Origin of the sequence: Streptomyces rectiviolaceus (assembly GCF_039533825.1) — a bacterium.
Taxonomy (GTDB): domain Bacteria; phylum Actinomycetota; class Actinomycetes; order Streptomycetales; family Streptomycetaceae; genus Streptomyces; species Streptomyces rectiviolaceus.
In genome coordinates, this window is sequence record NZ_BAAAUG010000208.1 from 1 (window position 1) to 55,444 (window position 55,444).

The following is a 55,444-nucleotide window of genomic DNA, read 5'->3' on the forward strand; positions in this document are numbered from 1 at the left end:
CCCCGACCACTCGACCTCCCGCACACCCGGCACCACCCGCGCCACCGCGCGCAGCCGGTCCGCGGGCTCCCCGGGGCCGAGGCCGGCCGGCAGCGCCACCCCTGCCCGCGCGAGAACGGCGAGCAGCCCAAGGAGACGTGCGCGGGCGTCGGCCTCCGTATCGGGGCGCCCCAGGGCCTCAAGGGACTGCATGTCCAGGACGGGGTCGAGGCCGAGCCGCGCGGCGAAGGTGCGCAGCGCCTCGTCCTCACCGACAGGCGTCCCGTTCGCCAGCCACACGTATTCGACGGTGCGCCGGAAGCCCGCCGCGAGGGTGCAGCCGGAGCGGTCGGAGTCCCACCACAGCGCGAGCACCGGCCAGGTCGACCCGACGGCGAGGGCGGTGGCCCACCCCGTGAGGACCCGGTCCACCGGCTCGTCACCGTGCAGCCAGGGCTTGCCCTCGGGCACGAGCACGCTCCACTCGTGCCCCGCCTCGGCGAGCAGCATCCGTTCGCGCAACAGGCGGGCGGCGGGCTCGACCACGTCGGGTTCGGCCCGGCAGAGCAGCAGCGCACCGGCGGCGGCGTGCTCGAAAGCTTCGGACGACATGGCCCCACGCTAGGTCAAATCACCATATTTAGCGCAGAGAAGCGACGGTGTCTTGACTTTCCGTTACCGCGATATATCGTGTATCTCAGAGACGCGATATGGCGCGTTGCGATCCGGGCCCCGGCCCTCCCGCCCACCGCAGCCCAGCTCGTCCGAGGAGGTCAGCCCGATGTCAGAGTGGTCCGTCGCCGAGCCCCAGAAGCTCACGTTCGACGCCCCCGTGACGACACTCCATGTGCGCGTCGTCAACGGAACAGTGAACGTCGTGGGCACCGACGAAGTTTCCGCCCGGCTCGAGGTCTCCGAGATCGAGGGGCCGCCGCTGACCGTCACGCAGTCGGACGGCATCCTGTCGGTCGCGTATGACGACCTGCCCTGGAAGGGCTTCCTCAAGTGGCTCGACCGCAAGGGCTGGCGTCGCAGTGTCGTGGTCTCCCTGGCCGTCCCGGCGGGCACCCGCGTCGAGGTGGGCGTCGTCGGGGCCGGGGCCGTGGTCTCGGGGGTCGAGGGGCGCACGGAGGTCAAGGGCGTCACCGGCGACACGACCCTCGTCGGCCTCTCGGGCCCGGTCCGCGCCGACACGGTCTCGGGCAGCGTGGAGGCGCAGGGCATCACCGGCGATCTGCGGTTCAACTCGGTCTCCGGTGACCTGACCGTCTTCGAGGGTGCGGGATCCTCCGTTCGGGCCGAATCGGTGAGCGGCTCGATGATCGTGGACCTCGACCCGGCGGGCGCCCCGACCGACATCGGCCTGACGAGCGTCTCGGGCGAGATCGCGATCCGGCTGCCCCATCCGACGGACGCGGACGTGGAGGCGAACACCGCGAGCGGCGCGGTGTCCAACGCGTTCGAGGACCTGCGGGTCAGCGGCCAGTGGGGAGCGAAGAGGATCACCGGCCGCCTGGGCTCGGGCAGCGGAAAGCTCAAGGCGACGACGGTCTCGGGGGCCATCGCGCTGCTGCGCAGGCCGCCGAGGGAGGAAGATCCATACGACGCGGTCCCCCCGACCGACGACGCCGCCCCGACCGACAAGAAGGTGCTCTGAAATGGCCCCCGTGTTCGCCCACGGCCGACTGCGCCTGTACCTGCTGAAGCTCCTCGACGAGGCCCCGCGCCACGGCTATGAGGTGATCCGCCTCCTGGAAGAGCGCTTCCAGGGGCTGTACGCACCTTCGGCGGGGACGGTCTACCCGCGCCTGGCGAAGCTGGAGGCCGAGGGCCTGGTCACGCACACCACGGAGGGCGGCCGGAAGGTGTACGCCATCACGGACGCGGGCCGCGCCGAACTGGCCGACCGCAGCGGTGAGCTGGCCGACCTGGAGCTGGAGATCCGCGATTCCGTCGCCGAGCTCGCCGCCGAGATCCGGGACGGCGTGCGGGGCGCGGCCGGTGAGCTGCGCCGCGAGATGCGGGAGGCGGCCAAGGAGGCGCGCGCATCCGGCGGCACACCCGAGGGCAAGAACGGTGCCGGGGCCGGTGCCGGCAAGGGCTTCCCCGACCCCGCCGACTTCTTCGACGGCTCCTGGGGCGACAAGGAGGGCTGGCGCCAGGCCAAGGAGGAGTTCAAGCGCGCCAAGCAGGAGTGGAAGGAACAGGCACGGCGCGCGAAGGACGAGACCCGCAGAGCCCGTGAGGACGCCCAGCGCGCCCGCCGCCAGGCCCAGGACGCGCAGGAGACGGCGCGCGCCCAGGTGCAGGACGAGGTGCAGCGCATCGCACGGCGCGTCCAGGACCAGGTGCAGGAACACTTCACGCGGGGCGACTGGCCGACGGGGGTCCGCGAGGGGCTTACGGAACTGGCCAAGGAGTTCGGCGAGTTCGGCAAGGATGTGGGCAAGGACTTCGGCCGCAAGGGCGCGCGGCCCGCCGCCGAGGAGCCCAAGTTCACGGCTGCCCGCGAGGACGAGGTCCCCACGGAGTACGTCCCTGACTGGGCCCAGGAGGACACCACCGGCCATCCGGCTCGCGACCTGGACCGCCTTCTGGACCGCTTCCGCGACGACATCCGTGACGCGGCCCGGGACCAGGGCGTGACGGAGGACCAACTCCGCGACGCCCGCCGCCACTTGTCTTCGGCGGCGGCCCACATCGCCGCGACACTGCGCACATCGAAGCGGTGACCTGAGCGGTCGGCAGAGGGCAGCGCACCACCGCCGCCCAGGGGGGACGTCAGGGCCCTGCACAACGCGCGGCACTCAGCCCCACGACGCAATCCCGCCTGCCCCGGCGCGCACCAAAGCTTCGGGCCCGGCGGGGTGTTGTGGCGCCGAGTCCGCTCGGCGCCACAACGCCCCGCCTACTCGGCGCCCCCGCCGTACAGGACCCTCTCCACCGCCTCGTGCGTCACGCCATGATCCGCGAGGACCTCGCTGACGAGTCCGGGGCGGACCGTCAGGGCGAACAGGATGTGCTCGTCGCCGATTTGCCGGTCCCTGCGCGCGGTGGCCATGCGCAGGGATTTCACCAGGGTGTCCTTGGCCTCGCGGGTGAAGGGCCGGTGCCCGCTCCAGCCCCGGCCCGGACGCCCGGCCCTGCGCCCGCCGCCCGCCAACGCGCCCACGCCGTGGCTCTCCTCGACCCGGGAGACGATCTCGGACACGTCGATACCGAGCCCGGCCAGCGCCTCCGTGTCGGCCTGCGAGAGGCCCCCGCGGCGCCGCGCCTCACCCAGCGCGTCCTCGATCGATTCCCGGCGGCGCGTGGCCCCGAGCGAGGCCAGGGCGAAGGACGCCCGGCTCGCCTCGCGGTCGAGCAGCGCGAGCAGCATGTGCCCGTCGTCGACGGATCCCGCACCCTCGCCCTCGGCATGCTCGACCGCACCCTTGACCACGGCGCGGGCGTCCTTCGTGAACCGCTCGAACATCACTGCCTCCCGTACTTCTTGTGCACGGCCTGCCTGCTCACTCCGAGCTCCGCGGCGATCCCCTGCCACGACCAGCCCTGCTGACGCGCACTGCGCACCTGCACGGCCTCCAACTGCTCCACCAGCCTCCGCAGCGCGGAGACGGCCCGCAGTCCGACTCGTGGGTCACGGTCACCCGCACGCTCGGCGAGATCCGTAGCTTCGGTCATGCACGTCAACTTACGTTGACAGGGAGTGGATGTCAACCACAGTTGACATAGGTGAGGTGAAGGGTGAAGGCGGTGTCCGGCGTGATGCCTGACCGCAGCGGCCCGCGGTCAGCCGACCTCGAGCACGATCTTGCCGAACTGCTCGCCGGACTCCATGCGCTCAAAGCCCTCGCGTGCCCGGTCCAGCGGCAGCACCTCGTCGATGACGGGACGTACGCCCGTGGCGGCGCAGAAGGACAGCAGGTCCTCCAGTTCGTCCTTGGACCCCATCGTCGAACCGACGATCTTCAGCTCCAGGAAGAAGACCCGGGTCAGCTCCGCGTGCGAGGGCCGGTCCCCGCTCGTCGCGCCCGAGATCACCAGAGTGCCGCCCGGCTTGAGGGACTTGATGGAGTGCGACCACGTCGCCGCCCCCACCGTCTCGATGACGGCGTCCACCCGCTGAGGAAGCCGCGCGCCGGACTCGACGGCCTCGACCGCACCGAGCTCCAGGGCCCGCTTCCGCTTGGCCTCGTCGCGGCTCGTGGCGAAGACCCGGAGCCCCGCCGCCTTGCCGAGCACGATCGCGGCCGTGGCGACGCCGCCACCGGCTCCCTGGACGAGGACCGAATCCCCGGGGCGTACACCGGCATTGGTGAAGAGCATGCGGTACGCGGTGAGCCACGCGGTCGGCAGACAGGCCGCCTCGGCGAACGACAGCTCCTTCGGCTTCGGCAGCAGATTCCACGTGGGCACGGAGACCTGCTCGGCGAACGTCCCCTGGTACTTCTCGGTGAGGATCGAGCGGCCCTCGCCGGCGTCGACCCCGTACCCGGTCTGGCCGATGACGGAGTGCAGGACGACCTCGTTGCCGTCCTCGTCGATCCCCGCGGCGTCACAGCCCAGGATCATCGGCAGCCTCCCCTCGGGGAGACCGACCCCGCGCAGGGACCACAGGTCGTGATGGTTGAGGGAGGCGGCCCGGACGTTCACGGTCGACCAGCCGGGCCTGGCATCGGGGGCGGGACGCTCCCCCAACTCGAGGCCACTGAGCGGCTGGTCACGGTCGATGCGGGCGGCGTAGGCAGCGAACATGTGGCAGACGATAGGCGCGCGCCCTACCCGCACGTAACCAGCAGCCCCTGTGACACGCGTCCCGCTCCACGAGCACGCCCACCCGTTCATGCGACAGAACGGGTGGGCGGGTGGGAAAGCGTTGGGCCCCGCCACAGTGACGGGGCCCAAGGCCCAGGGGCCAGAGAAAATCAGCGGCGGGCAACGCCCTCGGCACGCGCGGCCGCGGCCACGGCAGCAGTGACAGCCGGTGCGACCCGCTCGTCGAACGGCGAGGGGATCACGTAATCGGCGGACAGCTCATCGCCCACCACACCGGCCAGCGCCTCCGCGGCGGCGATCTTCATCGTCTCGGTGATCCGCGACGCCCGGACCTGCAGCGCGCCCGCGAAGATGCCGGGGAAGGCGAGCACGTTGTTGATCTGGTTCGGGTAGTCCGAACGCCCGGTCGCGACGACCGCCGCGTACTTGTGGGCGATGTCGGGGTGCACCTCGGGGTTCGGGTTGGCCATGGCGAACACGAACGAGTTCGGCGCCATGGAGGCGACCGCGGGCTCGGGGACGGTGCCGCCCGAGACGCCGATGAACACATCGGCACCCGAGAGCGCGCTCTCCAGCGAACCGCTGAGCCCGGCCTTGTTGGTGATCTCCGCGAGCTCACGCTTGACCGGGGTGAGGTCGTCCCGGTCCCGGCTCACGACGCCCTTGCGGTCCGCGACCGCCACATCGCCGAGGCCCGCCTCGAGCAGGAACTTGGCGATGGCGACCCCGGCCGCACCCGCGCCGGAGATCACGGCACGCAGCTCGCCGAGCGTGCGCCCGGTCAGCCGCGCCGCGTTCCGCAGCGCGGCGAGCGTCACGACCGCCGTGCCGTGCTGGTCGTCGTGGAAGACGGGAATGTCGAGCCGCTCCTGGAGCTTGCGCTCGATCTCGAAGCAGCGCGGCGCCGAGATGTCCTCGAGGTTCACGCCACCGAAGGACGGCGCCATGCGCACCACGGTCTCGACGATCTCGTCCGCGTCCGTCGTCGCGAGCGCGATCGGAACCGCGTCCACGCCGCCGAACTGCTTGAACAGAATGGCCTTGCCCTCCATCACCGGGAGGGAGGCTTCGGGGCCGATGTCACCGAGGCCGAGCACGGCCGTGCCGTCGGTGACCACGGCCACGACGTTCGACTTCCATGTGTAGTCGTTCACCAGCTCCGGCTGCTCGGCGATCGCGGTGCACACTTTCGCGACGCCAGGCGTGTACGCCAGGGACAGGTCGTCCTTGTCCCGCACCGGCACAGTGGCCTGCACGGCCATCTTGCCGCCACGGTGCAGCGCGAACGCCGGATCGAAGGGCTCTTCAGCGCCTTCGTGACCCGTACTGCTGTCGCTGCGAGGATTGACGATCTCCGCTGCCACTTGTCTTACCCCTTAAGTCTTAAATCATCAGTTGAGGGTGTCCACTCCTGGTTGAGAAGTGGGCGGGCACCGCGTCTGTTCCCCGCCTGTCGGCGGAGGGAGGTACAGACACGCGAGCGCGCCGCACACGCGCTCCGGGCCCCGGATGAGGGGTGTAACGCACCTTTCTACCTGACGGCGCTGGCCACGGGCGAGTGGGATTGGTTACCTGACGTGCCCGTGGTCCTTGTAGTGGTCCAACAAGAGCCGACGACGGGCGCATGCCCGAATTTTCCGCAGAGCTCACGTCGCCGGTCCACATCGCGAGATTCACCCGAGATTGACCGAAGATCTCAAATGGCGGTACTTCGTTCCAGGCCGGTACGGCCCGGTTGTCCTGGCCTGAGTGGGTCCCAGGGTCACCCGTTATCCGATTTTGACATCTCTGGCACCCAGAATCGGACGGTCCGAATGGCAAGATGCCGTCATCACACGAGGTCGCGACACCCGAAGGTGTGTGCACGACCGCTCGGCAACTCCCTCATCCGCCGGAGGACCCTCATGACCGCACGCTCCATCTGTCGTACCACCGCCGGTAAGTCCGCGAAGTCCCGGATGGCCACGGTCGGCGCGATCGCGGTCGCCGGCGCGCTGCTGCTGACCGGTTGCGGTGACCAGACCAAGAGCAAGGACGAGGGCGGCGAGAAGGTGAGCAACGCGCCGCTCGCCGACAAGCTCCCCAAGGACATCCGGGACGCGGGTGTCATCAAGGTCGGTTCGGACATCGCCTACCCGCCGGTCGAGTTCAAGGACAAGTCCGGCAAGACCGTCGGCATCGACCCGGACCTGGGCGACGCGCTGGGCAAGCAGCTCGGCGTGAAGTTCCAGTTCGACAACGGCACCTTCGACACCCTCCTGGGCGGTCTGCGCTCCAAGCGCTACGACCTCGCGATGTCGGCGATGACCGACACCAAGAACCGCCAGGAAGGTATCGACGAGGAGACCGGCAAGAAGATCGGCGAGGGCGTCGACTTCGTCGACTACTTCACCGCGGGCGTCTCGATCTACACCAAGAAGGGCGACGACCAGTCCATCAAGACCTGGTCCGACCTGTGCGGGAAGAAGATCGTGGTGCAGCGCGGCACCGTCTCGCACGACCTGGCCAAGGCCGAGTCGAAGAAGTGCAAGGGCGGCAAGGACATCGCCATCGAGTCCTTCGACAACGACCAGCAGGCCCAGACGCGGCTGCGCTCGGGCGGCGCGGACGCGGGCTCCTCGGACTTCCCCGTCGCCGCGTACGCGGTCAAGACCTCGGGCGGCGGCAAGGACTTCGAGCTGGTCGGCGAGCAGGTCGAGGCCGCCCCGTACGGCATCGCGGTCTCCAAGAAGAACCCCGAGCTGCGCGACGCGATCAAGGCCGCACTGGATGCGATCATCAAGAACGGCGACTACGACAAGATCATCTCGAAGTGGGGCGTCGAGGACGGCTCGGTCAAGGAAGCCCAGATCAACGGCGGCAAGTGACCGCGCAACCGTCCCGCCGCTGAAAGGCCACCTTCGTGACTAGCGACATCTCCAAGAAGGGCCCGGAGGACACACCCCCCTCCTCCCGCCCCGAGGCCATCAAGGCCATCCCGGTCCGCCACTACGGCCGCTACGTCTCCGCACTCATCGCCATCGGTGCGCTCGCCGCGATCGTCTACGCGTTCGCCCAGGGCGACATCAACTGGAACGCGATCCCCGACAACTTCTTCGACGAGCGCATCCTCAAGGGCGTGCGCGAGACGCTGCTGCTGACCATCCTGTCGATGCTCATCGGCGTGGTCGGCGGCATCATCCTCTCGGTGATGCGCCTGTCGAAGAACCCGGTGACCTCCTCGATCGCCTGGTTCTACATCTGGTTCTTCCGCGGCACACCGGTCCTGGTCCAGCTGTTCATCTGGTTCAACCTCGGCTTCGTCTTCGAGTACGTCAACCTGGGCCCCGTCTACAAGGACGAGTGGTCGGACTTCATGACGCCGTTCCTGACGGCGCTGCTGGGCCTGGGCCTCAACGAGGCCGCCTACATGGCCGAGATCTGCCGCGCCGGCCTGCTCTCGGTCGACGAGGGCCAGACCGAGGCCTCCCAGGCGCTGGGCATGAGCCACGGCAAGACCCTGCGCCGCGTCGTCTTGCCCCAGGCGATGCGCGTGATCGTGCCGCCGACCGGCAACGAAGTCATCAACATGCTCAAGACCACCTCCCTGGTCGCCGCCGTGCAGTACTTCGAACTGCTGCGCTACGCCCAGGACATCGGCACCTCCTCCGGCGCCACGGTCGAGACCCTGCTGCTTGCGGCGGCCTGGTACCTGATCATGACGTCGATCCTCAGCGTCGGACAGTTCTACCTGGAGCGCTACTACGCACGCGGCTCCTCACGCGCCCTGCCCGACACCCCGTTCCAGAAGATCAAGGCCAATATGTTGTCGCTGGGCAACCGCGCGGGAGCTGGTCACTGATGACGACGCACATGGTGAAGTCCGAAGGCGTCCACAAGTCCTTCGGCAACGTCGAGGTCCTCAAGGGCATCGACCTGGAGGTCAAGTCCGGTGAGGTGTTCTGCCTCATCGGCCCCTCCGGCTCCGGCAAGTCGACGTTCCTGCGCTGCATCAACCACCTGGAGAAGATCAGCGCCGGCCGGCTCTACGTCGACGGGGAACTGGTCGGCTACCGGCAGAAGGGGGACAAGCTCTACGAGCTCAAGGACAGCGAAGTCGCCCTCAAGCGCCGCGACATCGGCATGGTCTTCCAGCGCTTCAACCTCTTCCCCCACCTGACCGCCCTCGAGAACGTCATGGAAGCCCCCGTCCAGGTCAAGGGCGAGTCGAAGTCGGCGGCCAAGGCACGCGCCGGACAGCTCCTGGAACGGGTCGGCCTGGCCGACAAGGCCAAGAACTACCCCTCCCAGCTCTCCGGCGGCCAGCAGCAGCGCGTGGCCATCGCCCGCGCACTGGCGATGGAACCCAAGCTGATGCTCTTCGACGAGCCGACCTCCGCCCTCGACCCGGAACTGGTCGGTGACGTCCTGGACGTCATGCGCGACCTCGCCCAGTCCGGCATGACGATGATCGTCGTCACCCACGAGATGGGCTTCGCCCGCGAGGTCGGCGACAGCCTCGTCTTCATGGACGAAGGCGTCGTGGTCGAATCGGGCCACCCCCGCGACGTCCTGACCAACCCGCAGCACGAGCGGACGCAGTCGTTCCTGTCGAAGGTTCTGTAACGCGTACACCACGTGAAAGGGGCGGTACGGATCCACGATCCGTACCGCCCCTTCGTGCTGTGCTACTTGAGGCCGAGCACCATCGCGTCCGACGGCGACGACCACACCGTCCGCGCCTCGCCGAAGCCCGCCTCGCGCAGCGTCCGCGCGTGCCACTCGGGCGGCGGGGTGTCGCCGTCCGCGTGGTCGCCGTAGATCTCGAAGCGCTTGGCGGTGGGCCCGGCGAGGACCGGGTCCTTGGCGGCAAGCTGCCACCAGTCCTTCCAGCCCACGGCGCCCTCGGCCTTAGCGGCATCCATACGCGCATGCCGCTGGGCCCGGTCGGCGTCGTTCAGGCGGGGCGTCGCGGGGTCGGGCATGTGGTCGGCGTTCATGAAGACGCCGCCGTCCCTGACGAGTCCCGCGAGCTGGCCGTAGAGGGTGGTCAGGGGTTCGCTGTGCAGCCAGTGCAGGGCGGTGGCGGTCAGGACGGCGTCGTACGAGTCGTACGGGAGCTGCGCCGTCCACTCGGGGTCCTTGAGGTCGGCGGTCACGAACGTGACGCGGTCGTCCCCCGCGAAGGTGCCCTCGGCGATGGCGAGGAGCGCGGGGTCGAGGTCGACGCCCGTGCTGACCGCGTTCGGGAACCTCTTGAGCAGCCGGTCCGTAATACTCCCCGTACCGCACGCGAGGTCGAGGACGCGCGGCTCGGTGCCGGCGACGGCTTCGACCATGTCCAGCATGACCCGGAACCGCTCCTCGCGGTCGGGCAGGTACCACTCCTGCTGCCGGTCCCAGCTGTCCTGCCAGGCGCGCCAGTCGGTTCCGGACACCGTTTCCGTCATCAGAAGTCCTCCAGTACGTAATACGCTCTCGTAATACCCTCGAAGCACGCGCAACCGTTACTCACGCACCTGACGAAGATAGCCCGCCCCGGTAAGGACTACAAGTGGAACTGGCCTATTACTCGGACTACGCCGTACGTCTCGTCAACAGCGAGGAGCCGGGCCGCAACAAGGACACGCTGACGTCGGTCGATGCGATCCGTGAACTGTTCGGAGGCGGCTCGCAGGCGGCACGCCGCGCCACGGACTCCGATGTCACCCGCTTCCGCTCGGTGCGGGCCAGGCTCAGGGCGGTGTTCGAGGCGGCCGACGGCGGCGACGAGACCCTCGCGGTCGACCTGCTGAACTCACTGCTCATGGAGTTCCCGGTCAGCCCGCAGATCTCGGGCCACGACGACCGCGACGACGAGGGCAACCCGCTGTGGCACATGCACTTGGCGGACCACCCGTCGAACGCGACGTCCGGGTACGCCGCGATCGCCGCGATGGGCCTCGCCTTCCATCTCACCGAGCACGGCGTCGACCGCCTCGGCCTGTGCGAGGCAGCGCCCTGCCGCAACGCCTATCTCGACACGTCGACAAACCGCTCCCGACGCTACTGCTCGGACCGCTGCGCGACCCGCGCCAACGTCGCCGCCTACCGCGCCCGCAAGCGCCTGGAGACGGACCGGTCGGCCAGCACCGGCCGCGCGGCCGAGACCGCCCAGCGCAGCAGGGTGAACGGCGAGCGCTGACCGGACCCGAACGGGGGCGGGCGGTAGCGGAACCACACCTTCCCCAGGACGAGTTCCTCGGGCACCGTGCCGTAGTCCGTGCTGTCCCCTCCCGCGTACGCGTTGTCCCCGAGCACCCACCAGCCGCCCTCGCGCCGCTCGGCTGCGCGCTTGACGACCAACAGGTCCTGCTGGAACGGATGGCGGATCACCACCACATCACCCGCTCGGACCCGTGCGCCCCACTGCACCACCAGGCGATCCCCGTGGTAAAGCGTGGGCACCATCGAAGGGCCGGTCACCTCGGCCGCTCCCAACGGCACGATGGCCCTTCTGCGTTCGCTCTCCTGCGACGGCTCCGGCATCACCGGCACCTCCCCGGTCCTATCCTCCACGAGTCCCAGTCTGACCCTGGACTTTTGTCCTAAGCCCATGGGGGCACTCGAGAAAACCCGTCTCTCACGGAGTAATGTCCCACCTGAGAAGACGATCACGAGGAAGGACAGCTACATGCTTTCCCGCCTGTTTGCCCCCAAGGTAAAGGTCAGCGCCCACTGCGACCTGCCCTGCGGCGTGTACGACCCGGCCCAGGCCCGCATCGAGGCGGAGTCGGTCAAGGCCGTGCAGGAGAAGATGGCCGCCAACGACGACGCGCAGTTCCAGACGCGCGCCATCGGCATCAAGGAGCAGCGCGCGGAGCTCGCGAAGCACCACGTGTCGGTGCTCTGGAGCGACTACTTCAAGCCCCCGCACTTCGAGAAGTACCCGGAGCTGCACCAGCTGGTCAACGACACCCTGAAGGCCCTCTCGGCCGCCAAGGGCTCGTCGGACCCGGCCACGGGCCAGAAGGCGCTGGACTACATCGCCCAGATCGACAAGATCTTCTGGGAGACCAAGAAGGCCTGACCCCTGGCGGTCAGCCCTTTCGCACATCAGAGAGCACCCGGCATCCGCGCGGAGCCGGGTGCTCTCGGCGTTGTGTCATCCCCGCAGCGCCGCAAGGCCCTTCTGCAGGTCCTCGGCGTTCATCACCGGATAGATCTCGATCTTCGCGCCGAGCTCCAGGAAGAACGGCTCGGCGATGGACGGCATCTGCGAGCTGTCCTGCATGTCGAAGACGAAAGTGGCGGCCCGCCCGCCCTCGCTGGGGCCGAAGTACGCCGCCTCGGGTTTGAGCTGCTCAGACACCGCCTGCATCAGCTTCGGCAGTGTGCCGTTCTTGATCGCCTCGTTCGAGATCTGTGTGTCCAGATGCGCTCTCAACATGACCCTCATGGCACTCACTCCTCCTTCCAAGGATCCCGCCGAAAGCCCTGGCCCGCATCCGCACCCTCAGTAGTCGGCCGCCACGTTCTCCCGCCGCCCGTTAAATCGGTTGCCGCCCCGCACCGCCCCCTGCTGCACTTGTCGCACACCTCGACCGGTCAAGGAGACGTAATGCGCCGTTTGTTCATGTCCAACCAGAAGGGAATCGCCATCAACCCAGAGGACATGACACTCCGTGCATACGTCGAGCACGTCCAACACCCTGAACCTGGGGATCCTGGCGCATGTTGACGCCGGGAAGACCAGCCTGACCGAGCGGCTTCTGCACGCCGCCGGTGTCATCGACGAGATCGGTCGCGTCGATGCGGGGAACACCCAGACCGATTCGCTTGCCCTTGAACGGCAGCGCGGAATCACGATCAAATCCGCCGTCGTCTCCTTCGCCGTCGACGACGTCACCGTCAATCTCATCGACACCCCCGGCCACCCGGACTTCATCGCCGAGGTGGAACGGGTGTTGAGCGTGCTCGACGGCGCCGTACTCGTCATTTCCGCGGTCGAGGGCGTGCAGGCGCAGACCCGCGTCCTCATGCGGACGCTGCGGCGCCTCCGCATTCCCACGCTCGTCTTCGTGAACAAGATCGACCGCCGCGGCGCGCGCCACGAGGGTCTGCTGCGTGACATCTCGGAGCGGCTCGTCCCGGACATCGTGCCCATGGGAACGACTCGCGGCCTCGGCGGTCGCGACGGGGCCTTCGTGCCCTTCGACGGCGGCGACACCTCCTTCACCACCCGCCTCGTCGACGCGCTCGCCGCGCACGACGACGCCCTGCTCTCCGCGTACGTCGACGACGAGGCGGGGCTCTCCTACCGGCGGCTGCGCGGCGAACTCGGCACGCAGACCAAGCAGGCGCTGGTGCACCCGGTGTTCTTCGGTTCGGCCGCCACCGGCGCGGGTGTCGGCGAACTCATCGCGGGCATCCGGGAGTTGCTGCCCTCCCAGGGCGGCGACGCGGACGCCCCGGCCTCCGGCACCGTCTTCAAGGTCGAGCGCGGGGACGCCGGGGAGAAGATCGCGTACGTCCGGATGTTCGCGGGGACGGTCCGCACACGGGACCGGCTGCCGTTCGGCGGCGGACGCGAGGGCAAGGTCACCGCGGTCAGCGTCTTCGACCGCGGGTCCGACGTCACGCGTGAGGGGGTTCGCGCCGGGCAGATCGGGAGATTGTGGGGGCTCGGCGACATCCGGATCGGTGATGTCGTCGGCGTACCGGACCCGGAGGGGAGAAAGGGCGGAGACGGTCGGCACCACTTTTCACCGCCCACCCTGGAAACCGTCGTCGTCCCCACCCGCCCCGGTGACAGAGGCGCACTGCATCTCGCGCTCGCCCAGCTCGCCGAGCAGGACCCGCTGATCGATCTGCGGCAGGACGATCTCCGTCAGGAGGTCTACGTATCGCTGTACGGCGAGGTCCAGAAGGAAGTCATCCAGGCGACTCTCCTCGATGAATACGGAATTGACGTCGCATTCCGCGAGACCACGACCATCTGCGTGGAGCGCGTGACCGGAAGCGGGTCCGCGTACGAAATCATCGACAAGGACGACAACCCCTTCCTGGCCACCGTCGGATTGCGCGTCGATCCCGGTCCGCCGGATTCCGGCGTGGAGTTCCGCCTGGAGGTCGAGCTCGGTTCGATGCCGTACGCGTTCTTCCGCGCCGTCGAGGAGACCGTGCGGGAGACGCTGCTGCAGGGGGTCCATGGGTGGGACGTCGGCGACTGCGTCGTCACCATGACGCACTCCGGGTACTGGCCCCGCCAGAGCCACGCGCACGGCACGTTCGACAAGAGCATGTCGAGCACGGCAGGGGACTTCCGGCAGCTGACCCCGCTGGTCCTGCTGAGCGCACTGCGGCGGGCCGGCACCGAGGTGCACGAGCCGCTGCACCGCTTCTGGCTCAGCGTCCCGGACGACGTGTTCGGGCAGCTCCTGCCCGCGCTCTCCCGGCTGCGGGCGGTCCCGCACACCCAGACGGCGCGCGGAGCCTCGTACGTGGTCGAGGGCGAGATCCCCGCGGCCCGCGTGCACGAGCTGGAGCAGCTGCTGCCCTCGCTGACGCGCGGCGAGGGCGAGCTGGAGTCCGCCTTCGAGCGGTACCAGCCGGTCCGGGGCGAGGCCCCGGACCGGCCGCGCACCGACCGCAATCCGCTCTGCCGCAAGGAGTACCTGCGGGAGGTGGCGGGCGTCAGGCGCTGAGCCCGCCTCAGGCGCGGAACGGGGGGAGGCCCAAACCCCGTACGCGGGCGGGGTCGACGAGGATGTTGAGCTCCACGATCTTCCCGTCGGTGATCGTGAACTCCATGACCGAGACGACCTCGCCGCCCGGCACGCCGACCACACCGACACGGCCGTTGATGAACGCCAGCTCGGTGGTCGGCGCCCCCTTCGAGAACATCGCAGCCTGTCCGGCGACCGTCTTCGCGCCGCGCACCAACTTCGAGAGCCCGGAGGCGAGTTCGCCGGTGTCGGCCCGCAGCACCACGTCCGGGTCGAGCAGTTCGAGCAGCGCGTCGAAGTCGCCGCCCCGCGCGGCGGCGAGGAAGGCTCCGACGACCTCGCGCTGACGTACGGGGTCGTTGTCGGGGGTGGGCGCCGATCCCTGCACCCGGCGGCGTGCCCGGCTCGCCAGCTGGCGGGTCGCGGCCGGGGTGCGCTCCACGATGGGGGCGACCTCGTCGAAGGGCACGGCGAACATGTCGTGCAGCACGAAGGCGAGACGTTCGGCGGGCGCCAGCGTCTCGAGCACGACGAGGAGCGCGAGGCCGACCGAGTCGGCGAGCAGCACCTCCTGCTCGGGGTCGACGACGTCCCCCCAGCTCACCACCGGGTCCGGCACATGCGTGTCCATCGAGAGGGACAGGGACTCCTCGCGCCGCGACTGCCGCGTACGCAGCATGTCGAGGCAGATCCGGCCGACGACGGTCGTCAGCCATCCCCCCAGGTTCGCCACCTCGCCGGTGTCGGCGCGGCTGAGCCGGATCCAGGACTCCTGGACCGCGTCATCGGACTCGCTGAGCGAGCCGAGCATGCGATAGGCGACGGCCTTCAGATGCGGCCGGTGCTCCTCGAAGCGGGCCGCCAGCGCTTCGTTCTGGTCAACCGCTGCTTCGTTCTGGCCCACCGCTGCTTCGTTATGGTCCATCTGTCACATTCCCTCGTCGCGATCCGTCATGGAAGTGACGCACCGTTTCAGCGCACTTGGAGGAGAACAGTAATGAACGCGTACGCCACACCGGCCGCCCGCATCTCGCGCCGGACGTCGGGACAGAGCGCATGAGCACGGAGACGACAGGACCCCGCGCGCCCGAGCAGCGCAAGCTGGACGCCCTGCACCGCCTCACCCACGACGTCGACGTGTGGGTGGCCACGGCCGACGCGGACGGCGGGACCCCGTATCTCATCCCGCTGTCCTTCCTCTGGGACGGCGAGAGCCTGTTGGTGGCCACGCCCGATGCCAGCGTCACCGGCCGCAACCTCCGGGCGACCGGCAAGGCGCGGGTCGGCGTCGGGCCGACCCGCGACGTCATTCTCATCGAGGGGGACGTACGAGCCCTCGGCGAGGGCGAGTTGACCGCAGAGGCCGGTGACGCCTTCGCCGAGAAGACGGGCTTCGACCCGCGCAAGCTCGACACCGTCTACACCTACTTCCGCATCACCCCGCAGCGGCTCCAGGCCTGGCGCGAGGCCGACGAGCTGAAGGGCAGGGAGCTGATGGCGGGCGGGCGGTGGACGGTGCGGTAGCCGGGCTCTACGACGGAGGTGATGGGCAAGGCGACGAGAGATCCGGCCGGGGTCAGCCCCGGCCGAGCACCGGGGCCAGCGCCTCCCGCAGATCCTCGGGGCCCGTGTAGTGCAGCCCCACCATGCCGAGCGCGACCGCCGCGTCCACGTTCTCCTTGCGGTCGTCCACGAACAGGCAGCGCTCGGCCGGGACCCCTGCCCGCTCCACGGCGATCTCGTAGATCCGGCGGTCGGGCTTGACGATGCCGACGCCGGCGCTGCTGACCACGGTGTGCGCGAGGTCGGCGATGCCGAGCTCGGCCAGGTCGTCGTCGAGCCAGGGGGTCGCGTTCGTCACGAGCGCCACGTGCAGGTGGGCGCGGGCCCGCCGGAGCAGGTCCACCACGGTGGCGTCGGCGGAGAACCTCGCCTCGGCGAGCGCGGTGCCCAGGGCGTGCCCGCGCTCGTAGGGCACCCGGTCCGCGAGGCCGCGCGCGATCGCCTCCACCCACTCCTCCTTGCCGCTGCGCCCGAGCATCAGCGGCAGATCGGTCTCGGGCGCGAAGGCGATCTCGGCGGTGCTGCCGTGGGGGAGACCGGCGGCGCGCTCCATCGCCTCCATCTCCGACATGTCGTAGAAGCGGATCACGCCGTCGAGATCGGAGAGCACGGCGTCGAACGGCAGCGGCGGTGGTGGCGGCAGCAGCGGCGGCACCTGCCAGGCGAAGCGCAGCTTCTCCTTGGCCTCGGCGCCGATCCGGCCGTAGAAGCGGATCGCGCCCTCGTTCCACGCGGGCGTCTGCCACTGGACCTCGGTGAGGCCGAGCGCACGGGCCAGGGCCGCCACCGCGTCCGTCAGGAGCTCGCCGAGGCCGAGACCCCGGTGACCGTCACGCAGGAAGAGGCAGTCCATGTGCAGGTACTCGGAGCCGTCCCAGGTGGAGATCTCCGGCGCGCAGGTGGCATAGCCGACGACCTCGCCACCGGGCAGCTCGGCCACCAGGCAGCGCAGGCGCGGGTCAGGCACCCCGAAGAGCAGGGCGGCCAGGCGCTCTTCCAGGCCGGGGGCGGGCGGCGTTCCCTTCTCGTACGCGGCGTGCTCGGCGACGAGTTCGACGACGCGGGGAAGGTCGGCGGGGCGGGCGTGGCGGACGCGGGGGGCTTCACCGTGCTGCCCGCCGGGCTCTTCGCCGCTCTGCGCGGGCGATCCTTCCTGAGCGGGCGATCCCTTCTTCCGGGCGGGCGATCCTTCGTACGTCATCGCAGGTCCCCCTCGATGACGTCCTGGCCCCACGCGGTGAGCCGCTCCGCGAGGCTCCCGCCCCCGTCGAGCACGCACCGCACGTACGCGTCCCGCTCGTGCGTGAGCACGGCGGCCTCCCACACGCAGGGCGCGAGACCGGCGCGTCCCGGCCGCAGCTCACCGGGGTGCCCGGCGGGCCCGACGAAGACCGCGAGGTCCGACATGTAGCCCTCGATCCAGCTCTGCACGAGGACGTAGTCCCCGTCACCGCCCGCGTGCACGATCAGCACGGCGAGACCGGCCGACCCACGGGCACGGCCGAGCCCCAGGTGCGCCCCGGCGAGCGCGAGCGCCGATTCCTCGTACCGCCCGGTCACCTTCCGCCCCGGCGCCTCGACGGCGTACGCCTTCACGAGATGCCCGCCGGCCTCGCGGACGCCCAGGGGCCGTGCGGTGCGCGCGTGATAGCCGTCGGCGAGCGCGAGCAGCTGCCCGGCATCGACGGCCGACGGAAGTTGATCCAGCCCGATCATGTCCATGAGCCCATGATGCAGATGACCGATGCTCCTTGTGATGCGGATGTGGGCTACCGCTCACCGGGGATGCGCGCCGCCGAGCACCCGCCTCACATTGGCCCGCACCCGGTCCTGGTCCGCGCGCACGGCCTCGTACACGTCCTTGTGGCGGGCCAGATCGGCGCGCTGCTTCTCCTCGCGAACCGCCCACCAGACACCGGCCGTGTTGTGCTCCCGCTTGCACTCGACGTCGGCGGTCGCCGTGGCAAGCTCCTTCTTCGTCTGGCCGGTGTTGCCGCCCCGGTCGCTCCCGCGGTGCCACGCCTTGTCCCGGAACGCGTCGCCCGGGGTCTTGTAGCGCTTGGCGCCCTTGCTCTCCACGCAGTCGGACCAGGTGTCGAGGGCCTCGCGCACCCGCTTGTCCTCGGCGACGGCCTTGTCCAGGCTCCGGCTCCGCCCGGGGGCATACGTCCACATGCGCCGCTTGTCCCGTACGCCTTCGGTGAGGCGCTCGGTGCCGCTGCGCGCGCAGCCCTCGGCGGGCTCGCGGCTCAGTCCGTACATCGCCTTGTGCTCGTCCGCCGTCATGGCGCGGCCCTCATGCCGTGCTCCATCGGCCGGGGACAGCTCCGGGTCCCAGCCGTAGCCCCAGCGGCGGGCGCTGTCGAGGTCGAGCGGCCCGTACGGATACGACGACATCGCCACCGCGTTCAGCGTCACCGATCCCTGCGGCTGCTTCGGATGGAGGGGAAAGTCCTCGAAGCCGAGCTTGCGCATGCAGCTCCGCGCCATGCGCGCCTGCGCCTCTGTGTGGCGCCGATTGTCCCGTGTGCTGAACTCATAGCGTTCCAGGGGAAGTTCAGGCAGATCCTCGTCCGCCTTCACGGAGGGCACACCGGGATCGCCCTCGCCTCTCCCCGACGCATCGGACCCGCACCCAGCGAGCCCCACGGCCACAAGACCCGCAACAGCCCACCGGGTCACCGCCCACCGCGTCATCCCCCGCAGCCCCATCAGTCCGTCCCCTCCCCAGGCGACTCACGTACCGGAACCGTCGGACCATACCTCCCGCCCCGCATCAGCCCCGTATCAGCCCCGCAGCCGGGCGGCCCAGGGGTGCGGACCGTACGTTCCCTCAACAGCCCCTGCCAGCCAGGCCCGTTGGGGCTCGGACAGCACGGGCAGGAGCGCGTCGAAGTCCTGCTCGTCCTTGGGCCGGGGCGACTTCGCCTTGTAGTGGAGCTGGATCTCCGGGGCCAGGCGGGGGACGCCGTCCGCGCCGACCAGGCCGATCTCTTCTACGGGCCGCCGCACCCGTGGGTCACGGCGCGACACCCAGACAGGCCCCTCGGACTCCTCCAGCATGAACTGAACGCGCCAGGGCTCCCTCTCGCCCGGCCTGCACCAGATGTCGTGCACGCCGGGCGGCAGCACCTCCCCCGGCAGCCAACGCCGCAGCGTCCCCGGCGGATCGGCGGCCCACCACTCCCACGACGGCAACACCTCCTGCACGGCGAGTTGATCGCGGCGCAGCAGGGACACGTCGATGTCCGCGTGCTCCCGGAAGGCGTGACCGGCGGCCAGCTCCAGCGCGTACCCACCGGCGATCCACCACGGGACGCGCGCCTGCGCGAACCGGGCGGCGACCTCGGCGAGCGGGTCCGGTTCCCACGGCCCCCATGGCGTCTCGGTACGCATCGTCGCCGTCACACCCTCAGCGCCGAGTCCACCAGGGCCTCGTGCCTCAGTCGTCGTCGGAGCGCGCGGGTGCGGGCTCCGACTCGACGCACGCTTCGCACTGCGGGTTGTGGCAAGGGCCGGGGCCCCACACAGGGACGTACGCCCCGAGCACCTTGCGCCGCTTGATGGCCGTACCGACAGGCCGTCCGCAGCTCGCGCACACCGGCTCGCGCTGCGGGCGGGGGCCGGACCGGCTTCCATCGCTGCCCATATGTTCAGGGTAGGGCGGGTCGCCCCGGCCGGAAAGCCCAGCCGTCAGCGCTTCCTGCGGTACGTCCGCACGACGACGCCGTTCCCGAAGACCCGGGACGCGTCGAGCGCGAACTCACTGATCACGCTCGCCGCGTCCGGGTCTCCGCCGAACATCGGCATGCCGGTCCCCAGAAGCACCGGGTACGTCTTGACGACCAGCTCGTCGACCTCGTCCCGCAGCTCCCCCGCGACCTTCGCGCCACCGCACAGCCAGATGCCGAACTCGCCGTCCTCCCGCTTGAGTTCGCGGATCTTGCGGACCAGGTCACCGGAGATGATCTCGACGTTCGGGTCGGGCGACTTGTCGAGGGTGGTGGACGCCACGTACTCGCGCAGGTGCCCGTACGGGCTCGTGATGTCGGCGTCCAGGGCGAGCCGGTAGCTGCCCCTGCCCTGGACGACCGTGTCGAAATGCTTTTTCTCCAGGTCTTGGAGACCGAGCATCCGGCGCCCCTCGGTCGGAATCGTCTCCGGATATTCCGCCTTGAGGAACTCCAGGAACTCCTCGTCCACGAACGGCATGAAGGATTCCGCGTCGCCGCTCCGGTCACCGATGAAGCCGTCGATCGACACTGCGACGAAGTAGGTGAGCTTTCGCAAGGGGGCTCCTGACTCGGATTCGCTTCTTCGTGTTCTGGGTCGCGGCAGGGAGGGCGCTGAGGGGCGCGGCGCCGAGGGGGTGGAGCCAGTGGAACCACCGCGTCACCCCCGGCGGATTCCCTCCGTGTCGAGTTCCCCCGCCACCACCTGCTGAGCACACTCCGAGAGCCGCAGCCGGTTCGCCCGCGCATGGCGCCTCAGCGCCTCGAACGCCTCGTCGACCGTGCACTTCCAGCGCTCGGCGAGCACACCCTTTGCCTGCTCGATGGCGACCCGGCTGGTGAGCGCCTCCTGCAACTGACCGCGCCGCATCTCGCTCTGCTCCAGCGAACGCCGGTGGAGTATCGCGATCGTCGCGACATCCGCGAGGGCCTGCGCGAGCGCGATCTCGTCGGGGCCAAGGACCGTCCGCTTCGCCTGGAACAGATTCAGCGTGCCGAGGACCTGATCGCCCTGGCGCAGCGGCAGCACCTGCGTCATCTCGTAGCCGGCCTCCCGGGCGCGCGTCGCGAACTGCGGCCAGGCGGTGGTCGCCTGCGGCCCGCCGAGTGCGATGTTCGCGTGCGCCGTGCCGGAGCGGTAGCAGTCCAGGCACGGCCCCTCTTCCTGCTGCAGGGCGAACAGATCGAGCACCCAGGCGTGCTCGCCGGACGCCGAGACGAGCCTCAACTCGCCCTCGGGATCCGTCAGCAGGACACCCGCGGCCGAGACGCCGAGCAGTTCCACACAGCGTGTGGCCAGGCTCTGCAGAAATTCGGCGACGTCGAAATCGTCGGTCAAGGAGTCGGCCAGGTCCACGAATGCCTCCGCCAGAAGTCGCTCGCGGGACGTGTCGCCGGACACCTCTCGGGTCATTTCATGGGACATCAGGCTCGTCCCCCCCTTCGTTGTGTCTACGGACAACACAGCGGCGCTTTGACGACTTTATGCGAATCGGCCGGTGCCGCCACCGTCTGTGCCGAACGGCCGGGGCTCCCGCCACATCGGCCACAGGTGCGGGCCGTCCGGCAGATCGATGGCGTTTCCGGTGAACTGGAACCCGAGCCGTGCGTACAGCGCGCGGCTGCGGCTGCTGCTCGCCTCCAGATAGGCGTGCAGCCCTTCGCGGTCGCAGCGTTCGAGTACGGCTCCGATCAGCGCCGAGCCGAGCCCCTCGCCCTGCCGCTCCGGGCTCACGCCGATCATGTGCAGATACTGGTGGGGCCGGTCGGTCGGGTGCGCCTCACCGGTCAGCCTGCCGATCTCCTCGACCCGCGCGTTGTCCGGGTCGACGGCCGCGCGCAGCTGCGCGGGCCCTTCTTCCGCGCCCTCGTCCTCACCCGCGGGGACGGACCACCACAGCGCGACGGCCGAGCCGTCCTCCGCGAGGTCTACGTGGCCCAGGCTCAGCGCGAGGTCGAGAAAGGCGTCCATCAGAGCGCCGTGCCTGCTGCGGCGGTGCTCCTCCTCGGGGAAGACCCAGCCGCTCACCGGATCGTCTCGGAACGCCTCGTCGAGCAGCCGGACCACGTCCGCTCTGTCGCTCTCCCCGGCCCTCCGGATGACTACGCCCACAGCCCGCCCCTTTGCCCCTCGACCATGCTCAACTGCCCGTAACGCCCCACCGGTTGCTTCGGGTGCAGCCTAAGCGATCGGGCCCCGGCACACGGGCGGGCCCCGCACCCCGGCCGGATATCGGCAGGGTGCGGGGCCCGTCGGTCGCGTCCGACCGTCCTGTTCGGTCACGTCCGACCGTCCTGTTGGTCGCGTCCGACCGTCCTGTTCGGCCCGTCTTGTCGGATCGGTCTCCTCTCCACACGTCTTCGTACGTCGCCGTACGTCTTCGTCCGCCCCCGTAATGCTCCGTACGTTCAGTGCGTACGCCGCGTCACGAACTCCGCGAGTGCCAGCAGGCTGCCCGCCGCCTCCGGGACCGGCACCGCGCCGGCGAGCTGGTTGATCGCGCGGGACATCCGGTCGCCCGCGTGCAGCAGCGCCCAGTCCCTGCCGCCCGCCGTCTCGACGGCGTGCGCCATGCGGTCCAGGTCGCCGTCGGCCGACGGACGTCCGTACAGCTCGGCCAGTTCGGCGGCGGCCGGGGTGCCGGAGGCCAGCGCCGCGACCACCGGCAGGGACTTCTTGCGGGCCGCGAGGTCGGCACGGGCCGGCTTGCCCGTGTGCCCCGGATCGCCCCAGATGCCGATCACGTCGTCGATGAGCTGGAAGGCGAGCCCCGCCTCACGGCCGAACCCGTCGAGCGCCTCCACCTCGCTGCGCCCCGCCCCCGCGTACAGCGCCCCCAGCGCACAGGCGCAGCCGAGCAGCGCCCCCGTCTTGGCCTCAGCCATGGCGAGGCACTCGTCGAGCGTGACCTCGTCGGGGCCGCGCCGCTCGAGCGCGCCGTCCGCCTGCTGGCCCGCGCAGAGCTCGACCACGCAGGAGGCGAGCCGGGCGGCCGCCGCCGGGGCCCCGGGGTGCGGGTCCTCGGCGAGCAGCAGCTGCGCCAGCGCCTGGAGCGCGTCACCGGCCAGGATCGCGTCGGGTTCGCCGAACACGGTCCATGCGGTGGGCCGGTGCCTGCGGGTGGCGTCGCGGTCGATGACGTCGTCGTGCAGCAGGGTGAAGTTGTGGATCAGCTCCACCGCTGCCGCGGCACGGACGGCCATGGCCTGATCCCCGCCGAGCGCCCGCACCGCGGCGAGCACGAGCGCGGGCCTGATCGCCTTGCCCGCGTGCCCGGCCGCCGGTGAGCCGTCCGCGTGTTCCCATCCGAAGTGGTAGCGCGCGATGCGGCGCATCGCTCCCGGCAGCGAGTCGATCGCCCGGCGCAGCTCCGGGTCGACGCACAGCCGCGCCGATGCCAGGATCTCCGCCGCTTCGGGCGACTCGGGCCCCGCGTGCTCGTCGTGCTCGTCGTGCTCGCCGTACTCGTCGTACTCGTCGTGCTCCGTCACGTCCGTCGTCGTGTCCGTCATGGACTCACCCCGGAGAGGATGCGGACGGTGGCGGTTCCTGGGCCTGCGGGCGCGTACGGAAGGGGTGTACCCGGCGCCGCGCCCACAGACACGGCCTCATCGCCAGCGGCCGATCTCGACGTTCTCGAGCACGCCCAGCGCGTCCGGCACAAGGACCGCCGCGGAGTAATACGTAGACACGAGGTACGAGATGATCGCCTGCTCGCTGATCCCCATGAAGCGCACGGACAGGCTCGGCTCGATCTCGTCCGGGATGCCGACCTGGTGCAGGCCGACGACGCCCTGTTCCTCCTCGCCCGTACGCATACAGATGATCGAGGTGGTGCGGGCCTCGGTGACCGGGATCTTGTTGCACGGGAAGATCGGCACCCCGCGCCAGGTGGGGATGCGGTGGCCGCCCATGTCGATGGTCTCCGGCACGAGCCCGCGTTTGTTGAGCTCGCGGCCGAACGCGGAGATCGCGCGCGGGTGGGCCAGGAAGAGCTTCGACCCCCGCCTGCGGCTGAGCAGTTCGTCCATGTCGTCCGGGCTCGGCACGCCGTCGTGGGGCTGCAGCCGCTGCTCGTACTCACAGTTGTTGAGCAGCCCGAACTCGCGGTTGTTGATCAGCTCGTGCTCCTGGCGCTCCTTGAGCGCCTCGACCGTGAGCCGCAGCTGCTGCTCGGTCTGGTTCATCGGCTGGTTGTAGAGGTCGGCCACGCGCGTGTGGATGCGCAGAACGGTCTGGGCGACGCTCAGTTCGTACTCACGCGGCGCCGATTCGTAGTCGACGAACGTGCCCGGCAGCACGGCCTCGCCGATGTGGCCCGCGGAGAGGTCGATGGGTGCCTCGCCGAACCTGTTCGTCCGCTGGGCGGGGATGGCCCGCAGCCGCCGGAGATGCTCGCGCAGCGAGTCCGTGCGCTCCGCGACCTGCTCCAGGTCCTGGCGCGGCAGCGTGAGCACGGTGCACGCGGTCACCGCGCGCGTCGTGTACTCCCAGATGGCCTCCGGGTCGAGCAGTGCCTGCTCGCCGAAGTAGGCACCGTCGGCGAGCGACCCGAGGACCGTGTCGTCTCCGTAGGGCCCGGTGCCGATCTTCTCGACCCTGCCGTGCGCGAGCAGGTACACCTCGTCGGCCTGGCTGCCGAAGGAGGTGATCACCGACCCTGCGGCGAACTCCCGCTGCTGGCAGCGCTGGGCCAGCTCCCCCAGGACCTCGATGTCCTCGTAGTCCCGCAGGACCGGCAGCTCGCCGAGCTCCGCCGGGATGACCTGCACCCGGTCTCCGGTCTTCACGAACGTCACCCGGCCGTCACCGACCGAGTAGCTCAACCTCCGGTTCACTCGATACGTACCCCCCTGCACCTGCACCCACGGCAGCGTCCGCAGGAGCCAGCGGGAGCTGATCTCCTGCATCTGCGGCGCGGACTTGGTGGTGGTGGCCAGATTCCGCGCGGCCGATGTACCCAAGCTCTGCTGCGGCTCGGACTGCTCTGCACGGATCTCTTCGCCTACCGACATTGGCAATGCCCTCCCGATCAAGCGCTGATCTGCGCCGACAACCTTTCCAGCACGGTGAGTGCCGGCGCCATTACACAAACGAGCGGGAATGGATCAGGCGAGACGGGGCACTCACCCGCGTACCAGGAACGGGGTTGCCGGGGGCGGGGAACTCCAAGATCCGCGCATCCGTTGAACAGGACACAACGGCCGATACCCTTCGTACAGATATGCACCAATCCGCACCAATCCGTAGGAGACGGCAATGGCAGGCTTCCTGGATCGCGCCAAGGAACAGGCGCAGCGCGGACTCACCCAGGGCAAGCAGAAGATCGACGAGGTCCAGGCGCAGCGCACGGGCGGCGACCTCCTGAAGAAGCTGGGCGCGGCGTATTACGCCCAGCAGCACGGCACGGGCACGCCCGAGGCCACGCAGCAGGCCCTGCAGGCGCTCGAGGCGCACATCGCGACGAACGGCGACGCGTTCCTGCACAGCGGCGACCACCGCGGCTGACCAAATCGGCTCGCACGGTGCCCGAACAGCGACGGAATACCTCCGAACACCTGGTCCGGGCACCGTGGTTCCGGTAAAAGCGGACATACGAGACGGTCCGCGACCGGCGGCCGTCGTGCTCCGCAAAGGAGTCGGCCATGGCCCCACCCATGTCCGCGAGCAGGTTCCTCGACGCGCTCAAGGACGAAGGTGTGACCGTCGTCGAAGTCGGCGACTGGCGTCACCACAACCGCAACCACAAGGGGCCGTGGGGGCCCGTGCACGGCGTGATGATCCACCACACGGCCACGTCGGGCAGTCAGCGCACCGTGGAGATCTGCCGTGACGGGTACGCCTCGCTGCCCGGCCCGCTGTGCCACGGTGTCATCACCAAGGACGGCCACGTCCACCTCGTCGGGTACGGCCGCGCCAACCACGCGGGGCTCGGCGACGACGACGTCCTGCGCGCGGTCATCGCCGAGAAGGCGCTCCCCGCGGACAACGAGGCCAACACCGACGGAAACCGCCACTTCTACGGCTTCGAGTGCGAGAACCGCGGCAACGGCGAGGACCCGTGGCCGGACGCGCAGCTGGACGCCATCGAGAGGGTCTCGGCGGCCATCTGCCGCCACCACGGCTGGACCCACCGCTCGGTGATCGGCCACCTCGAGTGGCAGCCGGGCAAGATCGATCCCAAGGGCTTCACCATGAAGACCATGCGGGAGCGCATCGAGGAACGCCTCAAGTAGACCTCCTCGAGCACGCGAGTACCGCGAGTACCGCCAGCACTGCGAGTACCGCGAGCAAGCAGACCGTGGCCGTGGCCGTGCCCGCCGGCACGGCACCGGGCAGAATGGCGGGGTGAGCACCACCCCGCCGGCCGGCCCGCGCCCCCGGCTCCCGTCGCCGCTCCAAGCGCTCCAGGACGACCGGTTCGCGCGGCACGGCGTCACCCTCACCCTCAAGCGGGACGACCTGATCCACCCGGACCTCCCGGGCAACAAGTACCGCAAGCTCTCCCTCAACCTGGACGCCGCCGTCGCAGCGGGCCACGAGGCCCTGCTGACCTTCGGCGGCGCCTACTCCAACCACCTCAGGGCGACCGCCGCGGCGGGCCGCCTCCTCGGCATGGACACCATCGGCATCGTCCGCGGCGACGAACTCGCCGAGCGCCCCCTGAACCCGTCACTGACGCAATGCGCGGCCGACGGAATGCGCCTGCACTTCATCGACCGGTCGACGTACCGCAGGAAGACCGAACCGGAGGTCCTGGCCGCCCTCCTGCGCGCGACAGGCGCCAAGGACCCCTACGTCATCCCCGAAGGGGGCAGCAACTCCCTGGCCGTACAAGGCTGCACGGCCCTGGGCGAGGAACTTCGCGGCCACACCCACACGGCGGCCGTGGCCTGCGGCACCGGCGGCACCCTGGCCGGGATGGCCGCCGGCCTCGCCCCGGACCAGCACGCGCTCGGCATACCGGTGCTCAAAGGCGGCTTCCTCGGCCCCGAGATACGGGCCCTGCAGCAGCGGACCTTCGGCGCCCCCACCGCCAACTGGCACCTGGACGAGCGCTTCCACTTCGGCGGCTACGCCCGCACGCCTCCTGAACTCACCGCGTTCGCGGACGACTTCGAGGACCGGCACGGTCTCCCCGTGGAGCGCGTCTACGTCGCCAAGCTCCTCTACGCACTGACGGCCCTCTCCGAAGAGGGCGCGTTTCCCCCGGGCACCATGGTCACGGCGGTGATCACCGCAACGGATCCTGCGACCCCCACGGCTCAGTCCTCGACCTCCCGGTAGGCCGCCGCCTCCTCCAGGTCCAGCTTCCGCAGCAGCGTCCGCATCATCTCGTCGTCGATGCGCCGCTCGTCCCGCATCCTCACGAACACCTCCCGCTCCGCGGCGATCGCCTCCCGGGCGAGCCTGCGGTAGGTCTCGTCCGCTGACTCCCCCGTCACGGGGTTGGGCTGCCCCAGCCGCTCCCACACGGAGTTGCGCCGTCGTTCGAGGACGGTGCGCAGACGGTCCTGGAGGGGCTGTGGGAGGCAGTTGCGCTCGTCCTGCATCAGTTCGTCCACCCGCCGCTCCGCGGCCTGCGAGGCGGCGTTCTGTGCCTGCGCCTCCGCGAGCGTCTCCGCCTGCGTGTCACGCCCCGGCAGCTTCAGGACCCGGATCAGCCACGGCAGTGAGAGGCCCTGCACGACCAACGTGCCGATCACCGTGGTGAAGGTCAGGAACAGGACGAGGTTCCGTGCGGGAAACGGCTCCCCGTCGTCCATGACGAGCGGGATCGAGAAGGCGATGGCCAGCGACACCACGCCGCGCATCCCGGCCCAGCTGACGATCAGCGGCCGCCGCCAGTCCATGTCGGACTCCCGCTCCTTGATGCGCGTCGACAGGATCCGCGGCAGATAGGTCGCCGGGTACGACCACACGAAGCGCACGAGCACGACGAGGAAGAAGACCCCCAGGGCGTACCAGGCCGCCTGTACGCCGCTGTACTCGCCGAGCCCCTCGATCACGAGCGGCAGTTGCAGGCCGATGAGCGCGAAGACAGCCGACTCCAGGATGAACGCGACCACCTTCCACACGGCGGCCTCCTGGAGCCGCGTCTCGAAGTCGACCTCCCAGGAGCGGTGCCCGAGGAACAGGGCGACGACGACCACGGCGAGCACTCCGGAGGCGCCGACCTGCTCGGCGGCCGCGTACGCGACGAAGGGGATCAGCAAGGAGAGGGTGTTCTGCAGCATCGCCTCCTTCATGTGCCGGCGCAGCCAGTGGATCGGCACCATGAGGACAAGACCGACACCGACCCCGCCGACCGCGGCCACCAGGAACTCCCTGATCCCGCCCGCCCAGCTCGCGCCCTCGCCGATCGCCGCCGCGAGGGCGACCTTGTAGGCGGTGATCGCGGTCGCGTCGTTCACCAGCGACTCGCCCTGCAGGATCGTGGTGATCCGCGACGGCAGCCCCACCTTCCGCGCGATGGCCGTGGCCGCCACCGCGTCCGGCGGCGCGATCACCGCGCCGAGGACCAGCGCGGCGGTCAGTGGCAGATCGGGGATCAGCAGATACGCGAGATAGCCGACGGCGAGGGTCGCGAACAGCGTGTACCCGACCGAGAGGAGCGCCACGGGTCTGATGTTGGCGCGCAGATCGAGGTACGAACTCTCCAGGGCCGCGGTGTGCAGCAGGGGCGGCAGGATCAGCGGCAGCACGATGTGCGGGTCCAGGTGGTAGTCCGGAACTCCGGGCACATACGCGGCGACGAGACCCACCGCGACGAGCAGCAGCGGCGCGGGCACCGGCGTCCAGCGCGCGGCTCCGGCCACCGCGGCACTCGCCGCGATCAGTGCCACCAGGGGCAGTACGTCCATCGGTCAGGCCCTCCGCGATACGCGTTCCCGTCGTAACCTGGCAATCATGAACGAGTGCCCGCATGTCGCAGCGCTGCCGCACCCTGAGCCCGCGCCACTGAGCGAGACCTGCCTCGAGTGCCTGGCGGTCGGCAGTCACCCGGTGCAACTGCGCCTCTGTCTGGACTGCGGTCATGTGGGGTGCTGCGACTCCTCGCCCTTCCGGCACGCGACGGCACACTTCAAGGACACCGGGCACGCGGTGATGAGGACCTTCGAACCGGGCGAGAGCTGGCGTTGGTGCTTCGTGGACGGTTCGATCGTCTGAGGCCTGGGTACGTCAACCCGACGCCCGTACTCTCCAATTGGGACCGCGAGACCCCTAGCCACTCTCCGTACCCTTAGGCTTACTATGAGTGACAGCAACGGAGCGGGGTCCCCGGGACACGGAACTGGGGAGCGCGGTAGCGTCACCGCAGAACTACGTGGTGCGTTACCCGTGTGACGCAGTCCGGACCGCCGCTGGACGGCGGACCTGGAGCCCCGAAAGTGCTTGTACCACCTTGGAGGTGAGGGTGTCCCAGATCGCAGGCGAGCCCGGGAATCAGGACTTCGTCGAGGTCCGCCTTCCGGCTGCGGGTGCCTACCTGTCGGTGCTGCGTACGGCCACGGCCGGCCTCGCGGCGCGTTTGGACTTCACTCTCGACGAGATCGAGGACCTCCGCATCGCGGTCGACGAGGCCTGCGCGATCCTGCTCCAGCAGGCCGTGCCCGGTTCGGTGCTCAGCTGCGTCTTCCGGCTCGTCGACGACTCCCTGGAGGTGACCGTCTCGGCGCCGACCACCGACGGCCGGGCCCCGGAGCGGGACACCTTCGCCTGGACTGTGCTGTCCGCCCTCGCGGGTCAGGTCGACTCCTCCGTGGCCGAGGACAACACCGTCTCGATCAGTCTCTACAAGAAGCGCGGCGCGGGACCCGGGCCGGCGTGAGGGACGGGGAGGGGCCGGTGCGGGACGAAGAGCGCGGCACACGAGGTCTGTCCGGCGGGCGGGGAGGTACGCCGATAAGGCCGACGCGGGGGCGCGAGGCTCCGGTGGAGCCGGCGCTCACGGGCATCCCCGAGCAGCAGGCCAGGCCGCACCCTCAGGACCCGGAGCAGCCGGGTCCGTCGACTGTGGCTGATGCGTCGGAGCAGGCAGAGCCGACCGCCCAGGAGGAGCGCGCAAAGCCCTCCGCCCGCGGCGGCGCGCAACGGGCGGGATACATGAGCGAACACGGTGAGCAGCAGCACACCCGGCACGATCCGCAGGACCGCAGTGGTGCACGCGCGATGTTCATCGAGCTGCGCACGCTGAAGGACGGCAGCCCTGAGTACGCGGAGCTGCGCAACAAGCTGGTCCGCATGCACCTGCCGCTCGTCGAGCATTTGGCCCGCCGCTTCCGCAACCGCGGCGAGCCCCTCGACGACCTGACGCAGGTCGCCACCATCGGCCTGATCAAGTCCGTGGACCGCTTCGACCCGGAGCGCGGCGTGGAGTTCTCCACGTACGCGACGCCCACGGTCGTCGGCGAGATCAAGCGCCACTTCCGCGACAAGGGCTGGGCGGTCCGGGTGCCGCGGCGCCTCCAGGAGCTCAGGCTCGCCCTGACCACGGCGACCGCCGAGCTGTCCCAGCAGCACGGCCGCTCCCCCACGGTGCACGAACTCGCCCAGAAGCTGGCCATCTCCGAAGAGGAGGTCCTGGAGGGCCTGGAGTCGGCCAACGCGTACTCGACGCTGTCCCTGGACGTCCCGGACACGGACGACGAGTCCCCTGCGGTCGCGGACACCCTGGGCGCGGAGGACGAGGCCCTGGAGGGCGTCGAGTACAGGGAGTCCCTCAAACCGCTCCTGGAAGACCTTCCACCGCGCGAGAAGCGCATCCTGCTGCTGCGGTTCTTCGGCAACATGACGCAGTCGCAGATCGCACAGGAAGTCGGCATCTCCCAGATGCACGTCTCCCGGCTTCTCGCCCGCACACTCGCGCAGCTGCGCGAGAAGCTCCTCGTCGAGGAGTGACGAAGGAGCAGACCGCCCCTCCGGGTCTGCTCCTTCGGGACGTCTCGTGCGGGACGGCTACTTCACGTCGTCCTGTACGTTCCCCGGGCCCTTGATGCCGAGGGCCTCGGTCGTGGCGGGATTGACCAGCAGGACGAGCGCGGTCACCGCGACGGCGGCGAGCGCGATGCCGCCCGGGATGGCCATGCTGTCCGCCTGCAGCAGCTGCCAGGCCACCGGAAGCGCCATGATCTGCGTGATGATGGCGGGCCCCCGGCTCCAGCTGCGGCGGCGCAGCAGGCCGCGGGCGGCGAGCAGGGGCAGCAGCGCGAGGACGATCAGCGTGACGCCGCCCGTCGTGGCCTGTTCCGGGCTGTCGGGGTCACCCGCGAGGCCCATCACGAGCATGTAGACACCGGCGGCGATGAGTGCGGCGCCCTCCAGCGCGGCGAGCGCCGCCGCGGCCGTCAGGCGTCCGGGACGCGGGCCTGATTCCGGGGCTTCGGGGGTGGGGTTCCGCTCAGTACTCACCCTTGCAGGGTAGCTGTGCGTGTCCGCGCTCCGGTCCCCGGTGCGCACCCTCGGTCTAGGCCAGGTAAAGACCGCTAGGTACTCTGCTTCGCATGCGTGCACTCCTTGTGGTCAACCCAGCGGCAACCACCACCAGCGCGCGCACGCGTGACGTACTGATCCACGCGCTGGCGAGCGAGATGAAACTCGAGGCGGTCACCACGGAGTACCGCGGCCACGCCCGGGACCTCGGCAGACAGGCCGCGGAGAGCAAGGACATCGAGCTGGTCGTCGCCCTCGGCGGGGACGGCACGGTCAACGAGGTCGTCAACGGCCTGCTGCACAACGGCCCCGCCCCGGACCGCCTCCCCCGCCTCGCCGTCGTACCCGGCGGCTCCACCAATGTCTTCGCGCGCGCCCTCGGTCTGCCCAACGACGCCGTGGAGGCGACCGGCGCGCTGCTCGACGCCCTGCGTGAGGGAAGCGAACGCACAGTGAGCCTGGGCCACCTGTCGGGAACTCCCGGCACGGAGGACGAAGCCGTTCCGGGGCACTGGTTCACGTTCGCCGCGGGATTCGGTTTCGACGCCGGAGTGGTGGGACGAGTCGAACAGCAGAGGGAGCGCGGGAAGCGGTCCACCCATGCGCTGTATTTGCGCCAGGTGTTCCGTCAGTTCCTCGACGAGCCGCACCGCAGGCACGGAATGATCACGCTGGAACGGGCCGGCGAGGACCCGGTGACCGACCTCGTGCTCTCCATAGTCTGCAACACCTCTCCCTACACCTACCTGGGCAATCGCCCGATGTACGCGTCCCCGCAGGCCTCCTTCGACACGGGCCTCGACGTGCTCGGTCTGAAGAAGCTCTCCACCACCGCGGTCGCCCGGTACGGGACACAGCTCCTGACGTCGACGCCCGATCGGGGACCGCACGGCAAGCACGCGGTTACGCTCCATGACCTCACCGACTTCACCTTGCATTCGAAGGTGCCGCTCCCCCTTCAGATGGACGGTGACCACCTGGGGCTGCGCACGAGCGTGACGTTCACAGGCGTACGCCGTGCACTGCGTGTGATTGTGTGAGTAGAAGGGCCCAAAGTCCTTTCACTCGAACGTTTAGGCCAGGGTCCACCCCATGGAAGTACGGCTGTGACTCAGCCGACACCGAGGAATCAAAAAAAACTTGCCGGAAGGGGTTGTATCCGCCGCCGAGGTTTGCGAATCTCTACATGGCGATCGGGACGGCCCGCAACATCGGCCCCACAGATAGCCAGAACCCCCTCCTCAACGCATAGGACATCGTCGCGTATGTGACGAACGTCCCTTCCGCTGTCGAGGGATTCGTGAAAGCGTTCACATTCACAAGCAACCTGCATGTAATACCAAGGAGAGGTAGCAGCCATGGACTGGCGTCACAACGCCGTTTGCCGCGAGGAAGACCCCGAGCTCTTCTTCCCCATCGGCAACACCGGTCCTGCGCTGCTGCAGATCGAGGAAGCCAAGGCCGTCTGCCGCCGCTGCCCCGTCATGGAGCAGTGCCTGCAGTGGGCGCTCGAGTCCGGCCAGGACTCCGGCGTCTGGGGTGGCCTCAGCGAGGACGAGCGCCGCGCAATGAAGCGCCGCGCCGCTCGCAACCGTGCACGCCAGGCAAGCGCCTGACGCTCACGCCCCCTACGAGCCTGAGCCCGGCGGCGCGTACAGCGAGTACGCATCTCCCGCCCCCGAGCCGCAGCCGCGCAGTACCCCCGATGCGCAACGCAACGTGAGCAGTGAGCCCCGGACCACTTCGGTCCGGGGCTCACTGCTTTGCATGTGCGGTGCCGGGCGGGTGATCTGCCGTGATCTCCCCTCCCCCCGGCGCTACTTGTCGCCGCGCACCGGGATGTCGAGGACGACCTGCGTGCCACGCTCCGGGGCCCGCACCATGTCGAAGGTGCCGCCCATCTCGCCCTCGACCAGGGTGCGGACGATCTGCAGGCCGAGGTTGCCCGAGCGGTGCGGATCGAAGCCGTCGGGCAGGCCTACGCCGTCGTCCTGGACCGTGATGAGCAGACGGGCGTCCTTGGTGGTGCCGCCGCGTACGGCGGAGACCTCGACCGTTCCGGTGTCGCCTTCCTGGAAGCCGTGCTCCAGGGCGTTCTGCAGCACCTCCGTGAGAACCATCGACAGCGGGGTCGCCACCTCGGCGTCCAGGATGCCGAAGCGTCCGGTGCGCCGGCCCGTGACCTTGCCCGGCGAGATCTCCGCCACCATCGCGAGTACGCGGTCGGCGATCTCGTCGAACTCCACGCGCTCGTCCAGGTTCTGGGAGAGCGTCTCGTGCACGATGGCGATGGAGCCCACGCGGCGTACGGCCTCTTCGAGCGCCTCGCGGCCGGTGGCGGAGTCGATGCGGCGCGCCTGCAGGCGAAGGAGCGCGGCAACCGTCTGGAGGTTGTTCTTCACCCGGTGGTGGATCTCCCGGATGGTCGCGTCCTTGGTGATCAACTCCCGCTCGCGACGGCGCAGTTCGGTGACGTCGCGAAGGAGTACGAGCGAGCCGATGCGCGGGCCCTTGGGCTTGAGCGGGATCGCGCGGAGCTGGATCACGCCGTCACCGCCCTCGATCTCGAACTCGCGGGGCGCCCAGCCGCTGGCGAGCTTGGCGAGCGCCTCGTCCACCGGGCCGCGGGACGGGGCGAGTTCGGCGGTCGCGGTGCCGAGGTGGTGACCGACCAGGTCGGCGGCCAGACCGAGGCGGTGGTACGCGGAGAGCGCGTTCGGCGACGCGTACTGGACGATGCCGTCCGCGTCGAGACGGAGCAGACCGTCGCCCACGCGCGGGGACGCGTCCATGTCGACCTGCTGGCCGGGGAACGGGAAGGATCCGGCGGCGATCATCTGGGCGAGGTCGGACGCCGACTGGAGGTAGGTCAGCTCCAGGCGTGAGGGGGTGCGCACCGTGAGCAGGTTCGTGTTGCGCGCGATGACGCCGAGGACACGCCCTTCCCTGCGTACGGGAATGGACTCGACCCGCACCGGGACCTCTTCGCGCCACTCGGGGTCGCCCTCGCGCACGATGCGGCCCTCGTCCAGGGCGGCGTCGAGCAGCGGGCGGCGGCCGCGCGGGACGAGGTGGCCGACCATGTCGTCCTGGTAGGAGGTGGGGCCGGTGTTGGGCCGCATCTGCGCGACGGAGACATAGCGGGTGCCGTCGCGGGTGGGGACCCACAGCACGAGGTCGGCGAAGGAGAGGTCGGAGAGCAGCTGCCACTCCGAGACCAGCAGATGCAGCCACTCGAGATCGGAGTCACCGAGAGCGGTGTGCTGGCGTACGAGGTCGTTCATGGAGGGCACGTGTGCGAGCGTACCTGGCACGTCCGGCGGGTCCGCTCCGGGAGATTCCCGACGAGCCGCGGCGCCAGGGCGGGACCCTCAACCCACCCACGGCACCGCAGCCCTTCAGGAACACCGACCACCGGAATGTGCGGTACCGGACGGCCGATCGGAGGATCCGACACGGTCAGGGCAGAGAGTGCCGGTTCCTCGGTCCGCCCTCCTGTGCGGGAAGAGCGGATGCTTTACCAACGCATTGTGGACTAGACCATTCTCCTGTGTCTACGCGTCGGCGAATGTTTGTTGTTGTCTCTTTCTCTCACTTGCCGCCCAGCGGACTTATACATCGGGCCAGACCCGCATGGCCAGCTCCGCGATCACTTCCAGCTCCTGCCGGGTCGCTCCGTCGCGGGACTGCTGGGACATGCCCTGGAGCACGGCTCCGGTGTAGCGGGCCAGGGCGGGGGCGTCGGTGTCCGGGGGGAGCTCGCCCGTGGCCACGGCGGCCCTTATGCGGGTCTCGATGGAGCTGACGTTGGCGTTGCGCCGGTCGCGCAGGCCGGCTTCGACCTCCGGCGTCGCGCAGTTCGTCGCGGCGTAGATGACGAGGCAGCCGTGGGGGTGCCCGGCTTCCGTGTACTTGTCGGCCGCCTCGTGCAGCATGCGCGCGACTCCGGCGCGGACGGTCGGCTCCTCCGCGAAGGCGCGCTCGCCGAAGGAGCCGTGCGTCTGCCCGTACAGCACCACGACCTCCTCGAACAGTGACTGCTTGTCACCGAAGGCCGCGTACATGCTGGGGGCGCCGATGCCCATCGCCCGGGTGAGGTCCGTGACCGAGGTCGCCTCGTACCCCTGCTCCCAGAAGGTGCGCAGAGCCTGCTCCAGCGCGGTCTCGCGGTCGAAGGAGCGGGGGCGTCCGCGCTGTTTCGTCGCCATGGAGTGAATTGTATAGCGGCCGCTAGAAAAACGACCGGGAGTCCGCTACGGTTCTTTCTGTAACGACCACTAGAGAAACAGGGGGCGGCTCTCATGGGCGCGCTTGCGGGGAAGACGGCACTGGTCACGGGCGGCAGCCGCGGCATCGGGCGGGGCATCGCCGAGCGGCTCGGGCGGGACGGCGCACGGGTCGCCGTGCATTACGGCAGCAATGAGACGGCGGCGAAGGAGACGGTCGCGGCGATCGAGGCCGCGGGGGGATCCGCCTTCGCCTTCGGCACGGAGTTGGGCGTGCCGGGCGACGCCGAAGCCTTCTGGACCGAGTTCGACCGGCACGCCGACGGCCTGGACATCCTGGTGAACAACGCGGGGATCGGGCTCTACAGCCAGGTGGGAGAGGTCCAGGAGGCGGACTACGACCGGGTGTTCGCCGTCAATGTGAAGGCTCCGTTCTTCATCATCCAGAAGGGCCTGGCCCGGCTGCGTGACGGCGGCCGGATCATCAACATCTCGTCGGGCGTCACCCGCATCGCCTTCCCGATAACGATCGGGTACTCGATGACGAAGGGAGCCCTGAACGTCCTGACGCACACCCTGGCGCAGGACCTGGGCCCGCGCGGGATCACGGTCAACGCGGTGGCACCGGGTATCATCGAGACGGAGATGATGGACGGGATTCCCGAGAAGCAGCGCGCCGAGATGGCCGGTTACTCGGCCTTCGACCGCATAGGCCAGCCTGCGGACGTGGCGGACATCGTCGCCTTCGTCGCCTCGGACGACGCCCGGTGGATCACCGGCCAGTACATCGACGCGACGGGAGGCTCGGTGCTCGGGGTGTGAGGTCCCGCGCCCCCGTCAGCGGGTCTCCGTCACCTTCGCCAGGGCGCGCGGCGCGTCCGGGTCCTGGCCGCGGGCGATGGTGACCTCGTAGGCGAGCAGCTGGAGGGGGATGATCTCCAGGATCGGCTGAAGCTCTTCCGGCACGCCGTCGGTCGGCAGGACGAATCCGGCCGAGGCCTGCTGGACCTGGGCCTTCGGACCGACGACCACGAGGTCGGCGCCGCGTCCGCGCAGGCGGTCGAGGACGGGCCGCAGCGCCTCTCCCCCTCTGCCGTCGGTGACGACCGCGATGACGGGCGAGATGTTGTCGACCATGGCGAGCGGGCCGTGCAGCAGGTCGGCCCCGGAGTAGGCGAGTGCGGGGATGTAGCTCGTCTCCATCAGCTTCAGGGCCGCTTCCTTCGCGGTCGGGTAGCCGTAGCCGCGCGAGGTGATCACCATGCGTTCGGCGAAGCGGTAGCGGGCGGCGAGGGTCTTGACCTCGGGCCGGCGGTCGAGGAGTTGAGCGGCGAGTTCGGGCAGCGCGGCGGCGGGGGCGCCGTCTCCTCCGCGCAGTCCCTCGACGAAGAGATAGAGGGCGAGGAGGGACGCCGTATAGGTCTTCGTGGCGGGGAGCGCCTTCTCCGCGCCCGCCTGGATGTCGATGTGGTGCTCGGAGACGGCGGCCAGGGCGGAGTCGGGGTTGTTGGTCACGGCCAGGGTGATCGCGCCGGCCTCGCGGGCCGCGCGGGTCGAGGCCACCAGGTCGGGCGAGCCCCCGGACTGACTGACGGTGACGGCGAGGACGTCCCGCAGGTCGGGCTTGGCTCCGTAGGCCGTGAAGGTGGACATGGAGGTCAGGCCGCAGGGCACACCCAGACGGACTTCGAGGAGGTACTTGGCGTAGAGGGCGGCGTTGTCCGAGGTGCCGCGTGCGGTGAGGAGGACGAAGCGGGGCTTCTTGGCGGCGACCAGCTGGGCGGTCTCGCGGATCTTCGGGGCGCCGGTGCCGAGGAGGCGGCGCAGGACGTCGGGCTGTTCGGACATCTCTCGGGACATGATCCGGCCCGGCTGCTCGCTCTGCGGGGCCGTTGACGTGGCGGTCATGCTTCCCACTTTCCCCGTTCGGGGCATGGCCTGCTCGACGGGCGGGGGCGGGCCGGAGAGCCGAGCATGGAACGCGGGCAGGGAACGCGGGAAGTTGAAGCCCGGGAAGCTAGGGTCCCGGCGGGCCAGCTCTGCTAGATTGGTCTATACCACATATCCCCCGTGGGTCCTCTCTCCAGACCCGTGAGCCCTCTCCAGATCGGCAGGCCCAGCGTGGAAGTTGTCATCGTCCCGGACGCCAAGGCAGGCGGCGAGCTCATCGCGGAGGCCATGGCCGCCTTGGTGCGCCGTAAGCCTGACGCCCTGCTCGGTGTCGCCACCGGATCCACCCCGCTGCCCATCTACGAAGCCCTTGCCGCCAAGGTCGGCTCCGGTGCCGTGGATGCCTCGCGGGCGCGGATCTGCCAGCTCGACGAGTACGTGGGGCTGCCCGCCGGGCACCCCGAGTCCTACCGCTCCGTGGTGCTGCGTGAGGTCGTCGAGCCGCTGGGGCTCAGCGAGAAGTCCTTCATGGGGCCCGACGGCAGCGCGCAGGATGTGCAGGCGGCGTGCGAGGCGTACGACCAGGCGCTCGCGGATGCCGGGGGTGTCGATCTCCAGTTGCTCGGGATCGGTACGGACGGGCACATCGGGTTCAACGAACCGTGCTCCTCGCTCGCCTCGCGTACGCGGATCAAGACGCTGACGGAGCAGACGCGGGTGGACAACGCGCGGTTCTTCGACGGGGACATCGAGCAGGTGCCGCACCACGTGATCACTCAGGGGATCGGGACGATCCTCGAGGCCCGGCATCTGGTGCTGCTTGCCACGGGTGAGGGCAAGGCGGATGCGGTGGCCGCGACGGTGGAGGGGCCTGTCGCCGCGGTGGTTCCGGCTTCGGCTCTGCAGTTGCACCGGCATGCCACGGTTGTGGTGGACGAGGCCGCTGCCTCCAAGTTGAAGCTTGGGGAGTACTTCCGGGCTACGTACGCGGCGAAGCCTGCCTGGCAGGGGCTTTAAGCAGACCTGGCGTTACTCGAAGGTGCCGGGTGCCCCCCTGCTGGGGGCGCCCGGCACCTTCCGTTTGCAGCCACCTGCTGGTGCGTTGGGGCTGAGCGCGCAGTTCCCCGCGCCCCTTACGGGGCGCCTGCCCTAGCCCCCTGTGATGACCTCTGCCGCCGCCAGGCCGCAGACCCTTGCCGCGCCGTGTGTGGCGATGTGGAGGGCGCCCGTCGGGGCTGACTGGGGTACGCCCATCTCGACCACGATCGTGTCGGGGCGGGCGGTCAGCAGGGTGTTCAGGGACTCCGCCATCCACGCGTGGCGGTGGGCGTCGCGGACGACGGCCACGATCCGCCGCTCCCCCGCCTCGGCCAGCGCGAGCGCACCCGCGTCCGCGCCGGTGAAGCTGCCCGTCTGGGTGCCGGGCAGCAGGCGTTCCAGCTCCGCGGCCACGCCCCACGGGGTCTCGTCGCCCACCGCGATGTTGGCCATCGGGGTAAAGGCGGCGACGTACGGAGCTTCGGTGAGCGGGGCGGCGTAGGACTCGCCCCGGGTGACCGTCAGGGCGCGGCGGGCCGCCACCAGGCCGATCTCGGTGCCGGGCGCGCCCCCCGAACGCTCGGCCGCGCCCGGCACCGAAGTCCAGTGGGCCAGCGCACGGACGCGGGCTGCCGCGTCGGCGAGGCGCTCCTCGGAGAGCTCGCCCGTGCGGACTGCCCCGACCAGCGCGTCGCGAAGGCGCAGCACCGTGTCGTCGTCCGCGAGGCCGCCGCCCACGCAGATCGCGTCGGCGCCCGCGGCGATGGCGAGGACGCTGCCGCGCTCGATGCCGTAGGTGGCGGAGATGGCCTGCATCTCCATGCCGTCCGTGACGATCAGGCCGTCGTAGTTCAGTTCCTCGCGCAGGATCCCCGTCAGGATGCGGCGCGAGAGCGTCGCCGGGTACTCCGCGTCCAGGGACGGGACCAGGATGTGCGCGCTCATCACCGCGCGTGAGCCCGCGGCGATCGCAGCACGGAACGGCGCCAGGTCGCGGGCGCGGAGCACCTCGGGGTCCACCCCGATGCGCGGCACGTCGTGGTGCGAGTCGACCGCGGTGTCGCCGTGCCCCGGGAAGTGCTTGGTGCAGGCGGCGACGCCCGCGGACTGCAGCCCCTCGACGTACGCGGCGGTGTGCCGGGCCACCAGAAGCGGATCCGCGCCGAAGGAACGTACGCCGATGACGGGATTGTCCGGGTTGGAGTTGACGTCGGCGGACGGCGCCCAGTTGAGGTTGACGCCGCACGCGGCGAGCCGGCGGCCGAGCTCCGCGGCCACGTCACGGGTCAGCGCCGTGTCGTCGACCGCGCCGAGCGCGTGGTTGCCGGGGAAGGAGGAGCCGGAGCGGACCTCCAGGCGGGTCACGTCACCGCCCTCCTCGTCGATGGCGACCAGGACGTCGCCGCGCTCGGCGCGCAACTGGGCCGTCAGCGCGGCCAGTTGTTCGGGCGAGGCGATGTTGCGGCCGAACAGGCCGACCGATGCGAGGCCTTCGCCGATCCTGCGGAGCAGCCAGTCCGGCGCGCTTGTCCCGACGAAGCCGGGCTGCAGGACGGTCAGGGCGTCGCGGGTCAGCGTGTCGGTGGGGCGGGTGAGTGTCGTCATGTGGCGTGTTATCCCTTCACGGCACCGTCGGTCAGACCGCTGACGGCCCTGCGCTGCAGGAAGACGAAGAGGACGAGGATCGGGACGGCGAAGAGCGAGGCGGCGGCCATGGTGGCACCCCAGTCGTCGCCGAAGGCGGTCTGGAAGCCGGAGAGCCACACCGGCAGCGTCTTGGCCTCCGCCTCCTTGTTGAGGACAAGCACCAGCGGGAATTCGTTCCAGGCGGTGATGAAGCCGAAGAGCGAGGTCGACATCAGGCCCGGCGCGAGGAGCGGCAGGATCACCCGACGGAACGCCTGCATCCGTGAACAGCCGTCGACCATCGCCGACTCCTCGAGCTCACGCGGCACCGCGGCGACGAAGCCGCGCAGCGTCAGGAGCGTGAAGGGCAGGATCATCACCATGTAGAAGAGGGTGAGCGGAACCAGGCTGTTCAGCATGTCGGCGTCACGCACGATGATGTAGATCGCGATGACCATGACTTCCCAGGGCGCCATCTGGGCCAGCATGAAGCCGATGATGAAGCCCTTGCGGCCCTTGAAGCGCATCCGGGCGAGTGCGAACGCCGACGCGAGGCCGATGATCAGCGAGAAGACCACGGCGAGCACCGTGACGGTGAGGGAGTTGCCCACCATCGTCCAGAAGTGTTCGGCCTCCACGGCCGTCTTGAAGTGCTCGAACGTCGCGTCGGTCGGGAACCACACCGGGTCCTCGCTGATGATGTCGCCGGTCGGCTTGAAGGCCGTGGCGAACATCCAGTAGACCGGGAAGACGAAGCCGATGAAGAGCACGACGGCCACGGCGTTGGGCCAGATGCGGCGGAGCCGCCGAGACGTAGCAGTGCGCGTCACAGCTCGTCCTCCCCTTGCTTGAGCACGATCCGCAGGTAGAAGGAGGTCAGGACCAGCAGGATGACGATGGTGAGCAGCGCGATCGCCGCACCCATGCCGAAGTGCTGGTTGCCCATGCCCTCGATGTAGGCGTAGACGGGCAGGATCTCGGTGAGCCGGTCGGGGCCGCCCTCGTTGAGCGCGAAGACCTGTGCGAACGCCTTGAAGACCCAGATGATCTCGAGGAACGTCGTCGCGTAGAGGAAGGGCCTCATGTACGGCAGCGTGACGTTGGTGAACCGCTTCCACGCGCCCGCGCCGTCCAGTGACGCGGCTTCGTAGAGCTCCTTGGGGATCGTCGTCGTCGCGGCGTACAGGTTGATCGCCACGAAGGGGATCGACTGCCAGACGATCAGGACGATGACCACGAAGAACGTGGAGTACTGGCTGCCCATCCAGTCGTACTCGGCCATCGAGTGCCAGCCGGCCTTGTCCAGGACCCAGTTGACGACACCGAAGCGCGTCGCGAACAGCCACTGGTAGACGGTCGTCGACGCGATGATCGGCATGGCCCAGGCGAGCACGAGTCCGACCAGGAGCAGCGTCCGCATCCGCTTGCCGAGCCGCGCGAGCAGCAGGCCCACCAGGGTGCCGAGCAGCATGATCAGTACGACGTTGACCGCGGTGAACGCGATCGAGCGGCCGGTGACCCGCCAGAAGTCCTCGCCGGAGAGGACCTCCTTGAAGTTGTCGATCCCGTTCCACTCCGTGAGGTGCAGGATGAACTGCCTCATGTTGAGGTTCTGGAACGACAGCATTCCGTTGGTGACCAGGGGCCAGCCGAGGAACACGAGCGTGGCCGCGATCGCGGGAAGCAGTAGCAGGTAGGGCGCGAGCGACCGGGCACGCTCGCGGGGCTTGCCGGGATCTCCCGGCCGTCCGTCCGTTTTCACGACGTCCGTCGGGCCGGTGGGCGGCCGTTCGGTCTGCACGGTCATGCTCGCCATCTCTTTCGTGGGCATCGCGGAACGCAGCGCTGTGCCGGGGCAGCGGGCCCGGGGGTTGGTGACACCCCGGGCCCGAAGTCCCCGGCAGGAGCGCGTCCTTACTGCTTCTGCGACAGGCGCTTGTTGAACTCGCCCTCGACCTGCTTGGCGGCGTCGGCGTTCGACTTACCGTTGAGCACGGCGGTCATGTAGTTCTTGATCGGGTTCGGCGGGTTCTCCACGGCGGCCCACTCCGGGATCAGCGGCGTCGTGCCGCCGCCCGCGGTCGCGGGGGCCATGGCCTCAGCGGCCGGGTTGCCCTTGAGCTGGGCCTCCAGGGCCTGCTTGTTGGGAATGACGCCGCCTTCCTTGGCGAGCGCACCCTCGTGCTTGTCGTTCAGCGCGATCTTCAGGAACTCCTTGGCGAGCTCCTGCTTCTCGCTGGTCGCGGCGACGGCGAGGTTCGAACCGCCGAGGAAGACGCCCTCGGGCTTGTCGGCGGTGGCGCCGGGGATCGTGAAGTAACCGATGTCCTTCTCGATCTTCGGGTTCGCCTTGATCGCGGTCGCGGCCTCCCAGCTCATGCCCACGAACGCGCCGGTCTTGCCCTTGGCGAAGACCTCGGCCTGCTGCGGGGTGGCCTCGTCCTTGTTCTTGGGGGCCTTGGAGAGGTCCGCGAACTCCTTGTACGTCTTCATGGCCTTGGCGACCTTGGGGTCGGTCAGGTTGGAGACGTACTTGTCGCCGTCCTTCTTGACCAGCTCGGCGCCCTCACCGATGGTCAGGCCGACGAAGTGGTACCAGTTCTGGCCCGGCAGGTAGATCGGCTCGGCCTCGGTCTTGGAGCCGATCTGCTTGAGGTCCTTGAGGAACTCGGCGCGGGTCTTGGGGGTCTCCTTGATGCCGGCGTCGGCCCAGACCTTCTTGTTGTAGATCACGACGCGGTTCAGGACGAACCACGGGGCGGCGTACTGCTTGCCGTCCACGACCGAGGACTTGTTGATCGACTCGGTCCAGTCGGCGCCGAGCCCTTCCTTGAGGTCGCTGAGGTCGGCGAGGCCGCCGGTCTTGGCGTACGCGGCGGTCTGGGTGTTGCCGATCTCGAAGACGTCCGGCGGGTTCTCCTCGGAGAGGGCGGTGGTCAGCTTCTGCTGGATGCCGTTCCACTGCTGGACTTCGACCTTCAGCTTGGCGCCGGTCTTCTTCTCGAAGGCGGCCTTCACGTCCTTGGACCAGCCGTCGGGCGTGGAGCCGTCCATCGCCCAGAGCGTCAGGGTCTCCCCCTTGAAGCCGTCCGCCCCGGCGTTCTTGTCGTCGCTGTCGTCGCTGCCACAGGCCGCGATCGAGACCAACATGCCTGCGACACCGATGGCCGCTATGAGCTTGCGCTTCACGTCACCCTCCTCAAGGGATGCCAGTCAACCCCCCACCCGCAGCGACCAATAGGACCGAGATCTGCCCGTGGGACTGGAACCTGGTCTTTAATGGTGTAGACCAGTACGGGGAGCTTGGCCTAGACCTTTAGGGGTGTCAAGGGTGTATAAGAAGGGCTGTCAGGTCCGTTATCGGACCGACACCTGAGCGGGCACAGTCCCCTCAGCCCGGTACGTGCCACGATGTGAGCCGCGACAGACGGAGGAGCCGGTGACGGCAGCAGCACAGGAGCCGGGAAGGCAGAGCATGGGCACAGACGCGGGTAGTACAGGAACCGACGTGGACGGGGCCCCGAGCGTCGGCCGCACCGCGCGCGTGCCCAAGTACTACCGCCTGAAGCGGCACTTGCTCGACATGACGGAGACCCTGCCGCCCGGCACCCCGGTGCCCCCCGAGCGCACGCTGGCCGCCGAGTTCGACACCTCGCGCACGACGGTGCGCCAGGCCCTGCAGGAGCTGGTCGTCGAGGGCCGCCTTGAGCGCATCCAGGGCAAGGGCACCTTCGTGGCCAAGCCCAAGGTCTCCCAGGCGCTCCAACTCACCTCGTACACCGAGGACATGCGGGCCCAGGGCCTCGAACCCACATCGCAGCTCCTGGACATCGGCTACATCACCGCCGACGACACCCTCGCCGGACTGCTCGACATCAGCACGGGCGGCCGGGTGCTCAGGATCGAGCGGCTGCGGCTCGCCAACGGCGAGGCCATGGCCATCGAGACGACGCACCTCTCGGCCAAGCGCTTCCCGGCCCTGCGCCGCTCCCTGGTGAAGTACACCTCGCTCTACACGGCACTCGCCGAGGTGTACGACGTCCATCTCGCGGAGGCCGAGGAGACCATCGAGACCTCCCTCGCCACCCCGCGCGAGGCGGGCCTGCTCGGCACGGACGTGGGCCTGCCGATGCTGCTCCTGTCGCGGCACTCCCTGGACGGCGGCGGCCAGCCGGTGGAATGGGTGCGTTCGGTCTACCGCGGCGACCGCTACAAATTCGTGGCACGCCTCAAACGCCCCACGGACTGACCCTCTTCCGGGGTCTGGCGCGGATCTCCGTGCTGCCCTAGGTTCCTCCCGTCATCGCTTGATGAACGGGAGGACGACCCGGTGCGCACAGCGAATCCCCGATCCATCGTCATCTGGTCCCTGGTCGCGCTGGTGGGCGCCTCGGGCTGGACCGTGTTGGCGCTCTCGCGCGACGAGGAGGTGTCGGCGGCCTGGATGGTGGCCGCGGCCCTCGGCTCGTACGCCATCGCCTATCGCTTCTACTCCAAGTTCATCGTCAACCGCGTCCTGAAGGTCGACAAGAACCGGGCCACTCCGGCGGAGCGCCTGGACAACGGCATCGACTTCCACCCGACGGACCGCCGCGTCCTGCTCGGCCACCACTTCGCGGCTATCGCGGGCGCGGGGCCGCTCGTGGGGCCCGTACTCGCCGCGCAGATGGGTTACTTGCCGGGCACGATCTGGATCATCGTCGGGGTGATCTTCGCGGGCGCCGTGCAGGACATGGTCGTCCTCTTCTTCTCCACGCGGCGTGACGGCAAGTCGCTGGGCCAGATGGCACGCGAGGAGATCGGTCCCTTCGGCGGGGCCGCCGCGCTGCTCGCCGCGTTCGCCATCATGATCATCCTGCTCGGGGTGCTCGCGCTCGTCATCGTCAACGCGCTCGCGGACTCGCCGTGGGGCACCTTCTCCATCGCGATGACCATTCCGATCGCGCTGTTCATGGGCTTCTATCTGCGGATCCTGCGGCCGGGCCGGGTCAGCGAGGTCTCCCTCATCGGGATCGCGCTGCTGCTGCTCGCCCTGGTCGCAGGCCGCTGGGTCGCCGAGTCGTCTCTCGCGGAGACGTTCACGCTCGCGCCGTCGACGCTGGTCATCTGGCTGGTGGCGTACGGATTCATCGCCTCGATCCTGCCGGTGTGGATGCTGCTCGCGCCGCGCGACTACCTCTCCACGTTCATGAAGATCGGCACGATCCTGCTGCTCGCGATCGGCGTCGTCGTCACGCTGCCGACGCTGAAGATGGACCCGGTGACCGACTTCGCCTCACGCGGCGACGGACCCGTCTTCGCGGGCTCGCTCTTCCCGTTCGTCTTCATCACCATCGCCTGCGGGGCCCTGTCCGGCTTCCACGCGCTGATCTCGTCGGGCACGACGCCGAAGATGATCCAGAAGGAGACGCAGGTCCGGATGATCGGCTACGGCTCCATGCTGATGGAGTCGTCGGTCGCGGTCATGGCGCTCGTCGCGGCGAGCATCATCGACCCGGGCCTCTACTTCGCGATGAACGCGCCCGCGGGCGTCATCGGGGACAACGTCCAGGCCGCGTCCCAGGCGGTCGCCGGCTTCGGGTACTCGATCTCCCCCGAGGACCTGGCACAGGCCGCCAAGAACGTCGAGGAGTCCTCGCTGCTCTCACGCACGGGCGGCGCGCCCACCCTCGCGGTCGGTGTGTCCGAGATCTTCTCGAAGGTCACCGGCGGCTCCATGAAGGCGTTCTGGTACCACTTCGCGATCATGTTTGAGGCGCTGTTCATCCTGACCGCGCTCGACGCGGGCACGCGCGTGGGCCGCTTCATGCTGCAGGACATGCTCGGGAACGTCTACAAGCCCTTCAAGAGGGTCAGTTGGAAACCCGGACTCATCATCACGAGCGCGGTCGTCACCGGCCTGTGGGGCTACTTCCTGTGGGTGGGCGTGCACGAGCCGCTCGGCGGGATCAACCAGCTCTTCCCGATCTTCGGCATCTCCAACCAGCTCCTCGCCGCGGTCGCGCTCGCCGTCTGCACGACGCTCCTGGTGAAGTCGGGGCGCCTCAAGTGGGCCTGGATCACCGGAATCCCGCTCGCCTGGGACGCGACGGTCACCCTGACCGCCAGCTGGCAGAAGGTCTTCTCCAGCGACCCGCGCGTGGGCTTCTTCAAGCAGCGCTCGGTCTACCAGGACGCGATCGACGACGGAAAGATCCTGCCGCCCGCCAAGACCATGGAAGACATGCGCACGGTCGTCACCAACTCCACGGTGGACGGCGTCCTTTCGGCCGCGCTCGCCCTGCTCATCGTCATCGTGATCGCGGACGCGGCACGGATCTGCGTGAAGCACATCCGCAACCCCCGGTCGTCGAAGCTGAGCGAGGCCGAGTACGTGGAGTCGAAGCTGACCGTGCCGGCCGGTCTGATCCCGACCCAGGAGGAGAAGGCGGAACTGGCGGCGGCGAAGGCGAAGGTCAGCGGCGACGCGAAGGCCCCGTCATGACGTGGGTGCTGCGTGGGCTGCGCTGGGTGCGTTGGTACACACGGGAGTTGACCGACGAGTCCGCGTACGACCGTTATGTCGCGCACAAGCGGAAGACGCATCCCGGGGCATCCGTCCCCTCCCGGAGGGAGTTCGAGCGAATGCGGACGGATCAGCAGGAGTCAGACCCCAGGCAGGGGTTCCGCTGCTGCTGACCCCGCACTGAGCAGGCACATTGATACGTCCGGTATCCGGACGGGGGTTCCATAGATCAATCCTCTCGCTTAGATTTCCCGCACGTTAAAGGTGGGATAAGCGAGGGAGCGGAGCCGCGAAGTGTCAGATGCGCCTGAAGTGAGCAGACCGGTGGTCACGCCGGTCCGCGTGGTCATTGCCCTCTGTCTCGTCGCGCCGTTCGTGGCGATGCTCTGGGTGAGCTCCTACGCGAAGGTCGAACCGACCTTCATCGGCATCCCGTTCTTCTACTGGTACCAGATGCTGTGGGTGCTCATATCCACGCTTCTCACCATGATCGCGTACAAGCTGTGGCAGCGTGACCAGCGCGCCCGCAAGGCCGAGCAGGCCCAGGGGGGTGCGACCCGATGAACGAGCTCGCAGCGGACACGGGCGGCATCAACGGCATCGCCCTCGCCGTCTTCATCTTCTTCTTCGCCGCCGTCACGGCGATGGGCTTCCTGGCCGCGCGCTGGCGCAAGGCCGAGACCGAGAGCCTGGACGAATGGGGCCTGGGCGGACGGTCGTTCGGCACCTGGGTCACGTGGTTCCTGCTCGGCGGCGACCTCTACACGGCGTATACGTTCGTGGCGGTCCCTGCGGCGATCTACGCGGCGGGCGCGGCCGGCTTCTTCGCTGTGCCGTACACGATCCTCGTCTACCCGCTGATCTTCACCTTCCTGCCGCGCCTGTGGTCCGTGTCGCACAAGCACGGATACGTGACCACATCGGACTTCGTGCGCGGGCGCTTCGGCTCCAAGGGGCTCTCACTGGCCGTCGCGGTCACCGGCATCCTCGCCACGATGCCGTACATCGCACTCCAGTTGGTCGGCATCCAGGCCGTGCTCGACGTCATGGGCGTCGGCGGTGGCCCTGACACGAACTGGTTCATCAAGGACCTGCCGCTCCTGATCGCGTTCGCGGTGCTCGCCGCGTACACGTACTCGTCGGGTCTGCGCGCCCCCGCGCTGATCGCGTTCGTGAAGGACGGCCTGATCTACCTCGTCATCGCCGTCGCGATCATCTACATCCCGATCAAGCTCGGCGGCTTCGACGAGATCTTCCAGGCGGCGAACGACAAGTTCTCAGCGAGCAACGAGGCGGCGGGCAAGCCCGTCGCGGGCCTCGCGCCGGGCCATGCCGGGCAGTGGACCTATGCCACGCTCGCGCTCGGCTCCGCGCTCGCGCTGTTCATGTACCCGCACTCGATCACGGCGACGCTCTCCTCCAAGAGCCGCAACGTGATCCGCCGCAACACCACGATCCTGCCGCTCTACTCGCTGATGCTGGGCCTGCTCGCGCTGCTCGGCTTCATGGCGATCGCGGCCGGGGTGAAGGTCGAGAACGGGCAGCTGGCGATCCCGCAGCTGTTCGAGACGATGTTCCCCGACTGGTTCACCGGCGTCGCGTTCGCGGCGATCGGCATCGGCGCGCTCGTGCCCGCGGCCATCATGTCGATCGCGGCCGCGAATCTCTTCACCAGGAACATCTACAAGGACTTCCTCAAGCCGGACGCGACACCCTCGCAGGAGATGAAGGTCTCCAAGCTGGTCTCGCTCCTGGTGAAGGTCGGCGCGCTCGCCTTCGTCCTCACCATGGACAAGACGGTCGCGATCAACTTCCAGCTCCTGGGCGGCATCTGGATCCTGCAGACCATGCCCGCGCTTGTCGGCGGCCTGTTCACGCGGTGGTTCCACCGCTGGGCGCTGCTCGCGGGCTGGGCGGTCGGCATGGTCTACGGAACCGTCGCCGCGTACGGCGTCGCGTCGCCGACGCAGAAGCACTTCGGCGGCTCGTCCGACGAGATCCCCGGCATCGGCGAGATCGGCTACATCGGCCTCACGGCGTTCGTCCTGAACGTGGTGGTCACCGTGGTCATGACCTTCGTCCTGCGCGCCATGAAGGCCCCTGACGGGATCGACGAGACCTCTCCCGGCGACTACACGGCGGACGCGGGCGACCCGGGCGTCGTGGAGGAGCTGCCGCCGGCCACGGTGGGAGCGCCCGGCGGGCACTGAGCCTCTTCTGTACGCGGTACGAGCGCGGGCCGCCGGATTCCTCCGGCGGCCCGCGCTCTTGCGCGTCGCCTACGAGGCCTACTAGTCCTACGCGGCCTTGTAGAGCTTCGTGCGGACCCGCTGTGCCGCCCGGGCGGCCGAGGAGATCGTCAGGGCCTTGTCGGTGCCCCCTCGCACGATGACGAGCACACCGCCGACCCGCATCCCGACCTCGTACTCCGCAGTGCCGTCGTACTCGTCGCCGCCGGTGGTCCGCGTGGTCTCGATGACCGCCTCGTCGCCCAGGCCCGGCAGCTTCCCTGCCTCGTGGTGCTCGGTGACCGGGGCCGCCTCCGTGTCGACGGCCGCGGCGGGGCACACCTCGTTGAGCTGGAGTCGCAGCGCGAGGTAGCGCTCGGCCCGCGCGGCCGGCATCGAGACCAGGCGCTCGAAGACGTAGGGATCGCCCTCGTCGACCTCTCCGGGCCGGGGGCGCACCGTGTGCTCGGCGCTGGCGCCCCGCATGCGCCACAGCTCCTCGCGCGCCTCCTTGCCGGGTGCGCAGGAGCCCCAGTCGCCGCCGCCGAAGTGCCGGTTGAACAGCCCCAGGGTCGCCTCGGACGCCTCTGCCTTCGCCCCGACCGCCTTCGCCGGAAGCAGCGCCGCCTTCAGCTCGGCGTCCGTGAAGACCTTCCCGGGATCCGCGTCGCCGTCGACACCGGGCGCCGTGGTCGGCTTCGGGGTCCGCGCAGGCTTCGACCCCGCCTTCTCACCGGCCTCCCCGCACCCGGTGAGCAGCATCACCAGCGCCGCGGCACAGGCCGCACCCCGTCCCCGCACAGCGACTCTCCCTGTTCGGCCATCAGTTCGGCCGCCACCCTAGGGGATACGCACGCCGACACAAGATGTGGGGTTGCCGCCGAGAGCCAGCACAAGATGTATGCTCGTGCTCGCTGTCGCCGCAGGGGAATCCGGTGCAAGTCCGGAACTGTCCCGCAACGGTGTATGAGTACGCATTTGTCGTGCTCGCAAGTCCGAAAACCTGTCGACAGCGCGCCCGTTCCGACCGGTCCGGGTGCCAACGACGTCCGGGCCTCGTGGAATGGGCTGGTGGACGCGGAGCGCAGCCCTGCCCAGGGGCGGCCCCCGTGTGTCACTCACCCCTCCTCCCCAAGGCTCAGAGCCGAGCGAGGGAGTGCTCCACGTGACCATCGCGCCAGCCGAACCTGCGTCAGCGCAGACCACCGACGGTCAGCAGACCGCCGACGGCCCAGGAACCGCGCTGCTGCGTACCCTGACCGACCTCACCGCCGACCTCCCCGACGCCGACCCCGGCAGAGTCGCGGCCGCCGCGCTGCGCGGCCGTTCGGCCAGGGCCGATGTGGCGGAGCTGCGGGAGCTGGCGACCGAGGCCGCCGCGGGGCTCATCTCCGAGGACCCGACCTACTCGCAGCTCGCGGCCAGGCTCCTCAGCCTCAGCATCCGTGACGAGGCCGCGTCGCAGGGCGTGCGCTCCTTCTCCGACTCGGTCGCCGTCGGGCACCGCGAGGGCCTGATCGCGGACCGTACGGCAGCGTTCGTCACCGACCATGCGGAGCACCTCGACGGTCTCGTGGAGGCGGCCCTGGAGGACGGCGCCGACTTCCGCTTCGGTTACTTCGGCCTGCGCACCCTGCACAGCCGCTATCTCCTTCGCCATCCGATCACCCGGCAGGTCATCGAGACCCCGCAGCACTTCATGCTGCGCGTCGCGAGCGGCCTCGCCGAGGACGAAAGCGTCCGCGCGGTGGACGAAGTCGCCGCCCTGTACCGCCTGATGAGCCGCCTGGACTACCTGCCGTCATCGCCGACGCTCTTCAACTCCGGCACGCGCCACCCGCAGATGTCCTCCTGCTACCTCCTCGACTCCCCGCTGGACGAGCTTGACTCCATCTACGACCGCTACCACCAGGTCGCGCGCCTCTCCAAGCACGCGGGCGGCATCGGCCTCTCGTACTCCCGCATCCGCGCCCGCGGTTCGCTGATCCGCGGCACGAACGGCCACTCCAACGGCATCGTGCCGTTCCTCAAGACCCTGGACGCCTCCGTCGCCGCCGTGAACCAGGGCGGCAGGCGCAAGGGCGCCGCCGCGGTGTACCTGGAGACCTGGCACTCCGACATCGAAGAGTTCCTGGAGCTGCGCGACAACACCGGTGAGGACCAGCGGCGCACGCACAACCTCAACCTCGCGCACTGGATCCCGGACGAGTTCATGCGCCGGGTCGCCGCGAGCCAGGACTGGTCGCTGTTCTCGCCCGCCGACGTGCCCGAGCTCGTCGACCTGTGGGGCGACGAGTTCGACGCCGCGTACCGCAAGGCCGAGGCCGCCGGGCTCGCCCGCAAGACCATCCCCGCCCGTGACCTCTACGGCCGCATGATGCGCACCCTGGCACAGACCGGCAACGGCTGGATGACCTTCAAGGACGCCGCCAACCGCACCGCCAACCAGACGGCGGAGCCCGGCCACACGGTCCACTCCTCCAACCTCTGCACGGAGATCCTGGAGGTGACGGACGACGGCGAGACGGCCGTCTGCAACCTGGGTTCGGTGAACCTCGGCGCCTTCGTGGACACGGCCGCCGGTGACATCGACTGGGAGCGGCTCGACGAGACCGTCCGCACGGCCGTCACGTTCCTCGACCGCGTCGTCGACATCAACTTCTACCCGACCGAGCAGGCCGGGCGCTCCAACGCCAGGTGGCGTCCGGTGGGCCTGGGCGCCATGGGTCTGCAGGACGTCTTCTTCCAGCTGAAGCTGCCCTTCGACTCCCCCGCCGCGCGCGCCCTCTCGACGCGCATCGCCGAGCGGATCATGCTCGCCGCGTACGAGGCGTCCGCCGACCTCGCCGAGCGCAACGGCCCGCTGCCCGCCTGGGAGAAGACCCGCACCGCGCGCGGCGTCCTGCACCCCGACCACTACGGCGTCGAGCTGACCTGGCCGGAGCGCTGGGCCGCGCTGCGGGAACGTATCGCCGTCACCGGCATGCGCAACTCGCTGCTTCTCGCCATCGCGCCGACCGCCACGATCGCGTCCATCGCGGGCGTCTACGAGTGCATCGAGCCGCAGGTCTCCAACCTCTTCAAGCGCGAGACGCTGAGCGGTGAATTCCTCCAGGTCAACGCCTACCTGGTCCAGGAGCTGAAACGGCTCGGCGTCTGGGACGCGCAGACCCGCGAGGCGCTGCGCGAGGCCAACGGCTCGGTGCAGGGCTTCAGTTGGATCCCCGCCGAGGTGCGCGACCTCTACCGCACCGCGTGGGAGATCCCGCAGCGCGGCCTGATCGACATGGCCGCCGCGCGCACGCCGTACCTCGACCAGGCGCAGTCCCTGAACCTGTTCCTGGAGACGCCGACCATCGGCAAGCTCTCCTCGATGTACGCGTACGCGTGGCAGCAGGGCCTGAAGACGACGTACTACCTGCGTTCGCGCCCGGCGACCCGCATCGCCCGCGCGGCGGCGGGCCGGAGCGAGTCCGCCGAGCCCGCCCCCACCCCCGGCCCCTCCCCTGTACCTGCCCAGGCCACGGCCGAAGACGCCGTCGCCTGCTCCCTGGAAAACCCCGAGTCCTGCGAGGCCTGCCAGTAATGAGCTCCACGACCAACGCCGAGAAGAACCTCCTCGACCCGGGCTTCGAGCTGACCCTGCGCCCCATGCGCTACCCCGACTTCTACGAGCGCTACCGGGACGCGATCAAGAACACCTGGACCGTGGAGGAGGTCGACCTCCACTCGGACGTCGCCGACCTCGCCAAGCTCTCGCCCGGCGAGCAGCACATGATCGGCCGCCTGGTCGCGTTCTTCGCGACCGGCGACTCGATCGTCTCCAACAACCTCGTGCTCACGCTCTACAAGCACATCAACTCGCCCGAGGCACGGCTCTACTTGAGCCGCCAGCTCTTCGAGGAGGCCGTGCACGTCCAGTTCTATCTGACGCTGCTCGACACCTACCTGCCCGACCCGGAGGACCGCGCCGCGGCCTTCGACGCGGTCGAGGAGATCCCCTCCATCCGCGAGAAGGCGGAGTTCTGCTTCCGGTGGATGGACTCCGTCGAGAAGATGGACCAGCTGGAGAGCAAGGCCGACCGGCGCCGCTTCCTGCTGAACCTGATCTGCTTCGCCGCGTGCATCGAGGGGCTCTTCTTCTACGGTGCCTTCGCGTACGTCTACTGGTTCCGCTCGCGCGGTCTGCTGCACGGCCTCGCCACCGGCACGAACTGGGTGTTCCGCGACGAGACGATGCACATGAGCTTCGCCTTCGACGTGGTCGACACCGTCCGCAAGGAGGAGCCCGAGCTCTTCGACGACGCGCTGCAGACGCAGGTCACGGACATGCTCAAGGAGGCCGTCGAGGCCGAGCTGCAGTTCGCGCGCGACCTGTGCGGTGAGGGCCTGCCCGGCATGAACACCGACTCCATGCGCGAGTATCTGCAGTGCGTCGCCGACCAGCGGCTGCAGCGGCTCGGGTTCGCGCCGGTCTACGGCTCCTCAAACCCGTTCTCGTTCATGGAGCTCCAGGGTGTCCAGGAGCTGACCAACTTCTTCGAGCGGCGCCCTTCGGCCTACCAGGTCGCGGTCGAGGGTTCGGTCTCCTTCGACGACGAGTTCTAGGACCTCAGACTGCCGCGAGCTGCGTGGGGCGCGGGGGGCCTCACGCAGTTCGCGGTCGATCCGGCGGTCGTGGACGTATCCGACCAGCGCGGGTGCGGCCAGCAGGAGGAAGACGGTCAGGACGGTCACGTATCCGAGGAATGTGTTCATGTCCTCACTGTCCTGCGCGCCGGACACAAGCGTCAGTGGCAGGACTGCCACACACCATCGACTTACTGCCAACCCTGCGGCACACTGTCGAGCATGCTGAAGAACGTGGCCGTCGTGCTGCTCGACGGCGTCAATCCCTTCGAACTCGGCGTCGTCTGCGAGGTGTTCGGCCTCGACCGGAGCGACGAGGGTCTTCCCGTGTACGACTTCGCGGTCGTCGCCGCGGAGGACGGGCCCCTGAGCAATCACGCCGGGTTCTCGATCACCACTCCGTACGGCCTCGACCGGCTCGAGGAGGCCGACCTCATCGCCGTGCCCGCGGGCCAGTCGTTCGTGCACCGGGCCTACCCCGATGAACTGCTCGCCGCCCTGCGCCGCGCGGTGGACCGCGGGGCGCGCGTCCTCTCCGTCTGCTCCGGCGTCTTCGTGCTCGGGGCCGCGGGGCTGCTCGACGGACGCCGCTGCGCCGTGCACTGGCAGCACTCCACGGAGCTCGCGGTGCGCTATCCGCGCGCCAGGGTCGAGCCCGATGTCCTGTACGTGGACGAGGGTCCGGTCGTCACTTCGGCGGGCACCGCCTCCGGGATCGACGCCTGCCTGCACATCGTGCGCCAGGAGCACGGCACCGAGGTCGCCAACGCCATCGCCCGGCGCATGGTCGTACCGCCCCATCGCGATGGCGGCCAGGCCCAGTTCGTGGCGCGCCCGCTGCCGCGCACGGCGTGCGACACCGTGGGCGGTGTGCTCGCCTGGATGGAGCGCCATCTGGACACGGACATCACCGTCGAGCAGCTCGCCGAGCGCGCGCACATGTCGCCGCGCACCTTCGCGCGCCGCTTCCAGCAGGAGACCGGCACCACGCCCTACCGCTGGCTCCTGCGCCAACGCGTACTGCTGGCGCAGGAGTTGCTCGAGGGCTCGGAGGAGACGGTGGACGCCATCGCCGGGCGTGCCGGTTTCGGCAACGCCGCGGCGATGCGCCACCAGTTCCTGCGGGCGCTCGGCACCACGCCGAACGCCTACCGCCGCACCTTCCGCGGGCCGCCCGTCACCGCCTCTCGGCCCGGAGAACGAGCTTCTTCGGCTGTAGCGTGATGCCGATCCTCGTCTCGGCGTCGGTCTCCGCGACCGGCGCCAGGTGCCACTTCGGGGCCACCGTCGCCAGGATGATGGCGAGTTCGGCCAGGCTGAAGTGGTCGCCCGGGCACTTGCGGTTACCGGTCCCGAACGGCATCATCGCGAACTCCGGTACGTCACCCGCACGTTCCGGATTCCAGCGGTCCGGGTCGAACGCGAGATGCTGCTCGAAGGAACGTGGATCGCGTTGCATCGCGTACGCGCTGTAGACGATGTCGGCGTCCGCAGGAATGCGGTAGCCACCCAGGTTGGTCTCTCCGACCGACCGGCGCGTGAATATCCAAGCAGCCGGCTGTATGCGCATGGCCTCGGTGACGACATTCCGGGTGTGCGGAAGGTCCTTGAGGTCGGCGAATGTGATCTCCCGATCCGGTGCGACGGAATTTACTTCTTCAACCAATCGCCTTTCCTGCTCGGGGTGTTCGGCCAGCAGGTGGAACGTCCATGCCAGCGTCGCCGCGATATTCTCGGCACCCGCCACGACGAGGGAGATCACATGGTCATGGACCTCCTGATCGCTGAGCGGCCTGCCTGATTCATCGTGCGCCCGCAGCATTTCGGCCAACAGGTCGTCCTGGTCCGCGCCCGCGGCCCTGCCTTCGGCGATGATCTCGTCGACCAGTACGTGCAGTTCGGCGAGCGCGTTCTGGAAGCGGCGGTTGCCCTGGGTCGGCACGCGGTACAGCGGCCCGACCGAGAGGACCATCCTCCGATAGAGCCCCTCGAAGACGGTGTGCAGCGAATCGGCGATACGGTCCGCCTTCTCACTGATCGCGTCGACCTCGAGGAGGGAGCGGGACACGACGCGCACGGCGGTGCGGAACATCTCCGCGTTGACGTCGACCGTGTCGCCCGGCCGCCAGC

The 55,444-nt window shown here is 69.4% G+C and carries 57 protein-coding genes and 1 riboswitch (1 of these 58 cut by a window edge); of the genes, 27 read left to right on the top strand and 30 right to left on the bottom strand.

The genetic code is table 11. The annotated features are described in order from the left end of the window. A partial coding sequence (locus ABD378_RS40990; protein WP_344530024.1) for a hypothetical protein occupies positions 1-591 on the bottom strand: 591 nt, incomplete at its 3' end. Positions 592-760: 169 nt separating this feature from the next. On the opposite strand from ABD378_RS40990, the gene ABD378_RS40995 reads away from it, so the two are divergent. Together ABD378_RS40995 and ABD378_RS41000 are read left to right on the top strand one after the other, a co-directional pair. Further along, the gene (locus ABD378_RS40995; protein ID WP_344530026.1) at positions 761-1,636 is read left to right on the top strand and encodes a DUF4097 family beta strand repeat-containing protein; all 876 of its coding nucleotides are present in this window, start codon (positions 761-763) and stop codon (positions 1,634-1,636) included. Position 1,637: 1 nt separating this feature from the next. Then, complete coding sequence (locus tag ABD378_RS41000; protein ID WP_344530028.1) at positions 1,638-2,711, top strand: PadR family transcriptional regulator; 1,074 nt, start codon at positions 1,638-1,640, stop codon at positions 2,709-2,711. A 176-nt stretch (positions 2,712-2,887) separates the two neighbouring features. On the opposite strand, the gene ABD378_RS41005 is transcribed toward ABD378_RS41000, so the two are convergent. From ABD378_RS41005 to ABD378_RS41020, 4 genes are all read right to left on the bottom strand, one after another. Further along, complete coding sequence (locus tag ABD378_RS41005; RefSeq protein WP_344530030.1) at positions 2,888-3,454, bottom strand: Clp protease N-terminal domain-containing protein; 567 nt, start codon at positions 3,452-3,454, stop codon at positions 2,888-2,890. After that, positions 3,454-3,663, bottom strand: a complete 210-nt coding sequence (locus ABD378_RS41010) for a helix-turn-helix domain-containing protein (RefSeq protein ID WP_160507185.1) — start codon at positions 3,661-3,663, stop codon at positions 3,454-3,456. Before ABD378_RS41010 ends, ABD378_RS41005 begins: the two co-directional genes overlap by 1 nt. Before the next feature lie 108 nt (positions 3,664-3,771). After that, positions 3,772-4,737 carry a zinc-binding dehydrogenase gene (locus tag ABD378_RS41015; protein WP_344530033.1) on the bottom strand — a complete coding sequence of 322 codons (966 nt, stop codon included), beginning with the start codon at positions 4,735-4,737 and terminating at the stop codon, positions 3,772-3,774. 170 nt (positions 4,738-4,907) lie between these two features. Continuing rightward, the gene (locus tag ABD378_RS41020) at positions 4,908-6,122 is read right to left on the bottom strand and encodes an NAD(P)-dependent malic enzyme (protein WP_344530035.1); all 1,215 of its coding nucleotides are present in this window, start codon (positions 6,120-6,122) and stop codon (positions 4,908-4,910) included. Between the two features lie 540 nt (positions 6,123-6,662). On the opposite strand from ABD378_RS41020, the gene ABD378_RS41025 reads away from it, so the two are divergent. The 3 genes from ABD378_RS41025 to ABD378_RS41035 are packed head-to-tail and all read left to right on the top strand — an operon-like array spanning position 6,663 to position 9,363. Continuing rightward, positions 6,663-7,625, top strand: a complete 963-nt coding sequence (locus tag ABD378_RS41025; protein ID WP_344530037.1) for an ABC transporter substrate-binding protein — start codon at positions 6,663-6,665, stop codon at positions 7,623-7,625. Between the two features lie 35 nt (positions 7,626-7,660). After that, the gene (locus ABD378_RS41030) at positions 7,661-8,599 is read left to right on the top strand and encodes an amino acid ABC transporter permease (RefSeq protein ID WP_344530039.1); all 939 of its coding nucleotides are present in this window, start codon (positions 7,661-7,663) and stop codon (positions 8,597-8,599) included. Further along, on the top strand, positions 8,599-9,363 hold the full coding sequence (locus tag ABD378_RS41035; RefSeq protein ID WP_386543923.1) for an amino acid ABC transporter ATP-binding protein: 765 nt from the start codon (positions 8,599-8,601) through the stop codon (positions 9,361-9,363). Before ABD378_RS41030 ends, ABD378_RS41035 begins: the two co-directional genes overlap by 1 nt. Before the next feature lie 62 nt (positions 9,364-9,425). On the opposite strand, the gene ABD378_RS41040 is transcribed toward ABD378_RS41035, so the two are convergent. Continuing rightward, positions 9,426-10,187 (bottom strand): class I SAM-dependent methyltransferase, encoded by a 762-nt coding sequence (locus ABD378_RS41040; protein WP_344530041.1) that lies wholly within the window; start codon positions 10,185-10,187, stop codon positions 9,426-9,428. A gap of 104 nt (positions 10,188-10,291) precedes the next feature. Between ABD378_RS41040 and ABD378_RS41045 the strand changes: the two genes are divergently transcribed. Next, on the top strand, positions 10,292-10,921 hold the full coding sequence (locus ABD378_RS41045; RefSeq protein WP_344530043.1) for a CGNR zinc finger domain-containing protein: 630 nt from the start codon (positions 10,292-10,294) through the stop codon (positions 10,919-10,921). Here the strand turns inward: ABD378_RS41045 and sodX are convergent. After that, positions 10,825-11,265 carry a nickel-type superoxide dismutase maturation protease gene (gene sodX, locus ABD378_RS41050; RefSeq protein WP_344530131.1) on the bottom strand — a complete coding sequence of 147 codons (441 nt, stop codon included), beginning with the start codon at positions 11,263-11,265 and terminating at the stop codon, positions 10,825-10,827. The genes ABD378_RS41045 and sodX overlap by 97 nt on opposite strands. Positions 11,266-11,410: 145 nt before the next feature. Between sodX and sodN the strand changes: the two genes are divergently transcribed. After that, positions 11,411-11,806 carry a superoxide dismutase, Ni gene (gene sodN / locus ABD378_RS41055; RefSeq protein ID WP_160507177.1) on the top strand — a complete coding sequence of 132 codons (396 nt, stop codon included), beginning with the start codon at positions 11,411-11,413 and terminating at the stop codon, positions 11,804-11,806. 75 nt (positions 11,807-11,881) lie between these two features. Here sodN and ABD378_RS41060 read toward each other — a convergent pair whose 3' ends face one another. Then, the gene (locus ABD378_RS41060) at positions 11,882-12,175 is read right to left on the bottom strand and encodes a hypothetical protein (protein ID WP_344530046.1); all 294 of its coding nucleotides are present in this window, start codon (positions 12,173-12,175) and stop codon (positions 11,882-11,884) included. 226 nt (positions 12,176-12,401) lie between these two features. Here ABD378_RS41060 and ABD378_RS41065 point away from each other — a divergent pair, with 226 nt between their 5' ends. Beyond that, entirely contained in the window at positions 12,402-14,423 is a 2,022-nt protein-coding gene (locus tag ABD378_RS41065; RefSeq protein WP_344530048.1) for a GTP-binding protein, read from the top strand. Between the two features lie 7 nt (positions 14,424-14,430). Here the strand turns inward: ABD378_RS41065 and ABD378_RS41070 are convergent, their stop codons facing one another. Then, positions 14,431-15,369 (bottom strand): sigma-70 family RNA polymerase sigma factor, encoded by a 939-nt coding sequence (locus tag ABD378_RS41070; protein ID WP_344530050.1) that lies wholly within the window; start codon positions 15,367-15,369, stop codon positions 14,431-14,433. A gap of 131 nt (positions 15,370-15,500) precedes the next feature. Here ABD378_RS41070 and ABD378_RS41075 point away from each other — a divergent pair, with 131 nt between their 5' ends. After that, the gene (locus ABD378_RS41075; RefSeq protein ID WP_344530052.1) at positions 15,501-15,968 is read left to right on the top strand and encodes a pyridoxamine 5'-phosphate oxidase family protein; all 468 of its coding nucleotides are present in this window, start codon (positions 15,501-15,503) and stop codon (positions 15,966-15,968) included. Positions 15,969-16,020: 52 nt separating this feature from the next. On the opposite strand, the gene ABD378_RS41080 is transcribed toward ABD378_RS41075, so the two are convergent. The 10 genes from ABD378_RS41080 to ABD378_RS41125 form a co-directional block, all read right to left on the bottom strand. Beyond that, positions 16,021-17,208 carry an HAD-IA family hydrolase gene (locus ABD378_RS41080; RefSeq protein WP_344530054.1) on the bottom strand — a complete coding sequence of 396 codons (1,188 nt, stop codon included), beginning with the start codon at positions 17,206-17,208 and terminating at the stop codon, positions 16,021-16,023. Continuing rightward, the gene (locus tag ABD378_RS41085) at positions 17,205-17,729 is read right to left on the bottom strand and encodes a hypothetical protein (protein ID WP_344530056.1); all 525 of its coding nucleotides are present in this window, start codon (positions 17,727-17,729) and stop codon (positions 17,205-17,207) included. Before ABD378_RS41085 ends, ABD378_RS41080 begins: the two co-directional genes overlap by 4 nt. A 54-nt stretch (positions 17,730-17,783) precedes the next feature. After that, positions 17,784-18,599: a hypothetical protein gene (locus tag ABD378_RS41090; protein ID WP_344530058.1), complete on the bottom strand. Its 816-nt coding sequence runs from the start codon at positions 18,597-18,599 to the stop codon at positions 17,784-17,786. Between the two features lie 195 nt (positions 18,600-18,794). Further along, positions 18,795-19,403: a nucleotidyltransferase domain-containing protein gene (locus ABD378_RS41095; RefSeq protein WP_344530060.1), complete on the bottom strand. Its 609-nt coding sequence runs from the start codon at positions 19,401-19,403 to the stop codon at positions 18,795-18,797. Between the two features lie 46 nt (positions 19,404-19,449). After that, positions 19,450-19,656: a hypothetical protein gene (locus tag ABD378_RS41100; RefSeq protein WP_344530062.1), complete on the bottom strand. Its 207-nt coding sequence runs from the start codon at positions 19,654-19,656 to the stop codon at positions 19,450-19,452. A gap of 44 nt (positions 19,657-19,700) precedes the next feature. Beyond that, positions 19,701-20,297 (bottom strand): dihydrofolate reductase family protein, encoded by a 597-nt coding sequence (locus ABD378_RS41105; RefSeq protein ID WP_344530064.1) that lies wholly within the window; start codon positions 20,295-20,297, stop codon positions 19,701-19,703. Positions 20,298-20,399: 102 nt separating this feature from the next. Beyond that, positions 20,400-21,164 carry an ANTAR domain-containing protein gene (locus tag ABD378_RS41110; protein ID WP_344530066.1) on the bottom strand — a complete coding sequence of 255 codons (765 nt, stop codon included), beginning with the start codon at positions 21,162-21,164 and terminating at the stop codon, positions 20,400-20,402. Between the two features lie 57 nt (positions 21,165-21,221). Beyond that, positions 21,222-21,851, bottom strand: coding sequence for a GNAT family N-acetyltransferase (locus ABD378_RS41115; protein WP_344530068.1), 630 nt, complete (start codon positions 21,849-21,851; stop codon positions 21,222-21,224). Between the two features lie 296 nt (positions 21,852-22,147). Then, positions 22,148-23,251 carry a family 2 encapsulin nanocompartment cargo protein polyprenyl transferase gene (locus ABD378_RS41120; protein ID WP_344530070.1) on the bottom strand — a complete coding sequence of 368 codons (1,104 nt, stop codon included), beginning with the start codon at positions 23,249-23,251 and terminating at the stop codon, positions 22,148-22,150. 96 nt (positions 23,252-23,347) lie between these two features. Next, the gene (locus tag ABD378_RS41125; RefSeq protein ID WP_344530072.1) at positions 23,348-24,754 is read right to left on the bottom strand and encodes a family 2B encapsulin nanocompartment shell protein; all 1,407 of its coding nucleotides are present in this window, start codon (positions 24,752-24,754) and stop codon (positions 23,348-23,350) included. A 244-nt stretch (positions 24,755-24,998) separates the two neighbouring features. On the opposite strand from ABD378_RS41125, the gene ABD378_RS41130 reads away from it, so the two are divergent. The 3 genes from ABD378_RS41130 to ABD378_RS41140 all read left to right on the top strand — a co-directional run bounded on the left by ABD378_RS41130 (position 24,999) and on the right by ABD378_RS41140 (position 27,026). Further along, positions 24,999-25,247, top strand: coding sequence for a hypothetical protein (locus ABD378_RS41130; RefSeq protein ID WP_344530074.1), 249 nt, complete (start codon positions 24,999-25,001; stop codon positions 25,245-25,247). Positions 25,248-25,384: 137 nt separating this feature from the next. Then, positions 25,385-25,975, top strand: a complete 591-nt coding sequence (locus ABD378_RS41135; protein WP_344530076.1) for an N-acetylmuramoyl-L-alanine amidase — start codon at positions 25,385-25,387, stop codon at positions 25,973-25,975. Between the two features lie 112 nt (positions 25,976-26,087). Next, positions 26,088-27,026, top strand: a complete 939-nt coding sequence (locus ABD378_RS41140) for a 1-aminocyclopropane-1-carboxylate deaminase/D-cysteine desulfhydrase (RefSeq protein ID WP_344530078.1) — start codon at positions 26,088-26,090, stop codon at positions 27,024-27,026. Here the strand turns inward: ABD378_RS41140 and ABD378_RS41145 are convergent. After that, on the bottom strand, positions 27,005-28,603 hold the full coding sequence (locus tag ABD378_RS41145; RefSeq protein ID WP_344530080.1) for a Na+/H+ antiporter: 1,599 nt from the start codon (positions 28,601-28,603) through the stop codon (positions 27,005-27,007). The two genes, ABD378_RS41140 and ABD378_RS41145, sit on opposite strands and share 22 nt — an antisense overlap. A 46-nt stretch (positions 28,604-28,649) precedes the next feature. Here ABD378_RS41145 and ABD378_RS41150 point away from each other — a divergent pair, with 46 nt between their 5' ends. From ABD378_RS41150 to ABD378_RS41160, 3 genes are all read left to right on the top strand, one after another. Then, positions 28,650-28,910, top strand: a complete 261-nt coding sequence (locus ABD378_RS41150) for a UBP-type zinc finger domain-containing protein (protein ID WP_344530082.1) — start codon at positions 28,650-28,652, stop codon at positions 28,908-28,910. 247 nt (positions 28,911-29,157) lie between these two features. Beyond that, positions 29,158-29,571: an ATP-binding protein gene (locus ABD378_RS41155; protein ID WP_135332116.1), complete on the top strand. Its 414-nt coding sequence runs from the start codon at positions 29,158-29,160 to the stop codon at positions 29,569-29,571. Then, positions 29,568-30,641 (top strand): RNA polymerase sigma factor SigF, encoded by a 1,074-nt coding sequence (locus ABD378_RS41160; RefSeq protein ID WP_344530084.1) that lies wholly within the window; start codon positions 29,568-29,570, stop codon positions 30,639-30,641. The genes ABD378_RS41155 and ABD378_RS41160 overlap by 4 nt, the downstream gene beginning before the upstream one ends. 57 nt (positions 30,642-30,698) lie before the next feature. Here ABD378_RS41160 and ABD378_RS41165 read toward each other — a convergent pair whose 3' ends face one another. After that, a complete protein-coding gene (locus ABD378_RS41165) occupies positions 30,699-31,151 on the bottom strand; it encodes a hypothetical protein (protein WP_344530086.1) in 453 nt (150 codons plus the stop codon). A 92-nt stretch (positions 31,152-31,243) separates the two neighbouring features. Between ABD378_RS41165 and ABD378_RS41170 the strand changes: the two genes are divergently transcribed. Together ABD378_RS41170 and ABD378_RS41175 are read left to right on the top strand one after the other, a co-directional pair. After that, positions 31,244-32,212, top strand: coding sequence for a diacylglycerol/lipid kinase family protein (locus ABD378_RS41170; protein WP_344530088.1), 969 nt, complete (start codon positions 31,244-31,246; stop codon positions 32,210-32,212). A 318-nt stretch (positions 32,213-32,530) separates the two neighbouring features. After that, positions 32,531-32,788: a WhiB family transcriptional regulator gene (locus ABD378_RS41175; RefSeq protein WP_016639615.1), complete on the top strand. Its 258-nt coding sequence runs from the start codon at positions 32,531-32,533 to the stop codon at positions 32,786-32,788. A gap of 201 nt (positions 32,789-32,989) precedes the next feature. Here the strand turns inward: ABD378_RS41175 and ABD378_RS41180 are convergent, their stop codons facing one another. Further along, on the bottom strand, positions 32,990-34,456 hold the full coding sequence (locus ABD378_RS41180) for a sensor histidine kinase (RefSeq protein ID WP_344530133.1): 1,467 nt from the start codon (positions 34,454-34,456) through the stop codon (positions 32,990-32,992). Positions 34,457-34,783: 327 nt separating this feature from the next. Continuing rightward, positions 34,784-35,380, bottom strand: a complete 597-nt coding sequence (locus ABD378_RS41185) for a TetR/AcrR family transcriptional regulator (protein WP_344530090.1) — start codon at positions 35,378-35,380, stop codon at positions 34,784-34,786. A 93-nt stretch (positions 35,381-35,473) separates the two neighbouring features. Between ABD378_RS41185 and ABD378_RS41190 the strand changes: the two genes are divergently transcribed. Beyond that, the gene (locus ABD378_RS41190; protein ID WP_344530092.1) at positions 35,474-36,220 is read left to right on the top strand and encodes an SDR family oxidoreductase; all 747 of its coding nucleotides are present in this window, start codon (positions 35,474-35,476) and stop codon (positions 36,218-36,220) included. Positions 36,221-36,235: 15 nt separating this feature from the next. Here the strand turns inward: ABD378_RS41190 and ABD378_RS41195 are convergent, their stop codons facing one another. Continuing rightward, entirely contained in the window at positions 36,236-37,306 is a 1,071-nt protein-coding gene (locus ABD378_RS41195) for an SIS domain-containing protein (RefSeq protein WP_344530094.1), read from the bottom strand. 213 nt (positions 37,307-37,519) lie between these two features. Here ABD378_RS41195 and nagB point away from each other — a divergent pair, with 213 nt between their 5' ends. Beyond that, positions 37,520-38,305 carry a glucosamine-6-phosphate deaminase gene (gene nagB / locus ABD378_RS41200; protein WP_344530135.1) on the top strand — a complete coding sequence of 262 codons (786 nt, stop codon included), beginning with the start codon at positions 37,520-37,522 and terminating at the stop codon, positions 38,303-38,305. Between the two features lie 132 nt (positions 38,306-38,437). On the opposite strand, the gene ABD378_RS41205 is transcribed toward nagB, so the two are convergent. The 4 genes from ABD378_RS41205 to ABD378_RS41220 form a co-directional block, all read right to left on the bottom strand. Next, a complete protein-coding gene (locus ABD378_RS41205; protein WP_344530097.1) occupies positions 38,438-39,931 on the bottom strand; it encodes a glycoside hydrolase family 3 protein in 1,494 nt (497 codons plus the stop codon). 8 nt (positions 39,932-39,939) lie between these two features. After that, a complete protein-coding gene (locus ABD378_RS41210) occupies positions 39,940-40,746 on the bottom strand; it encodes a carbohydrate ABC transporter permease (protein WP_344530137.1) in 807 nt (268 codons plus the stop codon). A 32-nt stretch (positions 40,747-40,778) separates the two neighbouring features. Continuing rightward, positions 40,779-41,759, bottom strand: coding sequence for a carbohydrate ABC transporter permease (locus ABD378_RS41215; protein ID WP_344530099.1), 981 nt, complete (start codon positions 41,757-41,759; stop codon positions 40,779-40,781). 107 nt (positions 41,760-41,866) lie between these two features. Then, on the bottom strand, positions 41,867-43,141 hold the full coding sequence (locus ABD378_RS41220) for an extracellular solute-binding protein (protein ID WP_344530101.1): 1,275 nt from the start codon (positions 43,139-43,141) through the stop codon (positions 41,867-41,869). 286 nt (positions 43,142-43,427) lie between these two features. Between ABD378_RS41220 and ABD378_RS41225 the strand changes: the two genes are divergently transcribed. The 5 genes from ABD378_RS41225 (at position 43,428) to mctP (ending at position 48,667) form a co-directional block, all read left to right on the top strand. Next, the gene (locus ABD378_RS41225) at positions 43,428-44,201 is read left to right on the top strand and encodes a GntR family transcriptional regulator (RefSeq protein ID WP_344530102.1); all 774 of its coding nucleotides are present in this window, start codon (positions 43,428-43,430) and stop codon (positions 44,199-44,201) included. Between the two features lie 81 nt (positions 44,202-44,282). After that, positions 44,283-46,436, top strand: coding sequence for a carbon starvation CstA family protein (locus ABD378_RS41230; protein WP_344530103.1), 2,154 nt, complete (start codon positions 44,283-44,285; stop codon positions 46,434-46,436). Beyond that, positions 46,433-46,630, top strand: coding sequence for a YbdD/YjiX family protein (locus ABD378_RS41235; protein WP_344530104.1), 198 nt, complete (start codon positions 46,433-46,435; stop codon positions 46,628-46,630). The genes ABD378_RS41230 and ABD378_RS41235 overlap by 4 nt, the downstream gene beginning before the upstream one ends. Positions 46,631-46,751: 121 nt before the next feature. Further along, the gene (locus tag ABD378_RS41240) at positions 46,752-47,021 is read left to right on the top strand and encodes a DUF3311 domain-containing protein (RefSeq protein ID WP_344530106.1); all 270 of its coding nucleotides are present in this window, start codon (positions 46,752-46,754) and stop codon (positions 47,019-47,021) included. Then, positions 47,018-48,667, top strand: coding sequence for a monocarboxylate uptake permease MctP (gene mctP / locus ABD378_RS41245; RefSeq protein WP_344530108.1), 1,650 nt, complete (start codon positions 47,018-47,020; stop codon positions 48,665-48,667). Before ABD378_RS41240 ends, mctP begins: the two co-directional genes overlap by 4 nt. A gap of 87 nt (positions 48,668-48,754) precedes the next feature. Here the strand turns inward: mctP and ABD378_RS41250 are convergent, their stop codons facing one another. After that, the gene (locus tag ABD378_RS41250; protein ID WP_344530110.1) at positions 48,755-49,486 is read right to left on the bottom strand and encodes a hypothetical protein; all 732 of its coding nucleotides are present in this window, start codon (positions 49,484-49,486) and stop codon (positions 48,755-48,757) included. Between the two features lie 100 nt (positions 49,487-49,586). Next, positions 49,587-49,710, top strand: a riboswitch (cobalamin riboswitch). A 140-nt stretch (positions 49,711-49,850) separates the two neighbouring features. On the opposite strand from ABD378_RS41250, the gene ABD378_RS41255 reads away from it, so the two are divergent. The 3 genes from ABD378_RS41255 to ABD378_RS41265 all read left to right on the top strand — a co-directional run bounded on the left by ABD378_RS41255 (position 49,851) and on the right by ABD378_RS41265 (position 54,538). Further along, positions 49,851-52,271 (top strand): ribonucleoside-diphosphate reductase subunit alpha, encoded by a 2,421-nt coding sequence (locus ABD378_RS41255; RefSeq protein ID WP_344530112.1) that lies wholly within the window; start codon positions 49,851-49,853, stop codon positions 52,269-52,271. Then, entirely contained in the window at positions 52,271-53,293 is a 1,023-nt protein-coding gene (locus ABD378_RS41260; protein WP_344530114.1) for a ribonucleotide-diphosphate reductase subunit beta, read from the top strand. The genes ABD378_RS41255 and ABD378_RS41260 overlap by 1 nt, the downstream gene beginning before the upstream one ends. 243 nt (positions 53,294-53,536) lie before the next feature. Continuing rightward, positions 53,537-54,538, top strand: coding sequence for a helix-turn-helix domain-containing protein (locus tag ABD378_RS41265; RefSeq protein WP_344530116.1), 1,002 nt, complete (start codon positions 53,537-53,539; stop codon positions 54,536-54,538). Here the strand turns inward: ABD378_RS41265 and ABD378_RS41270 are convergent. Next, positions 54,492-55,444, bottom strand: the 3' portion of a protein-coding gene (locus ABD378_RS41270) for a bifunctional albaflavenone monooxygenase/terpene synthase (protein ID WP_344530118.1). The gene runs 409 nt beyond the window's last position; only the last 953 of its 1,362 coding nucleotides appear in the window; the start codon falls outside the window, past its right edge; it ends in the stop codon at positions 54,492-54,494. The genes ABD378_RS41265 and ABD378_RS41270 overlap by 47 nt on opposite strands.

What these genes read in the sequence shown, in the direction of transcription:
- ABD378_RS41005 (WP_344530030.1), bottom strand. Translation starts at nt 3,454, where the DNA reads ATGTTCGAGCGGTTCACGAAGGACGCCCGCGCCGTGGTCAAGGGTGCG.
- ABD378_RS41025 (WP_344530037.1), top strand. Translation starts at nt 6,663, where the DNA reads ATGACCGCACGCTCCATCTGTCGTACCACCGCCGGTAAGTCCGCGAAG.
- ABD378_RS41070 (WP_344530050.1), bottom strand. Translation starts at nt 15,369, where the DNA reads ATGGACCATAACGAAGCAGCGGTGGGCCAGAACGAAGCAGCGGTTGAC.
- ABD378_RS41080 (WP_344530054.1), bottom strand. Translation starts at nt 17,208, where the DNA reads ATGACGTACGAAGGATCGCCCGCCCGGAAGAAGGGATCGCCCGCTCAG.
- ABD378_RS41010 (WP_160507185.1), bottom strand. Translation starts at nt 3,663, where the DNA reads ATGACCGAAGCTACGGATCTCGCCGAGCGTGCGGGTGACCGTGACCCA.
- ABD378_RS41130 (WP_344530074.1), top strand. Translation starts at nt 24,999, where the DNA reads ATGGCAGGCTTCCTGGATCGCGCCAAGGAACAGGCGCAGCGCGGACTC.
- ABD378_RS41110 (WP_344530066.1), bottom strand. Translation starts at nt 21,164, where the DNA reads ATGTCCCATGAAATGACCCGAGAGGTGTCCGGCGACACGTCCCGCGAG.
- ABD378_RS41075 (WP_344530052.1), top strand. Translation starts at nt 15,501, where the DNA reads ATGAGCACGGAGACGACAGGACCCCGCGCGCCCGAGCAGCGCAAGCTG.
- ABD378_RS41175 (WP_016639615.1), top strand. Translation starts at nt 32,531, where the DNA reads ATGGACTGGCGTCACAACGCCGTTTGCCGCGAGGAAGACCCCGAGCTC.
- ABD378_RS41215 (WP_344530099.1), bottom strand. Translation starts at nt 41,759, where the DNA reads ATGACCGTGCAGACCGAACGGCCGCCCACCGGCCCGACGGACGTCGTG.
- ABD378_RS41195 (WP_344530094.1), bottom strand. Translation starts at nt 37,306, where the DNA reads ATGACCGCCACGTCAACGGCCCCGCAGAGCGAGCAGCCGGGCCGGATC.
- sodN (WP_160507177.1), top strand. Translation starts at nt 11,411, where the DNA reads ATGCTTTCCCGCCTGTTTGCCCCCAAGGTAAAGGTCAGCGCCCACTGC.
- ABD378_RS41235 (WP_344530104.1), top strand. Translation starts at nt 46,433, where the DNA reads ATGACGTGGGTGCTGCGTGGGCTGCGCTGGGTGCGTTGGTACACACGG.
- ABD378_RS41120 (WP_344530070.1), bottom strand. Translation starts at nt 23,251, where the DNA reads ATGACGGACACGACGACGGACGTGACGGAGCACGACGAGTACGACGAG.
- ABD378_RS40995 (WP_344530026.1), top strand. Translation starts at nt 761, where the DNA reads ATGTCAGAGTGGTCCGTCGCCGAGCCCCAGAAGCTCACGTTCGACGCC.
- ABD378_RS41185 (WP_344530090.1), bottom strand. Translation starts at nt 35,380, where the DNA reads ATGGCGACGAAACAGCGCGGACGCCCCCGCTCCTTCGACCGCGAGACC.
- ABD378_RS41040 (WP_344530041.1), bottom strand. Translation starts at nt 10,187, where the DNA reads ATGACGGAAACGGTGTCCGGAACCGACTGGCGCGCCTGGCAGGACAGC.
- mctP (WP_344530108.1), top strand. Translation starts at nt 47,018, where the DNA reads ATGAACGAGCTCGCAGCGGACACGGGCGGCATCAACGGCATCGCCCTC.
- ABD378_RS41180 (WP_344530133.1), bottom strand. Translation starts at nt 34,456, where the DNA reads ATGAACGACCTCGTACGCCAGCACACCGCTCTCGGTGACTCCGATCTC.
- ABD378_RS41150 (WP_344530082.1), top strand. Translation starts at nt 28,650, where the DNA reads ATGAACGAGTGCCCGCATGTCGCAGCGCTGCCGCACCCTGAGCCCGCG.
- ABD378_RS41000 (WP_344530028.1), top strand. Translation starts at nt 1,638, where the DNA reads ATGGCCCCCGTGTTCGCCCACGGCCGACTGCGCCTGTACCTGCTGAAG.
- ABD378_RS41265 (WP_344530116.1), top strand. Translation starts at nt 53,537, where the DNA reads ATGCTGAAGAACGTGGCCGTCGTGCTGCTCGACGGCGTCAATCCCTTC.
- ABD378_RS41015 (WP_344530033.1), bottom strand. Translation starts at nt 4,737, where the DNA reads ATGTTCGCTGCCTACGCCGCCCGCATCGACCGTGACCAGCCGCTCAGT.
- ABD378_RS41125 (WP_344530072.1), bottom strand. Translation starts at nt 24,754, where the DNA reads ATGTCGGTAGGCGAAGAGATCCGTGCAGAGCAGTCCGAGCCGCAGCAG.
- ABD378_RS41085 (WP_344530056.1), bottom strand. Translation starts at nt 17,729, where the DNA reads ATGGACATGATCGGGCTGGATCAACTTCCGTCGGCCGTCGATGCCGGG.
- ABD378_RS41205 (WP_344530097.1), bottom strand. Translation starts at nt 39,931, where the DNA reads ATGACGACACTCACCCGCCCCACCGACACGCTGACCCGCGACGCCCTG.
- ABD378_RS41170 (WP_344530088.1), top strand. Translation starts at nt 31,244, where the DNA reads ATGCGTGCACTCCTTGTGGTCAACCCAGCGGCAACCACCACCAGCGCG.
- ABD378_RS41035 (WP_386543923.1), top strand. Translation starts at nt 8,599, where the DNA reads ATGACGACGCACATGGTGAAGTCCGAAGGCGTCCACAAGTCCTTCGGC.
- ABD378_RS41095 (WP_344530060.1), bottom strand. Translation starts at nt 19,403, where the DNA reads ATGCGTACCGAGACGCCATGGGGGCCGTGGGAACCGGACCCGCTCGCC.
- ABD378_RS41225 (WP_344530102.1), top strand. Translation starts at nt 43,428, where the DNA reads ATGGGCACAGACGCGGGTAGTACAGGAACCGACGTGGACGGGGCCCCG.
- ABD378_RS41100 (WP_344530062.1), bottom strand. Translation starts at nt 19,656, where the DNA reads ATGGGCAGCGATGGAAGCCGGTCCGGCCCCCGCCCGCAGCGCGAGCCG.
- ABD378_RS41260 (WP_344530114.1), top strand. Translation starts at nt 52,271, where the DNA reads ATGAGCTCCACGACCAACGCCGAGAAGAACCTCCTCGACCCGGGCTTC.
- sodX (WP_344530131.1), bottom strand. Translation starts at nt 11,265, where the DNA reads ATGCCGGAGCCGTCGCAGGAGAGCGAACGCAGAAGGGCCATCGTGCCG.
- ABD378_RS41135 (WP_344530076.1), top strand. Translation starts at nt 25,385, where the DNA reads ATGGCCCCACCCATGTCCGCGAGCAGGTTCCTCGACGCGCTCAAGGAC.
- ABD378_RS41060 (WP_344530046.1), bottom strand. Translation starts at nt 12,175, where the DNA reads ATGAGGGTCATGTTGAGAGCGCATCTGGACACACAGATCTCGAACGAG.
- ABD378_RS41145 (WP_344530080.1), bottom strand. Translation starts at nt 28,603, where the DNA reads ATGGACGTACTGCCCCTGGTGGCACTGATCGCGGCGAGTGCCGCGGTG.
- ABD378_RS41190 (WP_344530092.1), top strand. Translation starts at nt 35,474, where the DNA reads ATGGGCGCGCTTGCGGGGAAGACGGCACTGGTCACGGGCGGCAGCCGC.